Raw genomic sequence first — 55,712 nt, 5'->3', positions numbered from 1 at the left:
ACCATGCCGGGTTGGCTAGCAACGAAGCCCCCGCAGCGCGGGCCACGGTGAGCACCTTGTCCGCCAGCAGCACCTTGCCGCTGGCGCGCAGGGGCTCGCAATCGAGCGCGGTGAACTGATCATCCAGCCAGCGCCTGCCAGCCTCGTGGCCCATGGGCTCGGCGCCCTCCAGATCAAAACGGAATTCCTGGTTTCCGGCCAGACGGACCGACACTTCGCTGTGCATGATGGTTTGCCTTTCTATCTACTGAAACCGTGGCGGCGACTGCCGTGCTCCCTTGCACGGCCCGCCACGGGTTTCCAGTTTAGGGCCTTCGGCCGGCGGCGCAGATCACCGCGCGCGGCGCGCCTTCACGGCGTCAGACAGCTCAGCCAGCGCCGTCAGCGAATCGTCCCAGCCCAGGCAGGCGTCCGTGATGCTCTTGCCATACTCCAGCGCGCCGGGCTGGTCCTTGCCCGGTGAGAACTTCTGGGCACCGGCGGTGAGGTGGCTCTCGATCATGAGGCCGAACACACTGCGCGAGCCACCGGCGAGCTGAGCGGCGATGTCGCGCGCCACGTCGAGCTGCTTTTCATGTTGCTTGCTGCTGTTGGCATGGCTGCAGTCCACCATCAGGGTGGCGGGCAGCTTGGCAGATTCGAGGTCCTTGCAGGCAGCGGCCACGCTGGCAGCGTCGTAGTTGGGCGTCTTGCCGCCGCGCAGGATCACGTGGCAATCCTTGTTGCCCTTGGTGTTGACGATGGCCACCTGGCCGTTTTTATGCACCGACAGGAAGTGGTGGCCCCGGCTGGCCGACTGGATCGCGTCGGTGGCAATGCGGATGTTGCCATCCGTGCCGTTCTTGAAGCCGATAGGCGCCGAGATGCCGGAGGCCAGCTCGCGGTGCACTTGGCTTTCTGTGGTGCGGGCGCCGATGGCGCCCCAGCTGATGAGGTCGCCGATGTACTGGGGCGAAATCACATCCAGGAACTCGCTGCCGGCGGGCATGCCAAGGCGGTTAATTTCGATCAGCAGCTGGCGCGCAATGCGCAGGCCTTCGTCGATGCGGTAGCTTTCGTCGAGGTACGGGTCGTTGATGAGGCCCTTCCAGCCCACCGTGGTGCGTGGCTTCTCAAAGTACACCCGCATCACGATTTCCAGGGTGTCGGCGTACTGCGTGCGCGCGGCCATGAGGCGGCGCGCGTACTCAACAGCGGCAGCCGGATCGTGGATGGAGCATGGGCCGATCACCACCAGCAGGCGGTCATCCTTGCCGGCCATGATGTTGTGGATGTTCTTGCGGGTCTGGGTGATCAGCGTCTCGACCGGCGTTCCACGGATCGGGAAAAAGCGGATCAGATGCTCGGGAGGAGGCAACACTGTAATGTCCTTGATACGTTCGTCGTCGGTCTGGCTGGTTTTCTCGACGCTGCGGTACCAGGCATCGCTGGTCGGGGTGGTGGTGGCCGTCATGGTTGCTTCCTCGTGGAGTAAAAGTAGTGGGAGGGATGAAAAAACGGGAGGGCAGAAAAACAAAAACCGCCGGGCTTTGCAGCGTCGGCGGTTGGTATGGGAAGGTTGTGTTTGCTTGCGCGTTTTCCTCTCATCCGCCGGGGACCGAGATAAAAAACCAAAAATAAAACGCGCTGCGAACTTGCATGGCAGCCAATGTAGCACAGGAGTGCGGCAGTGAAGCACCCCCGGATTGTTGCGATTGCGCGACAGCGCAGATAATCCGGATGCCCACCAGGCCCACTTCCAACACCCTGATTCAACGCCGCCAGCGACGAAACCAGGCGCTCGCACGTTGCAGCACTGACAGCTTGCGCGGAGGCGCGCGATCCTGCAGGTCACTGGGTTGATCGCTCTGGTGCTCATACATGTCGATGAGCAGCAGCGCCTCGCCCAGCGTGCGCCAGGCCAGAAGCTCGAACTGGTCGAAACTCGCACTTTCCTTCGGGCTGCGCCGCTCCAGCATCTGCTGCCAGTCCGCGATCGCATTGCGCAACTCCCTCAGCGCACGCTCATAGGCCCCGAACTCGTACAACGCGTGCCAGGCCGATCCCAGACCGGTCAGGAACAGCTGGTGCTCGCGGGCGCAATGCGACAAAGTCAACACACGCCGGGTGATGGCGGCGGTATCGGTGCTGGTGCGCCGGATGCGCACCGCCTCGTCGATCTGCGTTGAGAGCGCGCTCAAGCTATCGCGCAGTTGGCGAGATTCCTCATCGGCCACGCCTTCACGCAGAAAGCGGCTGATGTCGCCAAATGACTGAAGGGTCAGTAGCTGACTGGGGCGCGTCGCGGGCATGCGCCATTTTGCGCTGCCAGGGCATGCACCATGCGCTTTGTGCACCGCACAAGGCCAAAGATGGTGGAAGCGAGCAACAGTCAGCGTGTCGAGCCGAAGCAGGAACGCTGTCGCCGATCGTCAGGCCGTCCCACCCACCGTCAACCCCTCGATACGCAGCGTAGGCTGGCCCACGCCCACGGGTACGCTCTGGCCTTCCTTGCCGCAGGTGCCTACGCCGCTGTCAAGGCGCATGTCGTTGCCGATCATGGTGACCTTCTTGAGCGACTCGGGGCCGCTGCCGATGATGGTCGCGCCTTTCACGGGGTATTGGATCTTGCCGTTTTCCACCCAGTAGGCTTCGCTGGCCGAGAACACGAATTTTCCCGAGGTAATGTCCACCTGTCCGCCGCCGAAGTTGCTGGCGTACAGGCCCTTCTTGATGCTGGCGATGATTTCCTGCGGGTCCTTGTCGCCGCCCAGCATGTACGTGTTGGTCATGCGCGGCATGGGAATGTGGGCATAGCTCTCACGCCGACCGTTGCCAGTGGGTGCCACACCCATCAGGCGCGCGTTGAGCGAATCCTGGATGTAGCCCTTCAAGATGCCGTCCTCGATCAGCACATTGCGCTGGCTGGCGTGGCCCTCGTCGTCCACGTTGAGCGATCCACGGCGGTCGGCGATGGTGCCGTCGTCCAGCACCGTCACGCCCTTGGCCGCCACGCGCTGGCCGATGCGGCCGCTGAATGCGCTCGAGCCCTTGCGGTTGAAGTCGCCTTCCAGCCCGTGGCCAATGGCTTCGTGCAGCAGGATGCCGGGCCAGCCAGACCCCAGCACCACCGTCATCTCACCCGCAGGGGCGGGGCGCGATTCGAGGTTGACCAGGGCCGCATTCACGGCCTCGTCCACGTACTTGCCCATCTGCTCGTCGTCAAAATAGGCCAGGCCGAAACGACCACCGCCGCCCGCCGAACCCATTTCGCGGCGGCCATTCTGCTCGGCGATCACCGTGACCGACAGGCGCACCAGCGGGCGCACATCGGCCGCCAGGGTGCCGTCGGCACGGGCCACCAGCACCACGTCGTATTCGCTCGCCAGCCCGGCCATGACCTGCGCCACGCGCGGGTCCTTGGCGCGGGCGCGCTGCTCCAGCTTTTCCAGCAAGGCCACCTTGGCGGTGCTGTCGAGCGAGGCAATGGGGTCCACGCCGGGGTACAGGCTGCGGCCTGCCGCTACTTTTTTAGGAGCTACTCGCGATTTACCCGCCTGCGCTGCGGTCGAAATAGACCTTACAGTTCGGGCTGCGTCCAACAAGGACGCCTCGGAGATGTCGTCCGAATAGGCAAACGCCGTCTTCTCGCCGCTCACCGCGCGCACACCCACACCCTGGTCGATGCTGAAGGAACCGGTCTTGACGATGCCCTCTTCGAGGCTCCAGCCCTCGCTGCGGGTGTACTGGAAGTACAGGTCGGCATCGTCTACCTTGTGGGTACGGATCTCGGCCAGTGCCCGTGCCAGATGGCTTTCGTCAAGCCCGAAAGGGGTCAGCAACAATTCGCGAGCGACATCGATGCGCTGGCTGGTGGCCGCACGCTGGGGCGCGGCAGTGGTGGAGCGGGAAGTCATCAGGGCATTTTAGGCGCGCAGCCCCGCCTTACCGGACAAGGGGGCACATGCCCCCTGCCACAACGCACCTGCCCAGAGCATCAAACTGCCGTCTGATCGTCCAGGACGGCCTGGGGCGCATGGGTCTGCACCGACTCGATGCCCGCATCGCGCGCCTTGGCACCGGAATACATCTGGCTTTGGCCGATCACCTGGCCATTGCCCGCCTTGAGCGTGAAATAGGGCGATCCATCCTTGGCACTCAGGCGACCGAAGCGGCCATCATCGGGAGCGTTCTTGCGCACGGATTCGATGCCGTTCAGTGCACTGGCCCGTGATTCGTACATCTCGCTGGTGAGGATGATCTGGCCATTGGAGGCCAACAGGTTGAAGACAAATTTATCGTTCTTCGACTTCTTCAGCTCGAACTTCGCCGCCATAGGGAATCCCTCCGGTTGCATAGGCCAAGGCACAGTTGGCCTGCCGGTTTGTACCCTCTTGCCGCCCTGCACGCAACGCCTGGGTAAAGACCCTGGAAGGTGTTCCTGATCTCCCAGCGGAGCCCATGGCTATAGGGCAGGCCGAGCGTCCTTGGGGTCCTGCCTCTGGGCCCGGGCCACCGACATCAGGATGCCCAGCGCCAGGCCCAGGGTGACCATGGCGGTGCCGCCATAGCTGATGAAAGGCAGCGGCACGCCCACCACGGGCAGGATGCCGCTGACCATGCCCATGTTCACAAAGGCATAGGTGAAAAAGATCATCGAGACCGCCCCGGCCATCAGGCGTCCGAACAGGCTGGTGGCCCCTGCGGCGATGGCCAGGCCGCGCCAGACCAGCATCAAAAAGCAGACCAGCAGAAACAGGTTGCCTGCCAGCCCGAACTCCTCGGAAAACGCGGCAAAGATGAAGTCGGTGGTGCGCTCGGGGATGAACTCCAGATGCGTCTGGGTACCCGCCATGAAACCCTTGCCCCACATGCCACCCGAGCCGATGGCGATCATGCCCTGGATGATGTGGAACCCCTTGCCCAGCGGGTCGCGTGTGGGGTCGAGCAGGGTGCAGATGCGCTGCTGCTGGTAGTCGTGCAGCACCGACCAGCGCACGCCGTCCGCGCACAACTGGTCCCCCAGCAACACCAGGGCCAGGATGCCCACGCCCCCCAGCACCACCGGCGGCAGCACCAGTTTCCAGGAGAGCCCGGCAAAGAAGATCACGGACAGGCCAGCTGCCAGAACCAGTAGCGACGTACCCAGATCGGGCTGCTTCATGATCAGCCCCACCGGAACGGCCAGCAGCAGCCCTGCCGCCGCAAAGTCGAGCGGGCGCAAGGTGCCCTCGCGTTTCTGGAACCACCAGGCCAGCATCAGGGGCATGGCAATTTTCAGGATCTCGCTGGGCTGGATGACGATGCCCACATTGATCCAGCGCGTCGCCCCTTTTTTGGTGATGCCAAACAGCGCCACCGCCAAGAGCAGCGCCACGCCAGCCGCATACAGCGGCACAGCGAACAGCATGATTTTCTGGGGCGGCACCTGGGCCACCATGAACAAAATGGCACCCGCAATGAGCATGTTGCGCCCATGGTCCGAAAACCGTGTGCCGTGGTCGTAGCCCGATGAATACATGGCCACCAGCCCGGCGCAGGCGAGCAACCCCACCACCAGCATGAGCGGCAGGTCAAACCCGCGAAACAGGGGAAGAAAACGCTGGGCGAGCGAGGGCTTTTCAAAAACAACGGCCATCGAGGGATTATCGCGGCCCTTGGGGCCGCGCCACCGTCACCCCGCCTGGCGGAAGGCCATCACCGCCTGGTTGCGCAGGGTGCGCAGCAGGCCCAGGGCCTTGTCGTCCACCACGATGCCCCCTGCCGTGGACTGGTCGGCATAGATAAGCGCAAACGTCTGCCCCTTGATCTGCAGCGGAAGCAGCAGGAACGAGGGGGCATTGAGCCCCGCGCGGTACCACTCGGGCAGGCGGGCCTGCATCTTGGGCTCCGTCGCGTCGTTGATGAGCGTATCGGCACCGCGCAGGCAGACGGCGGCAAACAGGTCGCCCGGCGCCTTGAGCGGGACTTTCATGGCACGCACGGCGGCATCGCTGCCCTCGCCCAGGCCAAAGCGGCCGGTCAGCAAATCGGTGCGTGCCTCACGCAGGCAAAACACCATGCGCCGAAACCCCAGCGCGCGGAACATGGTCTCCAGGATCATGCGCAACACGTCGTTGAGCTGAAAACTCTCGACCATGGCATTGGTAATGTCCTGGATGCCCGCTGCCAGCACTTCGTTGACCTGCGCGACCGACACGGCGCCGCTGGCCTGCGACTCCAGCACCGCTGGCAAGGGCTGGGTTTCGCTGGCCCGCAGCTCGTGCGAGCCCAGGGCGTCATCCTGCGCGGGCCCGGCACCGGCCGCCGGGGGCAGCTGCAGCAGCCGCGCCGCAGGCGTGCCGGGGGCTACGCGCAGGTCCAGCGCCTCGGCCAGCGCCACGAGCTTGTGGCGGGCGCGCAAAGTGCCCTCCGAAATCGCTGCGGGAGACAGCGCCAGCGTACGGGAATAGCGGGTGCCGATCTGGCCCAGGCGGGCTTCCAGCGACGCGGCATCGCTCGCCAGCAAGGTGCTGGCCACCTCATTGGCAGCCATCGCCACCCAGCGCAGGCGCTCCACCCCCTGCTCCGGCGCGCGTTGCATGGGCGAGCCCAGGGGCTTGCGCATGCAGCGCTGCAGGCTCTCGGGCAGCCCCCAGACGCGGGCCACGCCCACCCCCAGGTCCTCGAAGCCCAGGCCCAGCACCTGCAGCGCGGCCGACTCTTCGCCCCCCTCCACGCGGCCAGTCTCCATCAGGGCGCGCACCTGGCGCGCCTCTTCCGGAAAATAGAACTCGCACAACATGCGGCCCAGGTTCTGGAACATCGCGCCAATGAAGGCCTCTTCAGCCGCCTGGCCGGGCTCGCACAGCTCCGCCGCCACCGAGCCAGCCATCATGGCGCGCAAAAACTCCTCGCGCATCTGGCTTGCATGGGCCTTGTCCTGCATGTGGTCCAGCAGCACCAGGCTGAGTGCCATGTTGCGCACGGCGTTGAAGCCCACCAGGCTCACGGCCCGCGACACGGTGCTGATGGTGCCCCGGCCCGCATGCGCGAAATGCACGCTGTTGACCAAGCGCAGCAACTTGTTGGTGAGCGCCACATCCTTGAGGATCTCGTGTGTGAGATCGCTGATGCTGTCGTCCTCGGAGTTGGCCACGCGCTGGATGCGCGCCACCGAGTCCGACAGCGCCGGAAAGTCGCTTTTGTGGCGCATGCGCCGCAGCAGGAAGTCGAGCGTGGCATTGCTGGCGGCCGTGGGCGCGCTGGCCGGAGCGGCCCAGGCACGCAAGGCATCGCGAAACTCCGCCGCCGACGGATAGCGCTGGCCCGGCTCGCGCGCCATCGCACGTTGCAAAATGGCCCGCAGGGCGTCGTCCACGCCCGGCCCCAGGTCTTCCGGCAGCACCAGGGTTTCGTTGGCAACGCGGTACAGCGCCTGCCAGGCGTCCTTCTGGTGGATCAGTGGCCGGCCCGTGAGCAGCTCCACCAGCACCAGGGCGGCCGAATACACATCCATGGCCGGTGCAGGGGCCGCCCCGGCCGCCGCCTCGGGCGCGAGGTACGCCGGGGTGCCACTGGCCAGTTGCGAATCCGGCACAGCCTGCACCGGCGCCGCCATGCCAAAGTCCATCACCCGCGCGTGGCGCTGGGTGTCGATCATGATGTTGGAAGGCTTGAGGTCGCGGTGCACGATGCCGGCCTGGTGTGCGGCTTGCAGGCCATCCAGCACATCCACCATCAGCGCCACTGCGTCGTGCGGCGTGCAGCGCCCCTGCTGCGCCAGATGCTCGGCCAGCGTCTTGCCTGGAACGTACTCGAACACGATGTAGGGCTGGCGGCCCTGCACATCGGCCTCAAACACCGGAACGATGAAGGGGTGCGCCAGGCGCCCCACATGCCGGGCTTCGCGCAGCCAGTGCTCCAGCACCGACGGGTCCTGGTCCTCCACGGGGCGCATGAGCTTGATGGCCACCTCGCGCTGCAGGCGCGGGTCCAGCGCCAGCCACACGGTGGCCTGGGCGCCCCGGCCCAGCAGCTTTTTCAGTTCAAAGCGGCCCAGCGAAGTGGGAGGCTTGTCGGTGGATCCCAAAGCCCAGCGTTTGGCGGTGGAAAGCGGGGCAAAATCAGTCATGGTGGGGATCAAGGCAGCGGGCCCACCGCGTGGTGCCCATGCCATGCATCTTATGTCTCGGCCACCCCTTTCGCAGCAGTGATTCCCCTGCCCTGTCGTTTTCCCCCTTCATGACCACCACCCACCTTCTGTACCTGCACGGCTTTCGCTCTTCGCCCCAGTCTGCCAAGGCGCGGCAGATGGCCGCGCATGTGGCGCAGCACCACCCGGGTGTCACCTTCTGGTGCCCCCAGCTGCCGCCCTCCCCCAAAGCGGCGATGGAACTGGTCGCGCAGGGCATTGCCCCGTGGCGCGGAGCAGCAATGGCGGTGATCGGCTCCTCGCTCGGTGGCTTTTACGCCAGCTGGGTGGCGCAGCACAAGGGCTGCCCCAGCGTGATGCTCAATCCGGCCGTGCACCCGGCGCGCGACCTTGCGCGGTACATCGGCGAGCAGACCACCTGGCACGACCCAGCGGAGCGGTTTTACTTCCAGCCTGAATACATTGACGAGCTGCGCGCGCTGGACACCGCAGGCCAGCCGCCCGCAGCGCCCGAGATGGCCATCATTGCCAAGGGCGATGAGGTGCTGGACTGGCGTGAAATGGTGGCGCGCTACCCGCAGGCACGGCTGGTGGTGCAGGAGGGGGGAGAACACGCCCTCGCCAATTTCAGCGACTACCTGCCCCAGGTGACGGAGTTCCTGGCTCTGGCCTGACATCAACCGGGCGCCAGGGGCACCAGCGCATCAGAACCTCTTCAACGTGCCTGGGATGCCCAGGTGCCGCCCGCCCCCATCCAGCGGGCATAGTCGTCCGGGTAGGCTGCACGGTAGCGCTTCATGTGGAAAGCCGCTTCGTCGTCCTTGCCCAGCATCACGGCACTTTCAACCAGCACTTCAATGACGCGGGGCTCGGGGGAGTAATGCAGCAGCTCCTGGGCCAGGGCGTTCATGCGCGCTGCGTTGTCGCGGGTCAGCCCCGTGGTGGTCAGGCGCGCAAAGTCCAGCGGGCCCGAAAACAGCAGCGAATGGGACACCTTGGCCTGCGTGTCCTCACGGTACGCGGCAGCCCGCTGCGCCCCCGGCTTGTAAAGCTGGCTCACGCGGTGGTAGTCCCAGGCGGCAAGGCCGCAGGCACCCAGGACTGCCAAGGCGGCCACCAGCGCTGCAGCCCCCGCAGGCCACGCGCGCCCATCCGATGCTTCGTCGCGCCGGGGCCAGACCAGGATCGCCACCGAGAGCAAGGCCACCACCTGGAACGGCCCGTACCACAGCGGGTATTCCAGCATGCTGTGCAGTCCGATGATCGCCAGCACGCCCCAGGCCAGTTGGCGCACGGGCTCGGTTTCGCTCCAAGGCCGGGCCCACAGGCACCCTGCCACGACGGCCCCGCACAACGCCACGGCAGCGGGAAGGCCCAGCTCTACGGCCAGGTGCAGGGGCAGGTTGTGCGCGTTGTCCAGCAGCACACAAAAGCGCTCGCCCGGGAACAGCGTGATGTAGTGTGCGTAGTCCAGTTCGCCCCAGCCCCAGCCCAGCCACGGTTTCTGCGCAATCAGGGTGAGCACGTTGGACCACAGCACCCGCCGACTGGTGCAGCTGTGCGATCCGTCCGTAAAACGGTGGAACAAGGCATCTGCGCGCACGCCCTGGAACTTCCAGAGCGCCTCGGGCAGCACCCAGGCGGCCACCAGAAAAACCGCAAACCCAGCGATACCCAGGCGCAGCGCCTCGCCACGGCCCGCGCCACGCCACACGACCAGAAGCACCAGGACAAGCAGCCACTGCGCCACCACGGTCCGCGACGCTGTGGCGGCCCCGCCCACGGCGATCCACATCAGCGCCACGGCGGTCAGCACGCCCCACACGCCGGAGGAAGGTAAGCGGCCTGGGCTGGCCGCCCCGGCCAAGTCCGCGTTGCCTTGTGGACGGGCATGCAGCGTCCACCACAGCCAGGCCCACGCGCCCAGGCTGAGCAGGGTGGCCTGCTGGTTGCGCTGGCGCAGGTTGCCCACCGCCTGGCCCGGCACCGAAGCGTGAATCCAGGGCCCCAGGCCGACATCGCCAGCAAGGTACTGCACCAGCCCGATGACGCTGGCCACCAGCGCGGCCAGCCCCAGCCCACCCGCCAGCAGCCAACCCCAGCCCGCAGGCCCCCTGCGCTGCGCGACCCCGGCGCGTGCCCACCCGGCTGCCAGCAGCAAAAGCATCGCCCCACACACCCAGGACGCGATCAGCGGCCAGAAGTTGGCGATTGGGGAGTCAGTGACGGCGAACAGAAACGGCAAAGCCACTGCGAGCAAGGCCAGCGGAACGGCAATGGCATCAAAAAACATGTCGAAAGAACCGGGCCATCGTGCAAAGCCCTGGATCATAGGGGCAGGCCCGGGGCCGTCGGACCGGCTCGGCACCCATGGGACAATGCCGCCCATGCACGCATTGTTTGAAGAAGCCGGCAAGTTCATGGCCGGTCGTATCCTGTCCGAAGCCGATACATCCGCCCAGGTTGAGCTCGACTCGGGCAAGCGGGTCAAGGTCAAGGCCGCCAACATCCTCCTGAAATTCGAGAAACCCTCGCCTGCCGACTTGATCGCCCAGGCCCAGGCCGTGGCCGAAACCATTGAGCTGGACCTGGCCTGGGAGTTCGCGCCCGAAGACGAGTTCGGCTTTGCCGACCTGGCGCGGGACTATTTCTCTGAAAACGCCACCCTGGCCCAGCAGGCCGGTGCGCTGTTCCGCCTGTACGACGCGCCCCACTATTTCCGCCGTGCGGGCAAGGGCCGGTTCAAGAAGGCATCGGCCGAGATCCTGCAGCAGGCGCTGGCCGCCATCGAGAAGAAAAAGGCCATCCTCGCGCAGATCGACGAATGGGCCGCCGCGCTGGGACGGGGCGAATGCCCGCAGCCCATCCGCGACCAGCTTTACAAGATCCTGTTCAAGCCCGACAAGAACGCGCCCGAGTACAAGGCCGTGGTGGACGCCAGCCGCGCCACGCACACCGCGCCGCTCGACCTGCTGCAAAAGGCGGGCGCCATCGATTCGGCCTACCAGTTCCACTGGAAGCGCTTCTTGTTCGAGAACTTCCCCAAGGGCACGGGCTTTCCCGCCGTCACCGCACCCGCCATTGCGGACGAGCTGCCGCTGTCCACCGCGCAGGCGTATTCCATCGACGATTCGCAGACCACCGAAATCGACGATGCGCTGTCGGTGCAGGGCCTGGGCACCGGCACCGTGGTGCTGGGCATCCACATCGCCGCGCCGGGTCTGGCCATACAGCCGGGCAGCGCCATCGACCAGCTCGGCCGCGCGCGCCTGTCCACGGTGTACATGCCGGGCTACAAGATCACCATGCTGCCGGATGACGTGGTGCAGACCTACACGCTGGACGAAGGCCGCGCCAACCCGGCCGTGTCGCTGTACGTCACCATCGACGAAGCCACGCTGGAATTCAAAAGCTCTGAAACCAGGCTGGAGCGCGTGCACGTGGTCGCCAACCTGCGCCATGACCAGCTCGACAGCGTGGTGACCGAAGAATGGCTCTCCAACCCGGCGTTCGAGCATCAAAACGACCCCCAGCGCTTGTCTGACCTACGCCCCCAGCTATCATTTTTGCACCGCCTTGCCAAGGACCTCAAAGCCCGCCGCGAAGTGGTGCGTGGCAAGCCCGAGAACTTCAACCGGCCGGACTACAACTTCCGCCTGGTCGGCAACAACGGTGCCGAGCCCACGGGCGATGAACAAGTGCAGATCAGCGTGCGCCAGCGCGGCGCGCCGCTCGACCTGATCGTGGCCGAGGCCATGATCGTGGCCAACAGCACCTGGGGCAGCTGGATGGCCGAGCTGGGAGTGCCCGGCATCTACCGCAGCCAGGCCAGCATGGCGCCCGGCGTGAAGGTGCGGATGGGCACCAAGGCGCTGCCGCATGCGGGCATCGGCGTCAAAGCGTATTCGTGGGCCACGTCGCCCCTGCGCCGCTACACCGACCTGGTCAACCAGTGGCAAATCATTGCCTGCGCCCGCCACGGCAAGACCGCTGCGCTGGCCGCGCCTTTCAAGCCCAAGGATGCCGACCTGTTCTCCATCATCAGCAGCTTTGACGGCGCCTACAGCGCCTACAACGGCTACCAGGCGGGCATGGAACGGTTCTGGACGCTCAAATATGTAGAGCAGAACGGCATCACCGAGCTCAACGTCACCGTCTTCAAGGAAGGCCCGGGCGGCAGCTTCCTCGTTCGTGCAGACGATATTCCGCTGGTCTTCCCCGTGCTGGGCGCGCAGAACCTGCCGCGCGGCGCGCGCCTGAAGGTCAAGCTGGGCGAGGTGGACGAGATCACCCTCGATATCCATGGCACCGTGATCGAGCGCCTGGATGACCCGGCCGACACCAGCGACGACGGCCCGGTGGACGATGCCGAGGACGACGATACCGTGGCCGGACCGATTGCCATTGCAGTGGACGTGAACGAGGCACCCGCCGAAGCCGCTGCGGCAGCACCGGCCGCCTGATTCCCCCTGACAGCCCCTGATAATTGCTGGCGATGAAACTCCCTGCCTTCCTCCGCACCTTCAGCACGCTGCAGCTCGCGTTGGGCATCTCGGTGGCCGTGCATGCCGCGCTCATCTCGGTGCGTTTCATTGACCCCGAGGGCTTCAACCGCGTGTTCCAGGACACGCCGCTCGAAGTCATCCTGGTCAACGCCAAGTCCAACGAGCGCCCCGACAAGGCCCAGGCGATTGCCCAGGCCAACCTGGCCGGCGGCGGCGATGCCGAGAAGGGCCGCGCCACCAGCCCCCTGCCCTACACCGCGCTGACCACGGTGGGCGACGACTACGAAGAAGCCCAGCGCAAGATGGATGCGATGCAGGAGCAGCAGGCGCAATTGCTGGCCCAGTTGCGCAAGCAGTTGGCCACCATGCCCGAGCCCGATCCGCGCCAGGCCAGCCAGAGCGCCGAGCAGGCCAACGAGCAGGAAAAGCGCCGCCAGCTCGTCAAGCTGCTCGCCGAGATCGAAAAGCGCATCAATGAAGAAAACTCGCGCCCCAAGAAGCGCTACATCAGCCCCGCCACGCGCGAAGAGGCCTACGCCATCTATTACGACGGCCTGCGCCGCAAGGTGGAAGACAAGGGCACCGAAAACTTCCCCGAACAGGGCGGAAAGAAGCTGTATGGCGAGCTGACCATGATCGTCACCGTCAACCACGACGGCCGCGTGCTCGACACCGAGGTGGTGCAAGGCTCAGGCAACCCCACGCTGGACCGGCGCGCCGAGGCGATTGCCCGGGCTGCCGGCCCGTTTGGCGCGTTTGGCGCCGACATGCGCAAGAAGGCCGACCAGATCGCCATGGTGGCGCGCTTCAAGTTCACGCGCGATCAGACGCTGGAGACCAGCGTCCGCTAGTCGCCACCAGGCCCTGCCCGCGGCGGCTCTGCCAACCCGCCTTTTTCATACCGCACGATTTTTTACCCATGAGCCAAGCCGCCGACCTGTACTGCGTGATGGGCAATCCGGTGGCGCACAGCCGCTCCCCCGCCATCCACGCCCGCTTTGCCGAACTGACGGGTGAGCACATCGCCTACGAACGCCGCCTGGTGCCCATGGATGGTTTTGCCCAGGGCGTGCGCGACTTTGTGGCCCAGGGTGGGCGCGGTTGCAACGTGACGGTGCCGTTCAAAACCGACGCACCACTTCTCGCCACCGAATGCAGCGAGCGCGTGCAGCTGGCCGGTGCGGCCAACACCCTCACCTTCCGCGCCGACGGCAGCATCTATGCCGACAACACCGACGGCCTGGGCCTGGTGGCCGACATCACGCGCAACGCGGGTGTGTCGCTGGCGGGGCGCGATGTGCTGCTGGTGGGCGCCGGTGGCGCCGCTGCGGGCGTGCTGGGCCCGTTGTTGCTGGCAGGAGCCCGCCACATCACGGTGGCCAACCGCACGCTGGCCAGGGCGCAGGCCCTGGTGCAGTCGCACAGTGCGCTTGCATTGCTACAAAAATCAGAGCTTATTGCGCTTACTCCACAAGCGCTAGAGGCCAATTTTGATGTGATTATCAATGCCACGGCCAGCAGCCTGGCCGGTGCCGAAGTGCCGGTATCCGCCCGCGTGCTGCACCCCGGTTGCCTGGCCTACGACATGATGTATGGCCCCGCCGCGCAGGGTTTTCTGGATTGGGCCCGCCAGCACGGCGCCGTTCCGCGTGACGGCCTGGGCATGCTGGTCGAGCAAGCCGCCGAAGCCTTCTTGCTGTGGCGCGGCGTGCGCCCGCCGTCGGCCCAGGTGCTGCAGGAAATGCAGCAGGCCAACTCATCCAAATAACAACACCCCACACGAGGAGACACACCGCGATGAAAGCCGTGCTGCGCTGGCTGGGACTGGTGGTGCTCGCCTTCGTGGCGCTGCAGCTGTTCTTTGTGGTCCGTATCGCGGCCATGGTGGTCATCGACCCCGAATCCACCAGCTTTCAGCGCTCCGAGGCCTGGACGCTGCTCACCACCAAAGGCAACGTCCCCTGGCGCCAGCAGTGGATGCCCTACGCCAGCATCTCCGACCAGCTCAAGCGCGCCGTGATCGCCTCGGAAGACGATGGCTTTGTGAGCCACGACGGCGTGGACTGGAATGCCATCGAAAAAGCCTGGGAGCGCAACGCCAAGGCCGAGGCCCTGGCCAACAAAGCCCAGGCCCGTGCCCCCGACCGCCCCGTGCGCGCCCCCAAGATCCGGGGTGGCTCCACCATCACGCAGCAACTGGCCAAGAACCTGCTGCTATCCGGCGAACGCACGCTGCTGCGCAAGGGGCAGGAATTTGTACTCACGCTGCTGCTGGAGCAGCTGCTGAGCAAGCAGCGCATCCTGGAGATTTATCTGAACAGCGTGGAATGGGGCGAAGGCGTGTTCGGCGCCGAGGCGGCCGCGCAGCACTACTTCCGCAAAAGCGCCTCGCGCCTGAGCGCCACGGAAGCCGCGCGGCTGGCGGTGATGCTGCCTGCACCCAAGCGGTTTGAGAAGACGCCCGGGTCGGCGTATCTGGCGGGACGGACGCGGACGATTCTCGGGCGGATGGGTAGTGCGGAGCTGCCCTGACAGGGCCTGTCAGCGTTCGGAGACCGGCACCGCTGGCGCCATGCCAAGCCTGCCAAGCCTGCCAAGCCTGCCAAGCGGAATACATGCGCGCATTCAGAGGGTGCTGATCAGCGCCGCTGCAGCCGCAGCACCACGGGGGCATCGGGCCGCAAGGTCACATGCAGCTTCGGCACACACACCGCCGCCCCCTCCGGCAACCGCAGCCGGTACCGCTGCAACAACATCGCCGCCAGCAGCGTCATCTCCAGCATCGCAAAGTGCTGCCCGATGCAGACGCGTGGCCCCACCCCAAACGGTATCCACGCGCCTTTGGGGATGGCCGGGGCGTCATCCAGAAAACGCTCCGGCACAAAGCGGTCGGCCTGGGCAAACCAGCGTTCATCCCGGTGCAGCACCCAGGGCGTGATGCGCAGCATGGCGCCCTGGGGCACCTCCACGCCGCCCAGCGTGATGGGTGCGGTGGTGCGCCGGGTCATCAGCGCGGCAATGGGCGGGTACAGGCGCAGCGCCTCCTTGAGGGTTGCGGCCAGAAAGGGCAACCGGGCCAGGTGCTCGGGGCCGGGCGTCTGGCCCGGGGGCAGCACGCTGTCCACCTCGGCCTGTGCGCGTTGCGCAGCCTCGGGGTGTTCGGCCATCAGGCGGCTCCACCACAGCAGCGTGGTGGCGCTGGTCTCGTGCCCGGCCTGGAAGCTGACCATGCACTGGTCGAAAACCTCCTGCGGCGACAGCGGCTCGCCGGTGGATTCGTCGCGCAGCGCCAGCAGCATGTGCAGAAGGTCAGTGCGTGGCGGGGCGCCTGCTGAATCTGCCGCCTCCCGGCTGCGCGCACCGATGTGGCGCTGCACCAGCCCCTTGAGCGCCCTGAGCGCGCGCCGCTTGGCGGCCTTGCCGGGCAGGGGCAACCAGTCGGGCAGCGTGAAGGGCATGAACATTTCGCGGAAGGCTGTCTCCGACAGCGTCTGCGTGGCCCAGGCGGCATCGCGCGCGTCGGCCTGGGCCGATTCGCTGAACAGCGTGCGCAGGATCACATCCATGGCCACATCGGTCCAGAGCGTGTCCATGGGCACCAACGCTTCGGCCTGGCCAGCGGGCACGGCGGCGTCGAGTGCGCTGCGGGCGGCATCGGTCATGAGCTGCGCGTAGCCCGCCATGCGTTTGGGGGTAAAAGCAGGCATCAGCATGCGGCGCTGGCGCTGCCAGGTATCGCCCTCGGTCACCAGCACGCTCTGGCCGAACACCTGCTCGAACACGGCGATGCCGCGCTCCCAGCGGATCAGGTGGTCTGCGTGGGTGACCAGCGCCTCGCGCACGAGGTCGGGCGACAGGAGGTCCCAGGCATCTTCATTACCCAGGCGCATGCGGGTGAGGTCGCCATGGTCACGCTGCAGACGGGTGACGAAACCGAGGTAATCGGCCCGCATCTCCCACAGCAAGGGCAGGCCCCACCAGCGGCTGGGCGGGCCACCGGGCTCGGGGAGCCGGGCTGGCGCAAGCTGCGCAGAGGGGGAAGGTGTTGCGGGCTTCGATGGGGCAGTGGTGATGGCGTGGTTCATGGTGCGGATGGTGCGGTGCAGCAGCGGGCAGGTATTGAACGAATTCGACATCGCCCCTGGCCTACACTCGCGCCCCATGGCAACCCTGGTCCCACCTTCCGCACGGCATCCGCAGGGGCTGATCCCCTCGGGCCAGCTGTGGCTTCCGCGCGCCAGCCTGTCGGCCTGCCTGCGCGGCACCATGGTGCGCAGCACACTCGGCTACACGCTCACGGATGCGCAACGCATCAACCGCTTTCCGGCCACACCCCTTTGCAGCCTGAGCTGGTGGTTTGAAGGCCGCAGCGAAGCCCTGGTGGCAGACCGCCCCGACGCCCTGCCCGGCCTGCACAGCCCGCGCGAGGCGTATCCCGGCCGCTGGGTGCTGGCGGGCCCCCAGACCCGGCCCAGCGCCAGCTATTGCGCAGCGCCCACCCACGCCATGATGGTGATGTTCATGCCCGACGCGCTGCACCAGCTCACCGGCCTGGAGCCTGAGGCGCTGACTGACCGTTTCGTGGATGCGCAAACCGTGCTGCCACCCGACTGGATCGCGATGTGCGAAGCCGTGCAGCACCAGCCGGGCGATGCCGCCCGCATGGACTGCCTGGAGGCGTTTCTGGAACCCCGCTGGCAAGCCTGCCGTCCCGCGCAGGCGCTGCAGGTGCAGCGCTACGGCGACTGGGCCATGCACCTCGCGCAGCGCGCCGCTGTATCGGCTCCAGGCCGCAGCCTGCGCCAGCTGGAGCGCCGCATCAAGCGCTGGGCCGGGCTGCCGCTGCGCGAGCTGCGCGGCTTTGGCAAGGCCGAGCAGGCGTTTTTCGACACCATCGCTTCGGACGCCGCGAAGGGCACCGTGAAATGGGCCGACGTGGCGGCAGGCGCGGGCTTCTCGGACCAGTCGCACCTGTGCCGCGTGACGCGGCGCATCACCGGCTATGCCCCACAGGCGCTGTACGACGGCATCTACGGCGACGAGGCGTTCTGGGCATATCGCATCTGGGTGTAGTGGCCAGGGTAGCTGCAGCCGCCCGGCTGCGGCACGCCACAGTACACGCCCGACAGGGCACACCCGCCACGTATCATCCCCGCCATGCTTGCCAAGTTGATGAGTTTCCTTCTGCTGGGGATCGTGCGGTTTCTGACCGGTTCCCAGGCCCGCTGGTACGGCTGCCCGCCCAAGGCCGAGCAGCGCATTTATTTCGCCAACCACCAGAGCCACGCCGACATGGTGCTGATCTGGGCGGCGCTGCCCGAGGAGCTGCGCAGCATCACGCGGCCCATTGCCGCCAAGGACTACTGGACCAAGACGCCGTTCCGCCAGTGGATCACCACCGCCGTATTCAACGCCGTGTATGTAGACCGTCAGGCCACGCCTGCGCGGCCCCCGGCTCCCCTGGCGGTGGAGCCGGTGGGCGTGCTGGAGGCCCTTGCCACCGCCGCCAGCGACGCGGACACCGCCATGGCGGGCGGCCCCGATCCGTCGCCCGAAGCCCCGCCCCGCGCGCCCACCCCCGAGGAGCTGCGCGCAGCCCTGCCCGAGTCCGACCCGCTGGCCCCGCTGGTGCGTGCGCTGGAGAGCGGAGACTCCATCGTGATCTTTCCCGAAGGTACGCGCGGCCATGGCGACGAGCCGCAGCCGTTCAAGTCGGGCCTGTTCAAGCTGGCGCAAATGTTCCCGCAGGTGGTGCTGGTGCCCGCCTGGATCAACAACGTGCAGCGCGTAATGCCCAAGGGCGAAGTGGTGCCAGTGCCCATCCTGTGCTCAGTGACCTTTGGGGAGCCCGTGCAGCTGGAAGCAGGTGAAGAGCGTCGCCCGTTCCTCGACCGGGCACGCCGTGCAGTCATCGCGCTAAGGGAAGTCTGAACATGAACAACTTCCTCCGCAATTTGACTGCCACCCAGCAGGTCGGTGCCCTGTTCCTGGTGATGTTTGGCATCCTGTCCGTCGTCACCATCTGGGCCTTCGTACGCAATCTGCGTGAACACGCCAGCGACGACCCTGAGTCCGAAGCCCGCATTCTCGAAGCCAAGCGTTTCTGGGGGCTGCTCAAAACATCCTGGATGATGGCTTCCGTCTTCTGGATTGGCTGGGTCCTGGGCGACACGGTAGCCACCGTGCTGTTTGCCATCGTGGGGTTTTTTGCGCTGCGCGAGTTCATCACGCTCTCGCCCACGCGGCGTGGCGACCACCGCAGCCTGGTGCTGGCGTTTTTTGTGGTGCTGCCGCTGCAGTTCTGGATCGTGGGCAGCAAGCACTTTGACCTGTTCACGGTGTTCATCCCCGTCTACGTGTTCCTCGCCCTGCCCGTGGTGAGTGCGCTGGCCAACGACCCGCAGCGTTTTCTGGAGCGCAACGCCAAGCTGCAGTGGGGCATCATGGTCTGCGTGTACGGCATGAGCCACGTGCCCGCGCTGCTGCTGCTGGACTTTCCGGGCTACCGCGACAAGGGCGCGTTTCTGGTGTTTTTCCTGGTGTTTGTGGTGCAGACCTGCATGCTGGTGCAGCACCTGCTGGGGCGGCGCTTTCCGCACAAGCCCGTGGCGCCGCAGGTGAGCCAGAGTTTTCAGTGGACGAGCTGGCTGGCCGGTGTGGCGGCCGGGGGGCTGGCCGGAGGGCTGCTCACGTTCATCACCCCGTTCAAGCCCGGCCAGGCCCTCGGTATGGCGCTGCTGGCCTGCGTGGCGGGCAGCCTGGGGCACCTGGTGATGAAGGCCCTGAAGCGCGACCGCGGGATCACCAGCTGGGGCATGCAGGGCATGTCGGTCACCGGTGCGGGTGGCCTGCTCGACCGGGTGGACGCGCTGTGTTTTGCGGCGCCGGTGTTTTTCCATTCGGTGCGCTGGTACTTCGGTCTGTAAATGAACCGACCCAGAAATTTTCAAGAAAATTGGCATCTAGCGCTTTACCAACAAGCGATAGCAGCTATCAAATAGTGAGCAAATGCGCATCTTAGGCATCGACCCCGGCCTGCAGACCACCGGATTTGGCGTGGTAGACATGGACGGCCACAAGCTCAGCTACGTGGCCAGCGGCACCATCCGCACCACCACGCTGGCGCTGGGCGATCTGCCCGGGCGCCTGAAGATCCTGTTCGACGGCATCACCGAAGTGGCGGCCCGCTATGAACCCGATGTGGCCTCGGTCGAGATCGTGTTCGTCAACGTCAACCCCCAGTCCACCCTGCTGCTGGGCCAGGCACGGGGCGCCTGCATCACGGCCCTGGTGGCGAGCAATTTGCCGGTGGCCGAATACACGGCGCTGCAGATGAAAAAAGCCGTGGTCGGCCACGGGCGCGCCGCCAAGAGCCAGGTGCAGGAGATGGTGCGGCGCCTGCTCAGCCTGCCCGGCGTGCCAGGCACCGACGCGGCCGATGGACTGGGCATGGCCATCACACATGCGCATGCGGGTGCTGCCATGGGGAGGCTGGGCGAAGCCGCGACGCTGAACCGGCGCCAGCACGCGATGTACAAGGGTGGGCGGAGTTACTGACCCCAGGCGAGCCAAAGCACCGCCGCGCGGATAGGCGCCCACGGCCGCGGGGATGTCGAAATGTGCGGACAAAAAAATACCGCGCCCGAAGACGCGGTACTGCCCCACCAGGCTTTAGCAACAGCGAAAGGTCAGGCCACCTGCGTCTTCATCCGGTCCGCCCGCTCCTTGGGTGACGGATGGGTAGACAAAAAGCTGGTCGAATCCCCGCCCGACATGGCGGCGAGTTTTTCCAGCGCAGTGACGCAAGCGGCGGGCTGGTATCGCTTGGCCTTCATGAAGCCCATGGCGTAGTCGTCAGCCTCGCGCTCGTTGCTTTGCGAATGCTGGGCGCGCACCACTTTCTCGAACAGGTCACCCAGCTGCGAGCTGGCAATGGCACCGGCCTTGCCGTTGCTCGACGCCACGGCATTGCGCAGCGCGCTGGTGCGCAGGGCGGTCTGGATGCGGGCCTTGGTGTGGCCGGCCTTGACGTGGCCGATCTCGTGGCCGATCACATAGCGCACTTCATCGTCGGTGAACTTGTCCATCAAACCCGAATACACCCGGATGGTGCCGTTGGCCATGGCAAAGGCGTTGATCTCGGGCGTGAGGTAGACCTTGAAGTTCATCTTGAGGCCGTCGTGGGTGCCCAGGCCCGAGGTGAGTTTGGCCAAACGCTTGGCATAGGGGTTGCCTGCCGGAGCCACCTGGTTCTGGCTGTCCATCTCGGCGGACATCTGGTCGAACGTGCTCTTGAGTTCCTCGTCCGACAGGCTCTCGGACTTGGCCAGGTCCTTGCCTGCATCCAGCATCTTGCCCAGGTCAAACTGCGCCCACACGGGCGATACGGCGCTCACGCCGGAAGCCAGGGTTACGAGCGTCAACAATTTACGGCGGTCCATGGGGGTTCCCTCTCTGACGTGGTCAGCTTCTTGATTGGTCTTGAATCGATGGGTCGATTGTGTTTTTGCGCAACCAACTGCAAGCAATGGTTGGCGCGCGCCGAAGGATAGCCACGCCAACGGCGTTTCTCGCTGGCGGCCATGTCTTCAGATGTAAGAACTGTGTGCCGATGCTGGCGAGCGGGCCGAAACGGTGGGGGCTGGGCCAGGTTGCGGCGCTGGAAATCTTCGCAAAATTCAGATAAAAATGGCCTTAGCGCTTGTTTATCAAGGGTTTTAAGCTATCAAAAACAGAGCGGCCATTCACACAGCGCCGACTGGCCCTGGCCGTGCCTGTGTACACCGCGCCCCAAGGTATCAGCGCCCCAGGCCCCGCTTGAGTTCCTTGAGCAACAACAGCACCTGATTGGACGCATGGCGGCAGCTGCTATTGAGCAGTTGCACGGCCTTTTGCTGCTCGCCCGCCTGGAACGCAGTCACCACATCGGCCGCCTGCTGGTGAAAGTATTTGTGCCGGGCCACCAGCATGTCGAACGCGGGGTAATGCCCCAGCCGCACGCGCCCCGTGCCATAGAGCCATCGGCCCAGGTCGCAGCGGTCGTCCTGGCAGATGCGTTCGGGCCGCATCACTTCCTGCGAGCGGCCATTGACCATGTCCTGCAGCTGCAGGCGCCAGCGCTCATGGCTGGCAATGGCCGCGTCGATATCGATTTCGGTCATGAGCATGGAGGCGTACTCGGCGTCCAGCACCAATTCGCTGCCGTTGTCTTCCATGGCCCAGGTGGTGTCAGGGCTGGTGGGATCTTGCTCCCGGATCTTGAACAGACGACTGAAAAAACCCATGCTTGGTCCCTGTGGAGGCACCCCGTCCGCCAGCACCAGGAATGGTCCTGCCGGAAATGCCTTGAAACATTCTGTGGGGCGCGCGCGCTTTTGGCTACCAAAAAATGACCTCTTGGTAAAAACCGTGCGCGTCAACCCTTCTGGCCCTGCCAGCTCTGCCCCGGTAGCCAGCAGCAATGTGGCGAGGGCCAGACAATGCACGGATGACTTCCACTGCTCAACGCCCCGCCCTGTCCATGCTCGACCTCGTCGCCGTCCGGGAGGGCGGGACCGTAGCCGATGCGCTGCAGATTGCCCTGCGCACCGCGCAACATGCTGAAAAGCTGGGTTTTGCCCGCTACTGGCTGGCAGAGCACCACAACATGGCGGGCATTGCCAGCTCAGCCACCGCCGTGCTGGTGGGCCATATTGCCGGTGGTACCTCGCGCATCCGTGTGGGTTCTGGCGGCGTGATGCTGCCCAACCACGCGCCTCTGGTGGTGGCCGAGGCCTTCGGCACCCTGGCCGAGCTGTACCCGGGCCGCATCGACCTGGGACTAGGGCGCGCGCCGGGCACGGACCCCACCACCATGCGCGCACTGCGCCGCAGCCGGGTAGAGACAGCCGATGATTTTCCGCAGGACGTTGCAGAGTTGCAGCGCCTGCTGGCCCCGGCCGAACCAGGCCAGCGCCTGATTGCCATGCCCGGTGCGGGTACCAACGTGCCGATCTGGCTACTGGGCTCCAGCCTGTTTTCGGCGCAACTGGCGGCGGAGCGCGGGCTGCCGTATGCCTTTGCCTCGCACTTTGCCCCGCGCCTGCTGCACCAGGCCATTGACCTGTACCGCAACCTGTACCGGCCGTCCGCCGCCTGGCCCCAGCCCTATGTGGTGATCGGGGTGCCGCTGATTGCAGCCCCCACGGATGAAGAAGCGGAGTTTCTGGCCAGCAGTACCTACCAGCGGGTGCTGGGCATCCTGACCGGCGACCGGCGCCGCCTGCTGCCGCCCGTTGAGAACTACGCCGCGCGTCTGCAGCCCCAGGAGCGCGCCGCGATTGGCGACTTTCTGGCCGCTGCCGTGATCGGCGGGCCGGACACGGTGCGCGCGGGCCTTGCACAGCTCACCGAAGCCACCGGGGCCAATGAACTAATGCTCGTGAGCGATGTCTACGACCCAGCTCTACGCCTGCGCTCACTGGATATTGCGGCACAGGCCCACGCCGAAGCGTGGGAAACCTGCCAAGCCCCTTGAGGAGGGCCGGGGGAGGGCTTAGCTCTTTTGCCCGGTGTAGACGAAGGTCTCTGCCTTGCTCGCACTCTGCCCCATGATCAAGATCGCTTGGGTGGTGTCGTTGTACAGAACGACGTGCTGGACGACAACGCCATCGCCCACGGGGCAGGCGGCCCCACTGAAGGTGAGCGGCAGATCAAACACGTTCCGGCCGCTGGCGCGGGGCACCACGGTGCCGCGAATGGAGCAACCCGGGTAGGAGGGAATCGACACCAATCCACCGGTGGAAATGGAAACCGACACCAGGGGCTCCCGCACCTGGTTGCCAATGCCGGTGCCGGAATATGTACCCAGCAACTCGCTCACGACAGCAGGCTGCTCGTAGAGCACGCCATAGGTACCGGTGAACTTCACGCCCTTGGAATCCGTGACCTGCACCGAATCCCGCACCGCGTACTTGCCGCTATAGCTGACCGCCACCGTCGTCCGGCTGGCAAGGTTTGCCTCATCCACCACATTGAGATAGCGCCCGGTGCCAGAGACAACATCTGGGCCCGACGTCTGAACGGCGCCTTGCGATATGCCCACCACGGCGCCCACTGCATCGGTCAGGATGCTCCAGGATTCGCCGTTCTCCAGCACCACACCCTGCACATTCAGAGGGTCGGTGGTCGCCCCGGTCCACAGGCCTTCCACGCCGGTGACCACGGTCGCAGGAGGCTTTGGCGCAGGTGGCGCCACATCATCCCCGCCTCCGCCGCAAGCAGATAACACCAAAGCGGCAACCAGTCCTCCCAGGGCAGTCGTCTTATTCACTTTCTTCTCCTTTGTGAGTCAAATCTGGGGGGCTGCGCCATGGCGCGGCCCCAACTGCCGCATCTTAAGCGCAGGCACCGCAAGCGGCACACGGCAAAATAGCATACGGTGGCGGGCCGTCTCACCCACGCCACATCGGGTTCGAGGAGAACTTCATCAGAGGCAGCCACCCTTTCCAGCCATCCAGTTTCGATGGCTCCAACGCCGCGCCGGTGTTTTATCGCGCCAGGTAGCCGCCATCCACCGGGTAATACGCCCCGGTCACAAACGACGCCTTGCTGGACGCCAGCCAGGTCACCAGCTCGGCCACCTCTTCAGGTTGCCCCAGGCGGCCGATGGGGTGGGCGCCCACCAGCATCGCGTTGATGCCAGCATCCTGCTCCAGCCCGCTGATCATGGGCGTATGGATAAAGGCAGGCCCGACGGCATTGATGCGCACGCCATGGGCGCTGTATTCAATCGCAGCCGCCTTGGTCAGCCCCACCACACCATGTTTGGCCGCGGTGTAGGCCGGGGCGGTGGCAAAACCCACCGATCCCAGGATGGATGCCATGTTGATGATGGAGCCGCCGCCATTCTTGAGCATGGCTGCGATCTGGTATTTCATGCCGTAAAACACGCCGGAGAGGTTGATGTTGATGACCTGGGCCCAGCCATCCAGGGGGTAATCGGCCGTGGCCGCCTGCGGGCCGCCGATGCCCGCGTTGTTGCAGGCGATGTCCAGCCGGCCGTAGTGGGCCACGGTGCGGTTCACCAGCGCTTCGCAGTCCTCAGGCTTGCCCACATCGGCAGCCACAAAAATGGCATCGCCCCCGGCTGCGCGTACCAGCGCCGCCGTTTCCTCACCCGCCTGCACATTCACATCCGACACTACCACCTTGGCGCCTTCGCGTGCCCACACCAGCGCAATAGCACGCCCAATGCCCGACGATGCCCCGGTGACCAACGCAACCTTGTTCTTCAGCATGAAAGACTCCTTGTTCATTCAGAACACCTGCAACCCGATGCCACAGATCGCTTTTCATTCTGCGCGCCCAACGCGTCAGCGCCTTGACCTGGGTCATCCCGCTGGCAAGGGTACTGGCCCACAGCCATGGGCCTTGGGTACCGGCTACCATCAGGGGCTGCAAGGTTTTCGCCCGCATCAGCCTGTTGTGTGACCGCCTGATTTCCACGCCACCGCCATACCGCCCGCACCCGCATGCCTGCTTTTTCCTTTGAAGCCCTGGACGCCCAGGGCCAGACCCGCAAGGGCCTCATGGAGGCCGACACCGCCAAGGCCGCGCGCAGCCTGCTGCGAGCCCAGGCCCTGGTGCCCCTGGCGGTAGAGCTGGTGCAGACCGGCCAGTCGCTGGATGGCAGCTCGGCCAGCCTCAGCCAGCGCCTGTTCACGCGGCCCGTGTTCAGCGCCACGGGCCTTTCGATCTGGACGCGGCAGATTGCCGGGCTGGTGTCTTCCGGCCTGCCGCTGGAGCGCGCCCTCACGGCACTGTCTGAAGAAGCCGACGACGAACGCCAGCGCCATCTGGTGGCCGCACTGCGCGCTGAGGTCAATGCCGGGGCCACGTTTGCGCGCGCCCTGTCGCAGCACCCGCGCGAGTTTTCCGATATCTACTGCGCGGTGATCGGCGCGGGCGAGCACAGCGGCAACCTGGGCCTGGTGCTGGAGCGCCTGGCCGACGACCTGGAAGAACGCCAGGCGCTCAAGGCCAAGCTGGTGGGCGCTGCGCTGTACCCCGCCATCGTGACCATCGTCGCCATCGTGATCGTGCTCTTCCTCGTGGGCTACGTGGTGCCCCAGGTGGCCAGCGTGTTTGCGGGCACCAAGCGGGCGCTGCCGTTTCTGACCGTGGCCATGCTGGGCATCAGCGCTTTTGTACGCAGCTATGGCTGGATGATGCTGATTGCTTCTGTTTTGATCGCTTTTGGCACACGCTGGGCGCTGACCATCGGGCATGTTCGCGAAAAATTCGATGCCGCCTGGCTCAACCTGCCGCTGGTGGGCAAACTGGCGCGCGGCTACAACGCGGCGCGTTTTGCGGGCACCTTGGCCATGCTGGCGGGTGCGGGCGTACCCATCCTCAAGGCGCTGCAGGCCGCCGCCGAAACGCTGAACAACCGCGCCCTGCGCGCCGATGCACTCGAAGCGCTGGTGCTGGTGCGCGAAGGTGCGCCCCTGGCCTCGGCGCTGGCGCAGAAAAAGCGCTTCCCCGGCCTACTGTCCATGTTTGCGCGCCTGGGCGAGCAGACGGGGCAACTGCCGGTGATGCTGCAGCGCGCCGCCAGGCAGCTTTCCACCGAGGTCCAGCGCCGCGCCATGGCGCTGGCAACCATCCTGGAGCCTTTGCTCATCGTCGGCATGGGCCTGATCGTGATGCTCATCGTGCTGGCGGTATTGCTGCCGATCATCCAACTGAATCAGTTCGTGAAGTGACCCTATGGCTGTGACACTGGACGACAAGCTGGTGGTGGCGATCTCATCGCGGGCGCTGTTCAACTTCGAAGAGGAAAACCGCGTCTTCGAGCACGAGAGGGATGACCGCGCCTATGTGGACCTGCAGCGCCAGCGCCTGGACGTGCCCGCCGCGCCCGGCGTGGCGTTCTCGCTGGTGCGCAAGCTGCTCGCCTTCAACACCTCGGAGCACCAGCGGGTGGAGGTGGTGCTGCTCTCGCGCAATGACCCGGTCAGTGGGATGCGCGTGTTTCGCTCCTGCAACGCCCATGGCCTGCCCACCATCCAGCGCGGCGTGTTCACCCAGGGGCGTGACCCGTTTCGCTACCTGCGACCGCTGGGCGCACACCTGTTCCTGTCTGCCAACGAGGCCGATGTGCGCGAGGCGCTGCACCTGGGCTACCCGGCCGCGCGGGTGATCACCGAATCGGTACAGGCAGGCGACGCCAACCCGCAGGAAGTGCGCATTGCCTTTGACGGCGACGCCGTGCTGTTCTCCGATGAGGCCGAGCGTGTGTACCAGGCCGAAGGCCTGGCCGCCTTCCAGCAGCACGAAACCGACAAGGCCGCCCTGCCCCTGCCCGATGGCCCGTTCAAGCCTTTGCTGGCGGCGCTGCACCGGCTGCAATCCGCCGGAGAGGCCGGCGGCACCACCGGCATGCGCATCCGCACCGCACTGGTCACGGCGCGCAGCGCCCCGGCGCACGAACGCGCGATCCGCACGCTGATGGACTGGAACATCGATGTGGACGAAGCCATGTTCCTGGGTGGCCTGCCCAAGGGCGAATTCCTGCGCGAATTCGAACCCGACTTTTTCTTCGACGACCAGACAGGCCATGTGACCTCAGCCGCCCGTCATGTGCCAGCCGGGCATGTGAGCAGCGGTATCTCCAACCCCCTGCGCCCTGCCGACGGTTAACCCGGGGCCGGACACGGACCCACGTTCCTTCGAAAAGTTTTGCAATCCCCTGCAACTCCCGGTGAAAGCTGCAAGCCTTGGGTTGCATTCCGCCCACGCACGCCCAGCTGTGCCAACATCGTTGCCAGTCCACAGAAGGAGCCTGTTTTGCGCATCAGATTTTCCCTGGCCGCCTGCGTGATGAGCACCCTGGCGACAGCCTTGGGCACCACTGCGCTGGCCATGCCCCCTGCAACTGCGTCGGCACCGCCTGCACCCGCTGCCAGCACCCCCGCGGAATCCCAGGCAGCCCTGACCAAAGGCGAGATCAAGGCCATGCGCGAGTTCAAGATGCTGGACTTCAATGGGGACGGCAAGCTCAGCCGCACCGAGGTCAAGCTCTTTCCCCGCCTGGCCGCCGCGTTCGACGATGCAGACACGGACAAGGATGGCTACGTGTCGTACGAGGAAGTGCGGGCCTTTGCCGCCAAGTACCGCGCGGAGCGGGATCAGCAGCGGGCGGCCCAGGCAGCGGCTCCCGCTTCATCGCCCCGGCCTTGAGGCCAGAATGGGGCAAAAATTGAATGAAATAAGGCTCCAGCGCTTATCAGTTATGCGCAAACAGCTATAATTTTAGGAGCAAAACCCTCACAAGCCGCCAGTGCGCTTGATCTTGGGGTCCGAGTAGGTCAGCGGCTCGTTCTTGACCTGCTGGGCCATGCGCTCCTGCAGGGTCATCTTGTTGATGTCCTGCGCCACCTCCACCGCACTGCCACTGGCCCGCCACATCGACTGGATCAGTTCCAGCAGTTGTTTGTAGATCGGCTCCTTGGGGGGCTCGGGCGGTTCTTCCACGGTGTCTTTTTTCTTGACCTCGGTCCAGTCCCGGTTTGCTACGTCGGGCGCGGAGGGCTTGTCGGGCTCGCGCACGATGGCGCCCTCGCCCAGCCGGTCCATGGATTCGACGGGATTGGATGCATTGATGGGCCGCACCGGCGGCGCGCCAGAGGCGCCAGTGGAATACAAATCAGCGCCCTGAGGACGCCAACTCGGCGATCGGTCGACAGGTGGCATTTGCATGGCAGTGGCCCCAATGGTTGATGAATAGATATGCTCGAAGTGCAGAGGCTTTTTCGCCGTCTTCGTAATCTATTACGGCAAAAAGAAGGGGAAATTTAGGTCTTTTTCACCGATTGGCTCAAATTTAGGGTTTTCCCTAATCTTTGTCACCCTTTTGGGAGCATGCGGGGGCCGGATCGGCTCACAGCCCACCGATTGCACTCATTCCCGCACCGGGTCTGGAGCTACTGGCTTGTGGGGGAGCGGGCACGGCAGGGCTTGGCACTGCCGTTGTACCTTGCCGGTGGAGACACCGGGATGACCCCGTACAGGGTCAGATCAGAGAAAGCGTTCCAGCAACCGGCGCGAATGCCGGTCCAGCGCCGTGGTGTCTTTGACGCGGAACTGCACGCCGTCGCCCCCGGCAATCAGCAAGCGGGTGCGTCCGCCCAAGCGGCGGATGTCTTCCTCGGCCTTGAGGACGAGGCTGGCAGGGCCCCGGTCCGTCTCCACCTGCCAGGTGCTGGGGGTGGAGAAGCTCGATACTGCAATGATTTTTTCGATAGTGGGCACAAACTCTCGCACTTCCAACTCTTCTTCGATGAGCTGGCGGGCGGGGGCTGGCAGCTGGTCCAGCCGGTCGATCCACAGCAGTTCGTGGCCGTCAGATCCGATCAGCGAGAGCCCTTCGGCGGGTGCCGCGATGGGGAAGGCCCGCACGGGCGTGACGCCCTCGTGGGCCGTGCCGTCGGCCAGGGTCAGAACCAGCCGACCGTGTGGATTGCGCGCCAAGGTGAACGTGGCGGAGGCGGTGGACGGCGATTGCGGGAAGGAAGGGGTGTTCATGGCGTTTTCCTGCAGTGCAGTCATCACGGGTTGCCCGCAGGGTGGGCGGGGTGCAGCAGGCTGCTGTCGATGATGACGCCGGCCGCCTGGGCGTCTTCTTCAGCACGGCGCGCCTGGGCTTCGTAGAGCCGCCAGTAGGCGCCCTGCTTCTCCATGAGTTCGTCGTGCGGCCCGACCTCCACCACTTCGCCCCGGTCCATCACTACCAAGCGGTCGGCTTTGCGCAGGGTGGACAGGCGGTGGGCGATGGCAATCGTGGTACGGCCCTGCACCAGGTTGTCGAGCGCCTTCTGGATTTCCTTCTCGGTCTCGGTGTCCACGGCCGAGGTGGCCTCGTCCAGGATCAGGATGCGCGGGTCGATCAGCAATGCGCGGGCAATGGAAATGCGCTGGCGCTCGCCGCCCGAGAGGCCCTGGCCGCGCTCACCCACGAGTGAGTCGTAGCCATGGGGCAAGCGCAGGATGAATTCATGGGCGTGCGCAGCGCGGGCCGCCGCCACGATCTCCTCGCGCGTGGCCTCGGGCTTGCCGTAGGCGATGTTCTCGGCAATGGTGCCGAAGAACAAGAAGGGCTCCTGCAGCACCAGACCGATGTGGCGGCGGTAGTCGGCCACAGCGAAACGGCGGATGTCGATGCCGTCAACCTGGATGGAGCCATCGCTCACGTCATAAAAACGGCTGATCAGGTTGACCAGCGTGCTCTTGCCTGAGCCGCTGTGGCCCACCAGGCCGATCATCTCGCCGGGGCGGATATCCAGATCCAGCCCCTTGATGACTGCGCGGCTGCCGTAGCGAAAGCCCACGCCCTGCATGGTGATCGCGCCCTGAACCTTGTCCACCTTCACGGGTTGGGCCGGATCGGGCACGTTGCTCACATGGTCCAGGATGTCGAAGATGCGCTTGGCGCCAGCGGCGGCCTTTTGCGTGACCGAGACAATGCGGCTCATTGAATCCAGCCGCCCGTAGAAACGGCCGATGTAGGCGATGAAGGCCGTGAGCACACCCACCGTGATCTGGTTGCGCGACACCAGCCAGATGCCGAAGCCCCACACCACCAGCAAGCCAATTTCAGTGAGCAGCGACACGGTGGGCGTGAACAGGCTCCAGGTCTTGTTGAGCTTGTCGTTGACTTCCAGGTTGTGTTGGTTGGCGTCGCGAAAACGCTGGGCTTCGCGCTTTTCTTGCGCAAAGGCTTTCACGACCCGGATGCCCGGGATGGTGTCGGCCAGCACGTTGGTCACTTCGGACCATACGCGGTCGATCTTTTCAAACCCGGTGCGCAGACGATCGCGCACGGTGTGGATCATCCAGCCAATGAAGGGCAGCGGCACCAGCGTGACCAGCGCCAGCCATGGGTTGATGGAGAACAGAATGGCCGCCGTCATCATGATCATGAGCACGTCGGTCACAAAATCCAGGGCGTGGAGGGACAGGAAGACGTTGATGCGGTCCGTCTCCGAGCCAATCCGCGCCATCAAATCTCCCGTGCGCTTGCCGCCAAAGTAGTCCAGTGACAGGCGCAGCAGGTGCTCGTAGGTGGTGGTGCGCAGGTCGGCGCCAATGCGCTCGGACACCAGCGCCAATATGTAAGTACGCGCCCAGGAGAGGCCCCAGGCCGCCAGCGCCGACAGCAGCAGGCCGCTCAGGTACAGCAGCACCAGGCCGGGTTCGATCTGCTTGCCGTTCTGGAACGGGATCAGGATGTCATCCATCAGCGGGATGGTCAGATACGGCGGCACCAGTGTGGCGGCGGTGGACGCCAGCGTCAGCGCAAAACCGGCGGCCAGTTGCTTGCGGTAAGGCCGGGCAAAGCGCCACAGGCGCAGCAGCACCCAGGTGGAAGTTTGGGGCGGCTGGGCGCGGGCGCAGGCCGGGCATTCATCGGTGTCGGGCGGCAGGGGCGTGTGGCAGGTGGGACAGGCGGGTTCGTCGGCCTCGTCCTCGGCGCCGTTGTCGCCCCGGGCGCTTTGTTGCTCAAAACGCTGCAGCAGACGCAGGGCCTGGGCGTGGTGCGCCAGGGTAAAGCGCCACAGCGCCAAGCGCTCGCGAGGGCTGTGCAGCTCCAGCGAGCCCACACCGCCATGGTCCTGCAGCTTGAGCGCCAGGCCATCGCCCAGGGGCCAGCTGCGCCAGGCCGTGGTGCCCGCATCACAGGTCAGCAGCCGTTCAGACGTCACCACCACCCAGCCTGCCGCAAAGCGCAGCGCCGTGCTCAGGTCAACCTGAAGCGCTGCCAGTACGTTTTCCTTGGAAGCGAGCATGGCCCGCAAATCGGCCCCCAAAGGGCCAGAAAAGACACCCGAGGCGTCCACAGAATGGTGATGTTGCATTTTTGGTTGGGTTTTCCGCCCCCGGCTGCCTGCGGTGACCGATCTCGCGAAAGCGCGAATTCTCCCCGATACTGCATGCCACGGTGCGACGGCATCCTCATTTAACGCCTCTGACGCTCATTTGGCTGACACTGCGCACAGCCTCAGGACTGGAGCACAATCCTCGTCCACAAAAGTTTCCTTTCACAGTTTCTTCCTCTCCCGCATAGCCCTTACCCGGCCGGACCAACTCACCCGCTGCAATCCATGGCGAAACTCAACGACATCCAACTGCTTCGCATCAACTACCTGCGCGGCCCCAATATCTGGACCTACCGGCCTGTACTGGAAGTCTGGCTGGACCTGGGCGAGCTGGAGGACTACCCCTCCAACCTGCTGCCCGGTTTCAACGACCGACTTACCGCCTGGCTGCCCGCACTGATCGAACACCACTGCGGCGTGGGCGAACGCGGTGGGTTCCTGCAGCGCCTGCAGGAAGGCACTTGGTGCGGCCATGTGTTGGAGCACATCGTGATCGAGTTGCTCAACCTGTCGGGCATGCCCACCGGTTTTGGCCAGACCCGCAGCACCAGCCAGCGTGGCGTATACCGCATGGTGTTCCGGGCGCGCGACGAAAGCGTGGCGCGCGTGGCGCTGGCCCAAGGCCACGCGCTCATCATGGCCGCCATCAACGATGAGCCGTTTGACGTGGCTGCCGCCGTGGCCCGTGTGCGCACCGAGGTGGACGACCAGTACCTTGGCCCCAGCACCGCCTGCATCGTCACAGCCGCCACCGACCGGGGCATCCCGCACATCCGCCTGAACGACGGCAATCTGGTGCAACTGGGCTATGGCGCCAGCCAGCGCCGCATCTGGACGGCTGAGACCGAGTTCACCAGCGCCATCGCCGAAGGCATCGCCAGCGACAAGGACCTGACCAAGAGCCTGCTCAAGTCCTGCGGCGTGCCCATCCCCGAGGGCCAGGTGGTCAACAGCCCCGAGGAAGCCTGGGAAGCCGCCCAGGACATCGGCCTGCCTGTGGTGGTCAAGCCCTCTGACGGCAACCACGGCCGGGGTGTGACGTTGGATCTGCACAAGCAGGCAGACATCGAGGCCGCCTACCACGTGGCCTACCCCGAGGGCAGCGACGTCATGGTCGAGAGCTTCATCCCCGGCGACGAGCACCGCCTGCTGGTGGTGGGCGGCAAAGTGGTCGCAGCGGCACGTGGTGAAGTGGTCACCATCACCGGCAACGGCCGCTCCACCGTCAAGGAGCTGATCGACACCCAGCTCAACTCCGACCCGCGCCGTGGCTACGAAGAAGAGTACCCGCTCGAAATCATCGACCTGGCCACTGACACCAAGGTGCAACTCGAACTCAAGCGCCAGGACCTGGGCGCCGACTCGGTGCCCGCCGCTGGCCGCCAGGTGGTGGTGCAGCGCAACGGCAACGTGGCCGTGGACTGCACGGACGACGTGCACCCCGAGGTGGCCTACATCGCCCAGTTGGCGGCTAAGGTGGTGGGGCTGGACATCGCCGGCATCGACTTGGTGGCCAAGGACATCTCCAAACCCCTGCACGCCCAGGGCGGTGCCATTGTCGAAGTGAACGCAGGCCCTGGCCTGCTGATGCACCTGAAGCCCGCCGTGGGTGCACCGCGCCCTGTGGGCCAGGCCATTGCAGAGCATCTGTTCCCGTCGGAAGACGATGCGGGCCAGGCAGGCCGCATTCCGCTGGTGGGCGTGGCGGGCACGCGTGGCACGTCAACCATCGCGCGGGTCGTGGCCTGGCTGCTGCACCTGAGCGGCCACCACACGGGCCTGGCCTGTCGCGAAGGGCTGTTCCTGGACCGCCGCTGCGTCGAATCGACCGATTGCGCGCACTGGGAGGCCGCCCACCGCCTGCTGATGAACAAGACCGTGCAGGCCGCCGTGATCGAAAGCGACGCGCGCACCATCCTGCGCGACGGCCTGGCCTACGACCGCTGCCAGGTGGGTGTGGTCACCGACATGGACGGCGTGGAAACGCTGGCCGAATTCGACGTGCACGAACAGGACCAGATGACCAAGGTGATGCGCACCCAGGTGGACGTGGTGCTGTCGGAAGGCGCAGCGGTGCTCAACGCTGCCATCCCGCAAGTGGCCGACCTGGCGCCGCTGTCGGACGGTGCCGTGGTGCTGTATGCCCAGGACGCCACCCTGCCCGTGATCGTGGAACACCGCGCCAAGGACAACGGCCGCGCCGTGGTGGTGAAGAACGGCCGCGTGGTGCTGGCCACGGGCAGTGCAGAACATGTGCTCGGTTCGCTGGCAGACCTGACCTTTGGCCGCAATGCCGTGGCGCCCGACACCGACGCCCTGCTGGCTGCCATCGGCACGGCCTGGGCGCTGAACATTGCCCCTGACCTCATCGGCGCTGGCATCAAGACCTTTGAGCCCGAACTGGTCCCCACCACCGCACTGCGGTCGTGATGGCACCTCGCGCATTAGCTTTAGTTTGTTGTTTGACCTCGCATCCCACGACCTGAACAGGGCCTCAGCGCCCTGATGGACCACTGAAAGAGACTTCCATGGATGTATCCCGCACCCGGGCCCTGCGTGGCCCCAACCTCTGGAGCCGCCACATGGCCATCGAGGCCGTGGTGACCTGCGCCGAAAACGAGCGCGCCGTGGGCCAGATGGCCGGGTTCGAAGCCCGCCTGCGGGCCCTGTTTCCCGCCATCGGCGCGCTGCACCCCGAAACCGGGGGCGGCGATGTCTCGCTGGCCCATGTGCTGCAGACTGCCGCCCTGGCATTGCAGGCGCAGGCAGGTTGCCCTGTCACCTTTGCGCGCACCACCGCCACCACCGATGCGGGTGTGTACCAGGTGGTCGTGGAATACAGCGAAGAGGCCGTGGGCCGCAAAGCCTTTGAGTATGCGCAGCAACTCATCAAGGCAGCGCAAGGCGAAGGCAATTTTGATGCCGACACCGTGATTGCCGAGCTGCGCGAACTCGACGAAGACGAGCGCCTGGGCCCCAGCACCGGCTCCATCGTGGACGCCGCCGTGGCGCGCGGCATCCCCTACCGCCGCCTCACGCGTGGCAGCCTGGTGCAGTTTGGCTGGGGCTCCAAGCAGCGCCGTATCCAGGCGGCCGAGGTCGACTCGACCAGCGCCGTGGCTGAGTCCATCGGCCAGGACAAGGACCTGACCAAACGCCTGCTGCATGCGGCCGGTGTGCCCGTGCCGCTGGGCAAGCCGGTCGAAAGCGTGGACGAAGCCTGGGAAGTGGCCCTCAAGGTCGGCCTGCCCGTGGTGGTCAAGCCACAGGATGGCAACCAGGGCAAGGGTGTGACGGTCAACATCACTGACCGCGCCCAGCTCGAAGAAGCCTACAAGAACGCCGCCGAATACGGCACCGTGATGGTCGAGCGCTTTTTGCCGGGCCATGACTTCCGCCTGCTGGTGGTCGGCGACCAACTGGTGGCCGCTGCACGCCGCGAGCCGCCCCAGGTGCTGGGCGACGGCCAGCACACGGTGCGTGAGCTGGTCAACCAGGTCAACCTCGACCCACGCCGGGGCGAGGGGCATGCCACCTCGCTCACCAAGATCCGGCTCGACGACATTGCCGTGGCCCGCCTGGCCATGCAAGACCTGACGCCCGACTCGGTGCCCGCCAAGGGCCAGCGCGTCGTCCTGCGCAACAACGCCAACCTCTCTACGGGTGGCACCGCCACCGACGTGACTGATGATGTGCACCCCGAGGTTGCCGCACGCGCTGTGGCCGCCGCCCAGATGGTGGGCCTGCACATCTGCGGCGTGGACATGGTGGCCGAGACCGTGCTGCGCCCGCTCGAAGAGCAAGGCGGCGGCTTTGTGGAAGTGAACGCCGCCCCCGGCCTGCGCATGCATCTCGCGCCCAGCTACGGCAAGCCCCGCAACGTGGGTCAGGCCATGGTGGACAAGCTCTACGCCCATGGCGACGATGGGCGCATCCCGGTGGTGGCCGTCACCGGCACCAACGGCAAGACCACCACGGCCCGCCTCATCGCCCACCTGTTCACCGCCCAGGGCCTGCGCGTGGGCATGACCAACACCGACGGCGTGTACGTGAACGGCCGCCAGATCGATAGCGGCGACTGCAGCGGCCCAAAAAGCGCGCGCAACGTGCTGCTGCACCCCGAGGTGGATGCAGCCGTGTTCGAGACCGCCCGTGGCGGCATCCTGCGCGAAGGCCTGGGGTTTGACCGCTGCCAGGTGGCCGTGGTGACCAACATCGGCGCGGGCGACCACCTGGGCCTGAACTACATCACCACGGTGGAAGACCTGGCCGTACTCAAGCGCGTGATCGTGCAGAACGTGGCCACCACAGGCTACGGCGTGCTCAACGCGGCCGACCCCATCGTGGCCGCCATGGCGCCCGCCTGCCCTGGCAAGATCATCTTCTTTGCGAGCGACCGCCACCATCCCGTGATGGCCACGCACCGCGCTCAGGGCCACCGCACGGTGTATGTGGATGGCGACTCCATCGTGGCTTCGGAAGGCTCGTGGCGCGAGACCATCCACCTGCGCGACGTACCCATCACACGCAACGGCAAGATCGGTTTTCAGGTCGAGAACGTCATGGCGGCCGTGGCCGCCGCCTGGGGCGTGGGCATGCCCTGGCAGACCATCCGCCGGGGCCTGTCAGGCTTTGTGAACGACAGCGACAACGCGCCCGGCCGCTTCAACATCATGGACTACCGGGGCGCCACCGTGATTGCCGACTACGGCCACAACCCCGACGCCATGCGCGCCCTGGTAGGCGCCGTGGACGCCCTGCCCGCCAAGCGCCGCAGCGTGGTGATCAGCGGCGCGGGCGACCGCCGCGACGAAGATATCCGCGACCAGACCGTGATCCTGGGCGCCGCATTTGACGACGTGATCCTGTACCAGGACGCTGCCCAGCGCGGCCGTGCCGATGGCGAGGTGATGGCCCTGCTGCGCGAAGGCCTGGCAGGCGCATCACGCACCACACACGTCGAAGAGATTCGCGGTGAGTTCATCGCCATTGACGCCGCCCTGGCGCGCCTGCAGCCCGGCGACCTGTGCCTGGTACTGGTGGACCAGGTCGAAGAAGCCCTCGCCCACCTGGCCCAGCGCTGCACCGAAGCCGGGGCCGCTGCGTGATGGCCCTCAAGCAAACGGCCACCTCGGCGCTGCTGGCCCTGGCCGCAGCAACCGCCTGGGTGGGCGCAGCTGGCACAGCGCAGGCAGCGCCTGGCGAAAAAATCGGCACGGTGGACACCGCCTTCCAATGGATCGGCCGCGACCACGACATCCTCGTGGAAGCCTATGACGACCCCGGCGTACTGGGCGTGACCTGCTACGTCTCGCGCGCCCGCGTGGGCGGCATCAAGGGCACCCTGGGCCTGGCCGAAGACCGCGCCGAAGCCTCGATTGCCTGCCGCCAAGTGGGGCCTATCAGCTTCCCCGAGCCGCTCAAGAAGCAGGAAGAGGTGTTCAGCGAACGCATGTCCATCCTGTTCAAGCGCCTGCGCATCGTGCGCATGGTCGACCCGGCCCGCAACACGCTGGTCTACCTCACCTACTCCGAAAAACTCATCGACGGCTCGCCGCAGAACAGCGTGACCGCCGTGCCGGTGGACCGGGCCATGGCCATCCCGCTGCGCAAATAAGCGGGCAAGGCCGTACACAACAGAAAACAGAAAGGGGCCATGGCCCCTTTCTGTTTTTTATATAAAACCAGCTCCTAGCGCTTATCCATCAAGCGCCAGCAGCTATCAAAACAATAGTATTCATCAAGCCTGGCTGGCAATCTGCCGCAGCGCCTGCTCAAACACCTCCACCGGCTGACCACCTTGAATCAGGTGGCGCTCGTTGATGATGATGGCGGGCACCGAGTGGATGCCATTTTGCAAATACAACTGCTCACGCTCGCGCACCTCTTCGGCAAAACGGTCAGACGCCAATAGTTCACGCGCCTCGTCCACATTCAGCCCGACCTCACCCGCCACGCGCACCAGCACTTCGTGGTTGCTCGGGTCTTGCCCATCGGTGAAATAGGCTTTGAACAGCGCATGTTTGAGTGGCGGCTGCAAGCCCTTCTCTTCGGCCCAGTGCAGCAGGCGGTGCGCGTCAAAAGTGTTGTAGACGCGACTGCGTTTGCCTTTACCAAAGGTGAACCCCAAGTCCGCACCACGCGCGGCAATGGCCTCGCGGTTGCGTTCGAGCTGCTCGGGCGTGGAGCCATACTTTTCCTGCAGATGCTCGTTGATGTCCTGGCCCTCGGGGCCCATCTGCGGGTTCAGCTCGAAAGGCTGAAAGTGCATGTCAAGGGCCACTTCGCCCTTCAGGCGATCGGCCGCCTGCTCCAGCGCCTTGAGGCCGATGATGCACCAGGGGCAGGAGACATCGGAGACGAAATCGATCTTGAGGGTTTTGGTAGTCATGGCAAGCTCAAAAAATCAGAGCTGGATGGTAGACCAATGCATTGGCCTTCGCAGGAGGGCGCTTTTGTGCCCCTGAAGCGCCCGCTTCCTGCCCCAGTGTTCTCTAGTGTGGCGTTGCACGCTAGCGCAGAACGCCAGGCTTCAGTCCTCCTCGTTTCTGCCGATATCCGTCAGACAGCTATGAAATATCCTGAATGAGTGCGATCAGCCTCTCCCCTCTTTCCACAAGCTGGAGCCCGTCAGGAAATTCCGCCCCAGCATCGGTGACGGCCTCTGCGCAGGCCTCTTCACGCATGCAGATAGCGAGCGACGTATCGCCGGACGTGACCCGCAACAGCGTCACAAACTTCACTCCATCTGCCATCCCGGAAGCCGTGCCTTCGACGATGGGTGACACCCGGTTTCTGCACGTTACCCAGTGGCCCTTGGCGATGGAGTCGATCGACGTCACCTACGAAGCAATCGCCCCATCGCAGACCAGCAGCCGGCAAATGCAGGTATGGGAGCAGACACCAACGACCGCTGTGGATCAGATCATCGGCCGAAACGCGAGCGCCACGACGGAAAAGGCGCGGTTTGCCGGTTTGGGGTCCGCCCTGATAGAGCAGGCCGCCCGCACCGGCTCGAGCTACCGTCAGACGGTGGTGAACCTGGGTGCAGTGAGTTCGCCCGACAAAATTCAAGGCAAGGCTACTGGCGCTATGTGGGGCATTCAATCCAGCCCCAGCGCCAGTGCGACATTTGCCATCACCACTCAATCTGGCGCCACGGTGCGGATCTCCATAGCCGACCAGCGGGAGCAACGCGCCACAGGCTCTGGCATCGCTGTGCAGATCGAGGTGGATGGCAACCTTACGCAGCAGGAAAAGGACGCACTCCAATCTCTGGCAGAAGGTTTCGATCTTGCTATCGAGGGCTTGACGGCTGAATCCCCTGTGCTGCGGCTGGACGGTCTGCTGAAGTTCGATAGCAAGCTCTTCACCAAGCTGGAATTCAAGGTGGATATCTATGGGGTGGACCAGTATGGCGTCCGCATCCTGAAGCTCGGTGCCAACATCAGCGCAGACGCCAAAACCCGCGAGATTGAACTCAAGAGCCCTGAAGGCACCGTAAGAATGAAAACCGATTTGCGGCAGCCCGCGCTATGGGGCACCGCAGACCAGAAGGCCTACGCCGTGCGACAGTACCTCAGCCGCATCGACAAGGCAGCAGAGCGCGGGCATGCAGACAGCGGCTTGGTTGACCTGTTCAAGTCCAGCTTCGCCGCCCTGAACGGCGGCTATGAATCGGCAAACTCCCCTGGGAGGTCAGGCAGCGCCAGTATCAGCATTGGCGACCCGGTCGATCTGACGCGCGACGCCAACGCCTTCAGTGAAGGCGACAAGAGCCTGCTCACCGGCCTGGCGGACTTTGATGCATCGATTACCGCCACCCGCCGTGCGTCCAATCCGCGCCGCACCATAGAGGTTGACACCTTCGAATACACACTCAAACAGTCCACTCAGATCTCCGGCTCATCCCCCAGCAACCGCGGCTTCACCCAGACCCAGTCCGCCAAGCTTTCTGCTGCCTATCACCAATCGCTGCACTCAAGAGCAGCACCAAAGTTGACATCAGACTCTGCAACCCAGAACTATTCCTACGAAAAGGTGGAAGACAGCAGCAGCACGCAGGTAGAGCTAGGCTACGAGAAGGATGAGCCTGTGCGCGCACTGATCACGCAGGCCGCCTCGCAATCGCTGCACGTCCTCAAGGTGGAAAACAACAAGATCACCGAGAACACGGCAGAGCCAGCTCATGTGCAGTCAAAGCAGACAGATTTGCTGCCCTTGCTGAAGCAATTGAAACGGCAGCAGGATGCGAACCAGTTGACGGATGACGAGAAACAAAAGCAGCTGCAGGAATGGGGCGGAATGGTGCTGGGAAGCTTGGTCACGGATTAGCACCTCTGAAAAATTTCGTTGACGCAGCGCCCGTGCGTTCTCTGCTGCGCAAACTGACAAAGACGCCGAGCACCCGCTCTAACCCGTTCGATCCGCCGAGAGCATCTCTCGAAGTGCTGTCTTTGGCACTTTGCCATAGCTGTTCTTGGGCAAAGCCTGCACAAAGCGGTACAGCCGAGGGCGCTTGAAACGGGCTATATGGGCCAGGCACAGCGCGTCCAGTGCATCCGGGCTCACGCCCTCCTCCGCCACCACAAAGGCCACAGGCACCTCGCCCCATTCCACATCGCGCTGCCCCACCACGGCCACCTCGCGCACCTGGGGGTGCAGCAGAAGCACCTCCTCCACCTCGCGCGGGTAGATGTTGGAGCCGCCGGAGATGATCACGTCCTTGGAGCGGTCCTTGAGGGTGAGGAAACCATCGGCATCCAGCGCGCCCATGTCGCCGGTGTAGAGCCAGCCATCGCGCAGCGTCTGCGCCGTGGCTTCGGGGTTGTTCCAGTAGCCGGGCATGACGGTGTCGCCGCGCACCACCACCTCCCCGGTCTCGCCTGTGGGCATCGGCTGGCCTGAGGCATCCACCACACGCACCTCCACCATCGACTGCGCCACGCCCACCGATACCATGCGCTCGGCCCAGCGCGGGTGGTTGCGGTCGGCCAGCTGGGCGCGCGACAGGGCGGTGATCGTCATGGGGCTTTCGCCCTGGCCGTAGATCTGCACGAAGCGGTTGCCGATCACGGCCAGCGCGTTGCGCAGGTCGTCGGCATACATGGGACCGCCACCGTAGACGATGGTCTTGAAGCCGCTCACATCGGCACCCGTGGCGCGCACATGGTCCACCAGGCGGTGCACCATGGTGGGCGCAGCAAACAACGTGAGCTGGCCCACGCTGGCCGCAAGCTGCACCAGCTCCGCAGGCTCGAAGCCACCCGACAGCGGCACCACATGCCGCCCGCCGCGCAGCACCTGGGCGTAGTTGTAGAGGCCAGCGCCGTGCGACATGGGCGCGGCGTAGACCATGGCGTCGCCGGGCAGCACATCGTCTACGTCGGTGAAGTAGCAGGCCGTCATGGCCAGCAGATTGCGGTGGGTCTGCATCACCCCCTTCGGGCGGCCAGTGGTGCCGGAGGTGTAGAAGAGCGAGGCGACATCCTCGGGTGCACGGTCGCAAACGTCCATGGGCGCGTGCGTGACGGCGGCGCGGTACGCTTCGGAGCCGAACACCAGCAGACCGGCATCCGCCGCCCCGGCCTCGCGCGCGGCCGGTGCCAACGCCTGCGATGCCAGCACCACACGCGCGCCGGAGTCGGCCAGCACGTAGGCCAGTTCTTTGGCATGCAGCTTGTAGTTGACCGGCAGCGACACGGCCCCGGCCCACACGATGGCGTGCAGGGCCTCCAGGTACTCGGGCGCATTGGCGGCGTAGATGGCCACTCGGTCACCGGGGGCCACGCCGCATTGCGTGTGCAGATAGGCGGCCAAGGCGGCAGCGCGTGCGCCCAGGTCGCCGTAGGACCACAGCACGTCACTCCCCTGGAGTACAGCGGGCTGGTGGGCATGCAGCAAAGCACTGCGGCGCAGCAGGTGGGCGATGTTCATAGTGTGCACTCCACAACAACGGGATTTTTCAGGGTCAGCCGCCTCCACAGCCGTGGAGACCTGTTGGCACTGCAGGCACTGTAGGCACGCCGGGCGCTGGCGCACAGTCGCCAAAATACCCAAGGGATAACCCGGCCCGCCCCCGAAACACCCAGTTACCACGCGCGCCCAAATCCCCACAGGCTGTGGCGTTGAAACCCCGTTGCCTAGACTGCATCTGATCCCATGCGCGCGGCCAGCCCACCCAGGCGAGCGCACCACCGTTTTTACCCAACGCCTTGCAGGCAACACCCCATGAACCTGGACCAGCAAAAATCCATTCTCACCATCGCCCTCCTGGCCGCGTTTGCGGACGGCAACAAGGACGACGCCGAGCGCGAAGAGATCCGCCGCATTGCCCAGTCGCTCGCGGGCGACGCAGGCATGGCGGACCTTCCACGCATCTACCAGGACGTGCTGCTCCGGCGCACCAGCGTGCAGGCGGCGGTGCAGGCCTTGAGCGACCCCATGCACCGCCAGCTGGCCTACGAGATGGCCGTGTGTGTGTGCGACGTGGATGGCCGCCAGACGGCGGCAGAACGCGAGTTTCTGAGCAGCCTGAAGGCGGCGCTGCAGCTGGGCGCACCGCAGACCGACGCGTTTGACCGGGAAGCCGATGCGATCGTGGATGTGGCCGAAAAGGCCGTGCCTTTATCCGTGCCTTTATCCGTGCCTGTGTCCGCGCCCATCGCGATCCCAGTGGCAGCAGCCGCCGCAACGGCAACAGCCGCCGCAGCCCCCAGCAGTGCTTTGGATGCTGAGCTGGACAAATCCATCCTCAACTACGCGCTGCTCAACGGTGCACTGGAGCTGCTGCCGCAGTCCTGGGCGTCAATGGCCATCATCCCCATGCAGGTGAAGATGGTGTACGGCATTGGCAAGGCCCATGGCGTAGAGCTGGACCAGGGCCACATCAAGGAGTTCATCGCCGCTGCGGGCGTGGGCATGACGTCCCAGTACCTGGAGCAGTTTGGCCGCAAGCTGCTCGGCGGCTTGCTGGGCAAAGCGGCGGGCCGGACCATCGGCGGGCTGGGCAGCGCCGCCACCGGCATGGCGTTTTCGTTTGCCACCACCTACGCGCTGGGGCAGGTGGCCAAGCGCTACTACGCCGGGGGTCGGGTCATGAGCACGGCCATGCTGCGCGATACCTTCCAGAACCTGCTGGGCCCCGCCAAGCAGATGCAGTCGCAGTACCTGCCGCAGATCCAGCAAAAGGCCGCCACGCTGGACGCGGGGAAGATCATGGCGATGGTGCGCGGTGCCTGACACGTCACAGCCACTGCGGCAAACGCTATATTATTAATAGCTACTAGCGCTTAACAGATCAGCGCCAGAGGCCATTTTTAATCAAAGTCCAGTGGCGAGGCCCGCGTGGGCCAAACGCAATCAGGCCAGAGCGTTGCGCCCGCGCTGACCCGCGCGCAAACCAGGTGGCGCAAACATCGGCCCATGACAGAATCGGCCCATGCTCGACCACACGGACCCTGTCGCCTCCATCATCCCGGCCATGTCGCTCGACTCACCGTCCGACAACGCCATGACGGCGCTGTCCCGGCTGGCGCTGGGGCCCGTGAACACGGCCTACTACATGGCCGTTTTCGAGCGCTTTGACAACACGGGCCGCACCACCACCACCTGGAACTGGGTGGCCTGCCTGGCCACGCTCAACTGGATGCTGTTCCGGCAGTTGTGGACCCCCGCGCTGGTCTACCTGGCGGCGGCCGAAGGGCTGGCGCTCATCGTGTATGGCATCGGCCGGACCTTCCTGCAATGGCCGCCGGGCGTGGAACTGGGCGTGCTGGGCGCCTTTGCAATGCTGGCCTTTGCGGTGCCGGGCCTGTATGGCAACGCCATCCTGTATGCCGACATCCGCAAACGGGTGGCCCGCGCGCTGGCGGCCTCACGCACGCTGCCCGAGGCCTGTGTGCTGCTGGAGAAGCAGGCCAGCTCACGCAAGCGGCTGCAGGCACTGGTGCTGGCCAACCTGGTGCTGGTGGCCGCAGCCGCGCTGGCATACCTGGTATGGGCTCCTTCAGACACCAAGCCGCTGGCCCTGGAGCCCGCCGTAACGGTGGCGCAAGCCACGGCGGCGGCGTCCCGGCCCAGCGCAGCGGCTTCTGCACCAGCCGCTGCCATTACGGCGGCGCCTTCACCAGCACCAGCGCCAGCACCCGTACCTGTTCCGGTTCCTGCACAAGAGCCCCCTACCCCCGCCCTTCCCGCCACCACCGCCTCGGCTCCTGACCCAGCGAAACCGGCAGCGGCCCCAGCAACCCCAGCGCCAAAGGCCGCAGCAACAGCCAGCACGCCAGCGCGATCCTCTGAGGCCAACCGCCCCGCTCCGGCTACGCTCTCTGCAGCCTCCACGGTGTCCAAAACGCCCTCTTCAGCGCCCGCCACGGCAGCCCCCAAGCCCTCTGCAAAGACGACGCCCCCCGCCGAGCCCGCCAGCCACGCGGCCTCTGCAGCCAAGGCCAAAACGCCCAAAGCCTCCGCTTCGGCCGCTGCGCCAGCATCCTCAGCCCCTCTCCCCACCGTGGGCACGGCGGCGGGCTACTACATCAACGTGGGCCTGTTTGCCGACGAGGCCAATGCCCGCAAGGCCCAGGCTCGCTTGCTCAACGAAGGGCTACCCGCCTTTCGTCAGGAGCTGAACAACGCCAAGGGCCGCCGCATCCGCGTGCGCGTGGGGCCCTATGAAAGCCGGGCGAAGGCAGAGGCTGCGGCCGCGTCGATCCGGGCGATGGCGCTGGAAGCTGTGGTTTTCAAGCAGTAGCCGCCTGCGGCGGCGCGTCCGTCCTACTCGCTCCGTTGCCCGCCACCGACGCATCCGGCCCCTGCCTGCCGGTAGGCTGCAGCAAGGTTCTACTCTTGCTCCAGCCCATGAAACACGCCGTCCGTACCCGCCCCGCATCCTCGCGCCGCATGGTGACCCTGGTGGCCATTGCCACAGGCGCACTCTTGCTCACCGCCTGCGCGCCCTGGCGCATGTGGACCGCCGCAGACCTGGCCCGCGAGGCCCAGCCCTACACTGCGCAACCGGATCAACCCGTGCGGCGGGTTTTGGTGGTGGGCGACAGCACGGCCGTGGGCACGGGGGCCAATGACCCGCTCGACAGTCTGCCCGGGCGCATTGGCCAGGACCACCCGAAGTGGCACATCGACAACCTGGCCGCCAACGGTGCACGCTACGCCGACGTGGCCGCCCAACTGGATCGGGCGTCTGCGGGCTACGACCTGGTGCTGGTGCTCGCGGGTGGCAACGACGTGATCCGGTTGACAGCGCTGGATACCCTGCGCCCCCAGATCGAGCAGGTGGTAACCCTTGCACAACAAAAGGGCCAGCACGTGGTGCTGATGCCGTGTGGGAACGTGGGGCATGCGCCGTTTTTCATCCCCCCGGTTTCGTGGGTGATGTCGCACCGCTCTGAGGACCTGCACGCCATCGTCAAAGACGTCGCAGCCACGCGCCAGGCGCGCTATGTGCGCCTGCTCAAGCCACGCCATGAAGACCCGTTCGTGGCCCGTAGCAAGGCACTGAACGCCGCCGACGGCCTGCACCCCAGCAGCGCTGGCTACGAGGAGTGGTACCGCGAACTGGTGGCCCAGGGCGGGCTTGCCGGTCTGGGGGAGTGAACGCCAGCGCGGGGTTTGCGCCACCTCACGGCGAGCCCTCCATCCAGGACCGCACCTGCCCAATAACCCACTGCGCGTCATCCAGCGGCAGGTCATGTCCGGCCGACGGATGCATGCGCAGCGGCACCCCCCACGCCCGTGCAATGGCCTGCGAACACTGGCAAGACACCAGCCCGTCGTTCTGGCTGGCCAACAGCAGGATGCGGGGGCTGTCTGAGACCGGCACCAGGGGCGTTGCAACAGGCGCCGTGTAGCGCGCTGCAGCCACCAACTGGCGCAGGGCGTTGGATGCCGACACCGGCCGCTGCCTGCGCAGGGCCACCCAATCGTCTACCACCGCCCCCCTGGCGTGGGCAAGGTTGCTGGTCATTCGCAGCACGGTCTGTTCAATGGTGAGCGGGCTGCTCCAAGGCGTGGCGCAGCGCAGCACCTGCAGATAACTGGCTGGCCGCAGCCGTTGGTAGAAGGGGCTGAAGGGCCGCAGGCTGGTGTTGATCAACACACAGCCCACCAGCTCCTCCGGCGCCACCCGCGCCCACTCGGTCGCCACCATGGCGCCCAGCGACATGGCCAGCACCCGAAAAGGTGGCCGCACACCTTGCGCGGCCAGCTCGGCGCGGCAGCTATCCACCATGCCCCGCACCGTGGCGGGCGACACGGCCCGGTGCAGCAGGCCATTGCCAGGCAAGTCTTGCACCACAACGCGGGCACCCGGCAGGGCGTGCTCGAACGCTTCGACAAATGAGCCCCAGTGCGCGGCCTCGCGCGTGAGACCTCTGAGCAGAATCCATGGATGGTGCATGGTGGACACCTCTTCAGTACCACGCGGCCAGGGCATCCGCCCTGCGCTGCGCCCGCGCTTCGGGAGCTGGCACCCAGCGCTCGTGGCTACAGGCCGCGCGGGCCAGAAAATCGAGCAGTGACAGATGGCGCCGCAGCACCCGCTGCTGGCGGTGGTTGATGAGCGGGTTGAAGATGCCGTTGCGCGAAAACAGCTGGCGCGGGTTCTTCTTGATCCACAGCCACGACCCCATCTCCAGCGTGAGCGGCAGGAAGGTGTGTGTGGGCGCCTCGCGGCAGGCCTGCAGGTACAGGTGGTCCCACAGGTCGCCGTGCGCCAGGTACTGGGCGCTTTGCGGCTCGATGACGTACTGGTGGTGGCTGTGGGCCTGCAGAAAGATCTCCTGCAGCGCATGCAACTCGGCCAGGTGCGCAATGGGCTTGCGCGTGTGGGCAAACGGAAACCACAGGCGGTCACGCACGCCAAACCCCGAATGGCAGTCAATGGCCATGCTGAACGGCCGCGCCAGCAACTCCTGGGCCACCACCTCGCACAGCGCCTGGCTTTCTGCCTCCATGGCATCGCCCGCGCGCCCCCGGTACCAAGGCAGCCCCGCGCTGATGCGTTGCCCGCCGATCCAGGGCGGCACGCGATCCGTGGCATCGACCGGGGCATTGCGCATGAGGTCCACCCCGCGCGGGTTGGCGCGCGTGGCGGCCCACATGCCACCCGGGTTGACCACCGGCATGAAAACCAGGCGCATCTGCTCCAGCTGGCGGTGCAGCGTGGTGTCCCACTGCAGCCGCATGACCACGTTCTGCAAGTAGGCGATGACCACCTCGGCGCCGATGCGCTCCAGCCCATGCACGCCTCCGAAAAAGCCGATGGCAGGCACGTCCAGCGACGGGTTGCCCACGCCGATGGCATGGATCGGAAAGCTGTGGCCCGACGCCAGCTGCACCTGCCGAACCACCTGCACCTGCAGATGGGGTGCCCCCAGCTCGATGATTTTTTCGAGCGCCAGCAACTCGGGCAGCGTGTTCATGGTGGATGGCGATGGCGGCGTGGGGCCGTGCAGCAAGGCGATAGGCAGCAAGCATAGCCCCGGCCCGCACGCGCCAACAGCGCCATGACGCCTCTGTGTGAATTCGGCGAAACGACTCGGAACTGTCACACAAGCGCGTTAACTTGCCCGCAGACACAACCCTTCGAAGAGGCACACGATCATGCTCTGGAGATTGCTCGGACTGCAGCGGCTGCTGGATGAACTCTTCGATGCCCCGGGCTGGCCCAGCTTCGATTTGCCCAGTCCCGACGGATGGACCCACTATGAAGACGCAGCCGCAGCGCAGGACTGAGGTGCACCGCATCGCCCTGCTGTGCGGCACCCTCGGTTGTGCGCTGGCCTGGGGTCTGGTGGAGTTGCTGGCGCTGCAGCGCCAGCGCTACCACCAGTGGCGCCAACGCCACGAGACCCCTGCGCACCGCTGACGCAGCAGCAAGACGGACACATGCGTGCATGCATGTATGCGAGCGCGTGATCGCACGCAGCACGCACGGCCTTCAGCAGACGCCAACTGCGCACGGCCCCTCACCCGCAGCGTCTTTCTACAGCCCTTCTCAGAAGCCTCTAATGCTGGCGGGTCTTCGTTTTTGCACGGTATGCCGCAGTCGCACCTAAAATTGCGCACCTTCCCTTCATTGGGGGGAGGCATATTGCAACTCTGAACAAAGAAGAATCACCATCATGGCAACTGCAAAAAAGACTCCAGCGCCCGCGAAGAAGGCCGTCAAGGCGGCAGCACCTGCTGCTGCAAAGAAGGCGGCACCTGCCGCCAAGAAGGCTGCAGCCCCCGCAGCGAAGAAGGCCGCCGCACCAGTGGCCAAGCCTGTGGCTGCAGGCATCAAGCCGATCAAGACCGCCTTCAACAAGACCACGCTGATCGCCCACCTGGCCGATCAGGCTGGTGTGGAACCCAAGGCCACCAAGGCCGTGCTGGCCGCACTCGAAGCCACCATCCTGGGTTCGGTGCACAAGAAGGGCTCCGGCGAATTCACGCTGCCCGGCCTCATGAAAATCGGCCTGCAGCAAATCCCCGCCAAGAAGAAGCGCTTCGGCAAAGACCCCTTCACCGGTGAAGAGCGCTGGTTCCCCGCCAAGCCTGCAGCCGTGAAGATCAAGACCCGCGCGCTGAAGAAGCTCAAGGACGCCACGGTCTGATCTCAGCCGTTGCGAAGGGCGTGACGGGGTGATGCCCCATCATTCCTTCTCCGCAAGAAAAGGACCCGTTGCCCAAGGCAGCGGGTCCTTTTTTACGGGTGGATTCGAAAAGCCGCAGAAGGCGCTGCCACGGCACCCCGTCAGATTGAGATCACGTTGGGGGCAGCAGGGCTGGCATGCAGCAGCTCGACCTGTGCAGCACGGCGCGAGAGCACAGCGCCCTGGTTGATGTAGCCCTTGTCGGTGATTTCTCCAGCATCGGGGTCGGGCGGCGCCGCCATCACCAGTGCACGCGCGGGGCACTGCGATGAACCCGCGCCAGCAGTGCGGCGGGCCTGCATGACACCGCGCAGGGCGTCGTCCAGCCGCGCGCGGTCCGCTGCACCGGCGGCAGAGGGAAACACCAGCATGCCCACTTCGTCCCGGTTGTGGCCCGTAAGCACGATGTCCTGCACCAGGGGGGCCAACTCGGACACCAGTTCCACCCGCAGCGTGCCCACCGACACCCAGCTCCCGCTGGAGAGCTTGAAATCCTCGGCCACCCGGCCGTTGAAGACCACGCCACACTCCGGCCGCACAGGGTCCACCAGGTATCCCGCGTCACCGATGCGGTAGAAGCCATCGCTGTCAAACGCGGCGGCCGTCTCGGAGGGTGCATTGCGGTAGCCCGGAAACACCGATACACCCTTGACCCGCATTTCGAGCTTGCTGCCGTTGGGCACCAGCTTGAGTTCAAGCCCGGGCAACGGCGCACCGATACAGCCAGCGCCCTCCATGCGCCAGTGGGCGCTGGTCACTGCGGGCGATGTCTCCGTGGAGCCCCAGGACGTGGTCAGCCACAGCGGCGACGCGGGCCGCACGCGTGCTGCCACGGCCTCCAGCCGCTGCCAGGTGGAAGGGGCCAGCGCTGCCGCGGCATAGAACGCCAGGCGCATGCGCGAGAGGATTTCAGCGGCCAGCGCGGCGTCTGCCTCCAGAAACGGCAACAGCATGTCGAAACCACGCGGAACATTGAAGAGCATCGTCGGCTTCACATCGCGCAGGTTGCGCACCGTCTTCTCGATAAGCCCTGGCACGGGCCGCCCTTCATCGATGTAGAGCGCGCCCCCATGGCACAGCACCATGTTGAGGTTGTGGTTGCCGCCAAAGGTGTGGCTCCACGGCAGCCAGTCCACCAGCACAGGCTTTTCGTGGGCCAGGAACCGCCAGGTCTGGGCCATCATCTGCTGGTTGGCGCACAGCATGCGGTGGGTGTTGATGACCACCTTGGGATGGCCCGTGGAGCCCGACGTCAGCAGGTACTTGGCAGGGTCGTCGGGCTGGAGTGCCTCAAACGCCTGCGACACGGCCGGGCTTTCCACGCCCGCGAGCAGTTGAGCAAAAGGCAAGGCGCCAGGCACGGCCTCGGCATGGCGACTGAAGACCTTGACGGCATCGGACGCGTACCCCGCCAGGGCGGGCGCGTAGACCGAGGCGTCCGATGCATAAACCAGCGAAGGCTCCAGCACCGCAAGCATGCTGTGCAGGCGGCCCGGGTCTCGGGATCGTGCATAGGCGCTCGACAAGGAACAGGGCGTGATGCCCACATGCATCGCCGCCAGCATGAGCACCGCGTGGTCCACCGCGTTGTCGGAAAGAATGGCGATGGGGCGGCCCGCCGGCAGCTTCAGGTCCAGCAATGACTGCGCAACGGCGCCCACGGCCTGGCGCAGCTCGCCATAGGTCAGGGTGCGCCAGTGCTCGGCCGTCTCGTCACGCTCCGCCAAGGCCAGCGCGTGGGGTGTCTCGCGCGCCCACTGCTCCACCCATTCACCGATGCAGCGCGCATACGCGCCCAGCGCCACAGGGGAACGCAATACGAACGAGCCGTCGTCCTGATGGACCAACACCGTGGCGGGCGGTGCGATTTGGTTTTCATCGCCAAGAAATTCGGGGTGCATGGTGTGGGTGATCTCTCGTATTCTTGGGGCAGCAACAAAAATGGGCAACACAGCGCTAACCAGCGGCGCGGCGGTGCGCAGCACCACTGCTGGAAGCGCTTGGTTGAACCCGTCGAATAAACCCATGCGGCAGGACCGCACGGTGCAATAGCGGATTCAGACCGGCGAACAAAACTCAGCGAAGCGGTTCTGGCCGGGCGCTGCGTCGCAGGCAGTACGGGTAGTACGGCAAGACGCGGCAACAACGCCAGAAGGGTTCTGTTAGCCGCTCTCAGTCCAGGACGCGGGCGTCTTGCTTGGCACGCAGAAGGTCTACCAGCAAGGCGTCGCGTGCAGCCACCAGCTCCGCACTGGTTCTCCCTCCAAGCGCCTGCGTAACGCCGTCAGCGACACGGCTTTGCAGCGCTGGCGTCATCTGCGGAGCCCCCAGGTCCTGCCACCAGTCTTCGATGGGGCCGCCGAGGTGCGCGAGCAAATGGGCGATTCCACCTTCGCCGCCGGAAAGGTGCAAGTTCATGAAAGGCCCCATCAGCGCCCAGCGCAGCCCCGGGCCATGGGCAATGGCGGTGTCGATGTCGCTCACACTGGCAACCCCCTCGTGGACCAGATGAAACGCCTCCCGCCACAGCGCCGCCTGCAGGCGGTTGGCAATGTGCCCCTTGATTTCGCGCCGAACATGGATGGGGCGCTTACCGATGGCGGTGTAGAAATCCATCGCGGTAGTGATCGCCTGGGCCGATGTCTTTTCGCCTCCTCCCACCTCCACCAGCGGGATCATGTGCGGGGGGTTGAACGGATGGCCCAGCACCACGCGCTCCGGGTGTTTGCACTGGGCCTGCATGGCCGTAACAGACAGCCCTGAAGAGCTGGAAGCCAGGATGGCATGCGACGGGGCGGCTTCGTCTATGCGGCGCAGCAGATCCACCTTGAAGTCCAGCCGCTCCGGCCCGTTTTCCTGCACGAAGTCCGCCTGCCCCACAGCGTCCTCCAGCCGAGCATGAAAGTGCAGCCTTGCCGTGCTGGCGCCCGGCGCAAGCCCTTGCCGTTGGAGCACCGGCCAGTGCTGTGCCACGGCATCGTGCAGGCGCTGCTCGGCCCCCGGAGAAGGATCTGTGGCATCCACGTCCAGCCCGCGGGCGAGAAAGTACGCAGCCCAGCTTGCACCAATGACGCCAGTGGCGACCACCGCCACCCGGTTCACGGAAACATCCATGTCCGTGCCCTTCAGGACTCGGCCGTGAAGCCGATCTTCTTGACCAGAGGCCCCCAGCGATCTGCCTCCGCCTGTTGCGATGCGGCCATCTCTGCGGCGGTGGAGCCCTTGGCAATCAGGCCCACCACAGCCAGGCTGTCGATCACCGACTTTTCCTTGATCGCCGTGTTGATGGCAGCGTTGGCGGCTGCAACCACGCTGGCCGGTGTCTTGGCGGGTGCGTAGAAGCCAAACCATTCCTCGGTCGTCAGCTCGGGGAAGCCCTGCTCCGCAAAGGTGGGCACCTCGGGCGAAAACGGCGAACGCGCCTGGCCAGAGGTGGCGATCAACCGCAGCTTGCCCGCCTTGTGGTTGGGAATGAAGTCGCCGCTGGGCGTCACCATGGAGGCAATCTGCCCACCCACCACATCGGTCACACCGGGAATGGATCCCCGGTAGGGCACATGCTTGAGGTCCACGCCGTTGTTCAGCCCCAGCAGCGCACCGATGAAATGGGGGGTGGAGCCCGCCGCTGGCGAGCCGTAGTTGGCCTGCCCCGGGTTCGCCTTGGCCCAGGCCAGGAAGTCTTTCACGTTCTTCACCGAGGCTGGCACCAGCGGCCCCACGGCCAGCCCATGGTGCATAACGGCGGCGATGGACACCGGCACGAAGTCTTTCGTGGGGTCGTAACTGAGTTTGCTGTAGATGTGCGGATAGATGGACGTGCAGGAAAACGGCGACAGCGTGAGCACGCTGCCATCGGTGGGGGCGCCCTTGAGCGCCTCCAGCGCAATGCGCCCGCCGGCACCGGGCTTGTTCTCCACCACGGCGGCATTGCGGGTATAGGACGAACCCGCCAGCTTCTCACCCACCCGGCGCGCCACGCTGTCACCCGCGCTGCCCGCCGGGAAACCGTAGAAAATCTTCACCTGCTCCAGCGTCTGGGCCATCGCGCTCCAGGGAGTCAGTGCCCCCAGCGCGGTTGCATAGCCCAGGTGGTTCATGAATTGGCGGCGTGTCTGCATCATCTGTCTCCTCTTTCTTGGTGGGTGAAATCACAACAACTCAATCGATCGCAAAGGCGGGGCGAACGCCGCCTGCGCGGGGCAGACCCATGAGGGCGCGGGCCTCTGCTGGCGAGGCGGGCTCCATGTCCAGCTCCCGAATGATGCGCACGATGCGCTCCGTCAGCTGCACATTGGTGGCCAGTTCGCCCTGGCGGAAATACAGGTTGTCCTCCAGCCCCACGCGGGCATGCCCACCCAGCAGCAGCGCTGCCACATTGGCTTCGAGCTGCGAGGGGCCGATGCCACTCACGCAAAAGATGCTGTTGCGCGGCAGGGCGTCCACCATCATCTGCAGGTAGCGCGGCGAATACGGCATGGCGTTCTGGAAGCTGCGGTGCACGTTCATCACGAGGTTGATGAAATGCGGGCCCTCGTCGTGCCCCTCATCGATCAAGGTGGTGGCATCCTGCAGGATGTGTGTCGGGCTGAACACCTCCCACTCGGGCTTGATGCCGCGTGCCTTCATGCCCAGTGCCAGTTCGCGCCCTTTGCTGAGCGGGGTGTCCATGAGGATCTCGCGGCCGTCAAAGCTCAGATTGAGCGTGGTGGCATCCAGGGTGCACATCTCGGCCCCCGCATCCATGCCCTTGATGCGCTCTTCCCAGGCGATCTCCCAGCGGTCACCGGACAGCGGCCGCACCATGTCGCCATGCACACCACCGCCGGTAGAGTTGTTGATGACGATGTCGCAGCCTTTGGCCCGGATGCGGGTGTTGATGTCGCGGTAGATATCTGCGTTGCAGGTGGCGCCATCATCCGGGCGCCGTGCATGGATGGCCACCACGCTGGCCCCTGCGTTCCAGCACCGCTGCACATCGTCGGCAATTTCACCGGGCTGGGTGGGCAGGTGCGGGTTCTGCGACTTGTGGGCCATGCCACCGGTGGGAGCGATGGTGACGATGACTTTGCGCTTTGTCATGACATGGACTGGTGGAAAATGGTAATGCACCCATTATTTTTTTTAGCGTCTGCATACTCAGTCATCGCGATGACATTTGGACTCAGGGTATACGAGGACGCATTTCTCCTTCACTCTGGAGCCTCACACCATGCTGGTCAAGCTGGCGCCGCCGACGGTCGCCGATCTCCTGAAAAACTCAGCCTGGTTTCCCTTGCTGGACGAGAGCGCACAGCGACGCGTCCTGGACGACCTGCGTGAAGTCGAAGTGGCCCAGGGCAGCGCCCTGTGCCGGCGCGGCGACGTACCCCTGCACTGGTACGGTGCCGTTGAAGGACTGCTCAAGTGGACGGTGACCTCGGACAACGGGCGCTCGGTGACCCTCGGCGGTCTTTCTGCAGGCAGCTGGTTTGGTGAAGGAACCCTGCTGCGTGGCGTGCCGCGCACGGCGGACATCATTGCGCTGCGCCCCAGCCGGGTTGCGCTTTTACCCGTGGACACCTTTGAATGGCTGCACGCCACCCAGCGCAGTTTTGACCACTTTCTGCTGCGCCAGATCAACGAGCGCATGCACTGGTTTCTGGGCAATTTCACGGCCCACCACCTGCTGGACACGGACAGCCAGGTGGCGCGGGCGCTGGCAGGTCTTTTCCATCCCTGGCTGCACCCTGGCAGCGACCCTCACCTGCAGGTATCGCAGGAGGAAATCGCCAATCTGTCCGGTGTCTCGCGCCAGCGCTGCAACGCTGCACTCAAGCGCCTGGAAGCCGAGGGTGTGCTGCAGATCGAGTACGGCGGTATCACTGTGGTGAACCTGGAAGAACTGCGCCGCAGAGTGGAATAAGGGCCGGCGCTGCGTTCGATGGGCGCAGGTGCAGGCCTATCGGGTGTTCACGGATTTCGGCCTGCTGCAATCACGAACGCCAAGGTCGCAGCGATCACATCGTCGGAACGATCGCGGTGGGGTGAATGCGCGCAATCGGACAGTTCCAGCAGCTGTGTTCCGGGCACGCGGGCAGCAATGCCGTGGATCTGTGCCAGCGTGCCGTACTCGTCATTGAGCCCCTGCACAGCCAGTACGGGCACACACACGGTGCCCAGCTCTTTTTCGATGTTCCACGCGCGAAATGTCGGGTCGAGCCAGATGCGGTTCCAGCCCCAGAAAGCGGAGTCCGGGTCGTCGTGGTAACGGCCCAGCTTGCGGGGCAGGTCGGTGGTCTGGTAGGCGTTCCGCGCCTGCTCGATGTTCTGGATGGTCACATCCTCCACAAAGAGGTGGGGCGCCAACACGACCAGACCGCTGACCCGCTGCGGGAACATCGATGTATACAGCAAGGCAATGGATGCGCCATCACTGTGGCCAAAAAACCAGGGCGGCTCGTTAACGCCCACAGCCTCCAAAAAAGCAGGCAATACCTCCCGCGCCTGCCGGTGCATGAAGTCCACACCCCAGGCTTCATCGGGCGCCCGTGGGGTGGAACGCCCATACCCCGGCCGCGAGAACACCAGACCCCGAAAGCCTCCCGCCTCGCACAGCTGCTGCGGGAAGTCCTTCCACATCGCCAGCGACCCCAGCCCCTCGTGCAGGAACACCACCAAAGGTGCAGACCGGCGCTCTGGCGCAATCCACTGGTATTCCACCTGCACCGGCCGACCTCGCCAGTCGATGGCGGCCCATTCGCTGCCCCCGCTGGTACCGCCGCGTATGCCCCCGTTCACGCCCGGGACTCCAGCTCGCGCAGCCTGAAACGCTGGATCTTGCCCGTGGCGGTCTTGGGCAGCTCCGGTACGAACTCGATGAAACGCGGGTACTTGTAGGGCGCGAGTTTCTCCTTCACGAAGGCTTTGAGCTCGTCCTGCGTCGCGGCCTTGCCATCCTTGAGCACCACAAACGCCTTCGTCTTGGTAAGGCCGTCTGCGTCATGCTTGCCGATCACGGCGGCCTCCAGCACGGCGGTGTGCTGCATCAGCGTGGCCTCCACCTCGAACGGCGAGACGTAGATGCCGCTGACCTTGAGCATGTCGTCGCTGCGGCCTGCGTAGGTGTAATAGCCGTCCGCGTCGCGCACATACTTGTCGCCGCTTTTGGTCCACCCGCCCTGGAAGGTGTCGCGCGTCTTCTCGCGGTTGTTCCAGTACATCAAAGCAGCGCTGGGGCCCCGGATGTAGAGGTCGCCCACCTCGCCGTCGGGCACGCTCTGGCCGTCCTCGGCACGCAGTTCCACCTCGTAGCCCGGCACGGGCTTGCCGGTGGTGCCATAACGGATGTCGCCCGGGCGGTTGGACAAAAAGATGTGCAGCATCTCGGTGGAGCCAATGCCATCGATGATGTCGCAGCCAAAGTGCGCCTTGAAGCGCTGCGCGATCTCTGCGGGCAGCGCCTCGCCTGCCGAGGAGCACATGCGCAACGCCACCGCCGCACGCGCTGGCAACCGGGGTGATGCGAGCATGCCCGCGAAGCCTGTAG

General features: G+C 65.4%; 50 protein-coding genes (2 of these 50 cut by a window edge). 24 read left to right on the top strand and 26 right to left on the bottom strand.

Going from position 1 to position 55,712, the window contains the following annotated elements; translation table 11 throughout:
* From AC2YJX_RS22890 to AC2YJX_RS22860, 7 genes are all read right to left on the bottom strand, one after another.
* Positions 1–226, bottom strand: partial view of a hypothetical protein gene (locus AC2YJX_RS22890; RefSeq protein ID WP_487257366.1) — the 5' portion only. The gene continues 86 nt to the left of window position 1, outside the view; 226 of the gene's 312 nt are visible here — the first part of the coding sequence; it begins with the start codon at positions 224–226; its stop codon lies off the left edge, out of view.
* Between the two features lie 105 nt (positions 227–331).
* Entirely contained in the window at positions 332–1,453 is a 1,122-nt protein-coding gene (locus AC2YJX_RS22885) for a 3-deoxy-7-phosphoheptulonate synthase (RefSeq protein ID WP_487257365.1), read from the bottom strand.
* 298 nt (positions 1,454–1,751) lie between these two features.
* Positions 1,752–2,291 (bottom strand): hypothetical protein, encoded by a 540-nt coding sequence (locus AC2YJX_RS22880; protein WP_487257364.1) that lies wholly within the window; start codon positions 2,289–2,291, stop codon positions 1,752–1,754.
* Between the two features lie 120 nt (positions 2,292–2,411).
* Positions 2,412–3,896 carry a metalloprotease TldD gene (gene tldD, locus AC2YJX_RS22875; RefSeq protein WP_487257363.1) on the bottom strand — a complete coding sequence of 495 codons (1,485 nt, stop codon included), beginning with the start codon at positions 3,894–3,896 and terminating at the stop codon, positions 2,412–2,414.
* 80 nt (positions 3,897–3,976) lie between these two features.
* On the bottom strand, positions 3,977–4,315 hold the full coding sequence (locus AC2YJX_RS22870) for a YegP family protein (RefSeq protein ID WP_176886998.1): 339 nt from the start codon (positions 4,313–4,315) through the stop codon (positions 3,977–3,979).
* A gap of 129 nt (positions 4,316–4,444) precedes the next feature.
* On the bottom strand, positions 4,445–5,617 hold the full coding sequence (gene rodA / locus AC2YJX_RS22865; RefSeq protein ID WP_487257362.1) for a rod shape-determining protein RodA: 1,173 nt from the start codon (positions 5,615–5,617) through the stop codon (positions 4,445–4,447).
* Between the two features lie 36 nt (positions 5,618–5,653).
* Positions 5,654–8,092, bottom strand: a complete 2,439-nt coding sequence (locus tag AC2YJX_RS22860) for a protein kinase domain-containing protein (RefSeq protein ID WP_487257361.1) — start codon at positions 8,090–8,092, stop codon at positions 5,654–5,656.
* 110 nt (positions 8,093–8,202) lie between these two features.
* Between AC2YJX_RS22860 and AC2YJX_RS22855 the strand changes: the two genes are divergently transcribed.
* The gene (locus AC2YJX_RS22855; protein ID WP_055394911.1) at positions 8,203–8,787 is read left to right on the top strand and encodes a YqiA/YcfP family alpha/beta fold hydrolase; all 585 of its coding nucleotides are present in this window, start codon (positions 8,203–8,205) and stop codon (positions 8,785–8,787) included.
* A gap of 41 nt (positions 8,788–8,828) precedes the next feature.
* Here the strand turns inward: AC2YJX_RS22855 and AC2YJX_RS22850 are convergent, their stop codons facing one another.
* A complete protein-coding gene (locus AC2YJX_RS22850) occupies positions 8,829–10,406 on the bottom strand; it encodes a Wzy polymerase domain-containing protein (RefSeq protein WP_487257360.1) in 1,578 nt (525 codons plus the stop codon).
* Positions 10,407–10,500: 94 nt separating this feature from the next.
* On the opposite strand from AC2YJX_RS22850, the gene AC2YJX_RS22845 reads away from it, so the two are divergent.
* The 4 genes from AC2YJX_RS22845 (at position 10,501) to mtgA (ending at position 15,150) form a co-directional block, all read left to right on the top strand.
* A complete protein-coding gene (locus AC2YJX_RS22845) occupies positions 10,501–12,576 on the top strand; it encodes a ribonuclease catalytic domain-containing protein (RefSeq protein WP_487257359.1) in 2,076 nt (691 codons plus the stop codon).
* Positions 12,577–12,608: 32 nt separating this feature from the next.
* Entirely contained in the window at positions 12,609–13,469 is an 861-nt protein-coding gene (locus AC2YJX_RS22840; protein WP_055394913.1) for an energy transducer TonB, read from the top strand.
* A 68-nt stretch (positions 13,470–13,537) separates the two neighbouring features.
* Positions 13,538–14,386: a shikimate dehydrogenase gene (gene aroE, locus AC2YJX_RS22835; RefSeq protein ID WP_487257358.1), complete on the top strand. Its 849-nt coding sequence runs from the start codon at positions 13,538–13,540 to the stop codon at positions 14,384–14,386.
* Positions 14,387–14,415: 29 nt separating this feature from the next.
* Positions 14,416–15,150, top strand: coding sequence for a monofunctional biosynthetic peptidoglycan transglycosylase (mtgA, locus tag AC2YJX_RS22830; RefSeq protein WP_055394917.1), 735 nt, complete (start codon positions 14,416–14,418; stop codon positions 15,148–15,150).
* 107 nt (positions 15,151–15,257) lie between these two features.
* On the opposite strand, the gene AC2YJX_RS22825 is transcribed toward mtgA, so the two are convergent.
* The gene (locus AC2YJX_RS22825; protein ID WP_487257357.1) at positions 15,258–16,754 is read right to left on the bottom strand and encodes a cytochrome P450; all 1,497 of its coding nucleotides are present in this window, start codon (positions 16,752–16,754) and stop codon (positions 15,258–15,260) included.
* A 25-nt stretch (positions 16,755–16,779) separates the two neighbouring features.
* Between AC2YJX_RS22825 and AC2YJX_RS22820 the strand changes: the two genes are divergently transcribed.
* From AC2YJX_RS22820 to ruvC, 4 genes are all read left to right on the top strand, one after another.
* Entirely contained in the window at positions 16,780–17,691 is a 912-nt protein-coding gene (locus AC2YJX_RS22820) for a helix-turn-helix domain-containing protein (RefSeq protein WP_233559564.1), read from the top strand.
* An 84-nt stretch (positions 17,692–17,775) separates the two neighbouring features.
* Positions 17,776–18,549 carry a lysophospholipid acyltransferase family protein gene (locus AC2YJX_RS22815; RefSeq protein WP_121421136.1) on the top strand — a complete coding sequence of 258 codons (774 nt, stop codon included), beginning with the start codon at positions 17,776–17,778 and terminating at the stop codon, positions 18,547–18,549.
* A 2-nt stretch (positions 18,550–18,551) separates the two neighbouring features.
* A complete protein-coding gene (locus AC2YJX_RS22810) occupies positions 18,552–19,544 on the top strand; it encodes a phosphatidate cytidylyltransferase (RefSeq protein WP_055395967.1) in 993 nt (330 codons plus the stop codon).
* 82 nt (positions 19,545–19,626) lie between these two features.
* Positions 19,627–20,175 carry a crossover junction endodeoxyribonuclease RuvC gene (ruvC, locus tag AC2YJX_RS22805; protein WP_055395965.1) on the top strand — a complete coding sequence of 183 codons (549 nt, stop codon included), beginning with the start codon at positions 19,627–19,629 and terminating at the stop codon, positions 20,173–20,175.
* Between the two features lie 131 nt (positions 20,176–20,306).
* Here ruvC and AC2YJX_RS22800 read toward each other — a convergent pair whose 3' ends face one another.
* Together AC2YJX_RS22800 and AC2YJX_RS22795 are read right to left on the bottom strand one after the other, a co-directional pair.
* Entirely contained in the window at positions 20,307–21,059 is a 753-nt protein-coding gene (locus AC2YJX_RS22800; RefSeq protein ID WP_055395963.1) for a M48 family metallopeptidase, read from the bottom strand.
* A 357-nt stretch (positions 21,060–21,416) separates the two neighbouring features.
* Entirely contained in the window at positions 21,417–21,902 is a 486-nt protein-coding gene (locus AC2YJX_RS22795; protein ID WP_055395973.1) for a CZB domain-containing protein, read from the bottom strand.
* 203 nt (positions 21,903–22,105) lie between these two features.
* On the opposite strand from AC2YJX_RS22795, the gene AC2YJX_RS22790 reads away from it, so the two are divergent.
* Positions 22,106–23,134 carry an LLM class flavin-dependent oxidoreductase gene (locus AC2YJX_RS22790; RefSeq protein ID WP_055395961.1) on the top strand — a complete coding sequence of 343 codons (1,029 nt, stop codon included), beginning with the start codon at positions 22,106–22,108 and terminating at the stop codon, positions 23,132–23,134.
* 18 nt (positions 23,135–23,152) lie between these two features.
* On the opposite strand, the gene AC2YJX_RS22785 is transcribed toward AC2YJX_RS22790, so the two are convergent.
* Both AC2YJX_RS22785 and AC2YJX_RS22780 read right to left on the bottom strand, forming a co-directional pair.
* Complete coding sequence (locus AC2YJX_RS22785; protein ID WP_156358642.1) at positions 23,153–23,929, bottom strand: hypothetical protein; 777 nt, start codon at positions 23,927–23,929, stop codon at positions 23,153–23,155.
* Between the two features lie 217 nt (positions 23,930–24,146).
* Positions 24,147–24,896 carry an SDR family NAD(P)-dependent oxidoreductase gene (locus tag AC2YJX_RS22780; RefSeq protein ID WP_055395971.1) on the bottom strand — a complete coding sequence of 250 codons (750 nt, stop codon included), beginning with the start codon at positions 24,894–24,896 and terminating at the stop codon, positions 24,147–24,149.
* A 234-nt stretch (positions 24,897–25,130) separates the two neighbouring features.
* On the opposite strand from AC2YJX_RS22780, the gene gspF reads away from it, so the two are divergent.
* The 3 genes from gspF (at position 25,131) to AC2YJX_RS22765 (ending at position 27,840) form a co-directional block, all read left to right on the top strand.
* Entirely contained in the window at positions 25,131–26,363 is a 1,233-nt protein-coding gene (gene gspF, locus AC2YJX_RS22775) for a type II secretion system inner membrane protein GspF (RefSeq protein ID WP_487257356.1), read from the top strand.
* Between the two features lie 4 nt (positions 26,364–26,367).
* Positions 26,368–27,300, top strand: coding sequence for a 5'-nucleotidase (locus AC2YJX_RS22770; protein WP_055395955.1), 933 nt, complete (start codon positions 26,368–26,370; stop codon positions 27,298–27,300).
* 147 nt (positions 27,301–27,447) lie between these two features.
* A complete protein-coding gene (locus AC2YJX_RS22765; RefSeq protein ID WP_370460251.1) occupies positions 27,448–27,840 on the top strand; it encodes an EF-hand domain-containing protein in 393 nt (130 codons plus the stop codon).
* A gap of 87 nt (positions 27,841–27,927) precedes the next feature.
* Here AC2YJX_RS22765 and AC2YJX_RS22760 read toward each other — a convergent pair whose 3' ends face one another.
* The 3 genes from AC2YJX_RS22760 to AC2YJX_RS22750 all read right to left on the bottom strand — a co-directional run bounded on the left by AC2YJX_RS22760 (position 27,928) and on the right by AC2YJX_RS22750 (position 31,514).
* Positions 27,928–28,359, bottom strand: a complete 432-nt coding sequence (locus AC2YJX_RS22760; protein WP_029414343.1) for a hypothetical protein — start codon at positions 28,357–28,359, stop codon at positions 27,928–27,930.
* Between the two features lie 318 nt (positions 28,360–28,677).
* Positions 28,678–29,184 (bottom strand): cyanophycin metabolism-associated DUF1854 family protein, encoded by a 507-nt coding sequence (locus AC2YJX_RS22755; RefSeq protein ID WP_055395969.1) that lies wholly within the window; start codon positions 29,182–29,184, stop codon positions 28,678–28,680.
* Positions 29,185–29,207: 23 nt separating this feature from the next.
* Positions 29,208–31,514 carry a cyanophycin metabolism-associated ABC transporter gene (locus AC2YJX_RS22750; RefSeq protein WP_055395950.1) on the bottom strand — a complete coding sequence of 769 codons (2,307 nt, stop codon included), beginning with the start codon at positions 31,512–31,514 and terminating at the stop codon, positions 29,208–29,210.
* A gap of 246 nt (positions 31,515–31,760) precedes the next feature.
* Here AC2YJX_RS22750 and AC2YJX_RS22745 point away from each other — a divergent pair, with 246 nt between their 5' ends.
* The 3 genes from AC2YJX_RS22745 to AC2YJX_RS22735 all read left to right on the top strand — a co-directional run bounded on the left by AC2YJX_RS22745 (position 31,761) and on the right by AC2YJX_RS22735 (position 37,152).
* Positions 31,761–33,965: a cyanophycin synthetase gene (locus tag AC2YJX_RS22745; RefSeq protein WP_055395949.1), complete on the top strand. Its 2,205-nt coding sequence runs from the start codon at positions 31,761–31,763 to the stop codon at positions 33,963–33,965.
* A 98-nt stretch (positions 33,966–34,063) separates the two neighbouring features.
* A complete protein-coding gene (gene cphA / locus AC2YJX_RS22740; RefSeq protein WP_306553340.1) occupies positions 34,064–36,643 on the top strand; it encodes a cyanophycin synthetase in 2,580 nt (859 codons plus the stop codon).
* Positions 36,643–37,152: a CreA family protein gene (locus tag AC2YJX_RS22735; RefSeq protein WP_055395945.1), complete on the top strand. Its 510-nt coding sequence runs from the start codon at positions 36,643–36,645 to the stop codon at positions 37,150–37,152. Before cphA ends, AC2YJX_RS22735 begins: the two co-directional genes overlap by 1 nt.
* A gap of 123 nt (positions 37,153–37,275) precedes the next feature.
* On the opposite strand, the gene AC2YJX_RS22730 is transcribed toward AC2YJX_RS22735, so the two are convergent.
* A complete protein-coding gene (locus AC2YJX_RS22730; protein WP_055395943.1) occupies positions 37,276–37,926 on the bottom strand; it encodes a DsbA family oxidoreductase in 651 nt (216 codons plus the stop codon).
* A gap of 194 nt (positions 37,927–38,120) precedes the next feature.
* Here AC2YJX_RS22730 and AC2YJX_RS22725 point away from each other — a divergent pair, with 194 nt between their 5' ends.
* Positions 38,121–39,869, top strand: a complete 1,749-nt coding sequence (locus AC2YJX_RS22725) for a hypothetical protein (RefSeq protein ID WP_487257355.1) — start codon at positions 38,121–38,123, stop codon at positions 39,867–39,869.
* A 78-nt stretch (positions 39,870–39,947) separates the two neighbouring features.
* Here AC2YJX_RS22725 and AC2YJX_RS22720 read toward each other — a convergent pair whose 3' ends face one another.
* A complete protein-coding gene (locus tag AC2YJX_RS22720) occupies positions 39,948–41,471 on the bottom strand; it encodes an AMP-binding protein (RefSeq protein WP_055395938.1) in 1,524 nt (507 codons plus the stop codon).
* A gap of 294 nt (positions 41,472–41,765) precedes the next feature.
* On the opposite strand from AC2YJX_RS22720, the gene AC2YJX_RS22715 reads away from it, so the two are divergent.
* From AC2YJX_RS22715 to AC2YJX_RS22705, 3 genes are all read left to right on the top strand, one after another.
* Positions 41,766–42,776 carry a YcjF family protein gene (locus AC2YJX_RS22715; RefSeq protein WP_487257354.1) on the top strand — a complete coding sequence of 337 codons (1,011 nt, stop codon included), beginning with the start codon at positions 41,766–41,768 and terminating at the stop codon, positions 42,774–42,776.
* Between the two features lie 199 nt (positions 42,777–42,975).
* On the top strand, positions 42,976–44,286 hold the full coding sequence (locus AC2YJX_RS22710; RefSeq protein ID WP_487257353.1) for an SPOR domain-containing protein: 1,311 nt from the start codon (positions 42,976–42,978) through the stop codon (positions 44,284–44,286).
* A gap of 107 nt (positions 44,287–44,393) precedes the next feature.
* A complete protein-coding gene (locus AC2YJX_RS22705) occupies positions 44,394–45,146 on the top strand; it encodes an SGNH/GDSL hydrolase family protein (RefSeq protein WP_487257352.1) in 753 nt (250 codons plus the stop codon).
* A 25-nt stretch (positions 45,147–45,171) separates the two neighbouring features.
* Here AC2YJX_RS22705 and AC2YJX_RS22700 read toward each other — a convergent pair whose 3' ends face one another.
* Positions 45,172–45,948 (bottom strand): alpha/beta fold hydrolase, encoded by a 777-nt coding sequence (locus AC2YJX_RS22700; RefSeq protein ID WP_487257351.1) that lies wholly within the window; start codon positions 45,946–45,948, stop codon positions 45,172–45,174.
* A 13-nt stretch (positions 45,949–45,961) separates the two neighbouring features.
* On the bottom strand, positions 45,962–46,972 hold the full coding sequence (locus tag AC2YJX_RS22695) for a M14 family zinc carboxypeptidase (RefSeq protein ID WP_121421154.1): 1,011 nt from the start codon (positions 46,970–46,972) through the stop codon (positions 45,962–45,964).
* 181 nt (positions 46,973–47,153) lie between these two features.
* Between AC2YJX_RS22695 and AC2YJX_RS22690 the strand changes: the two genes are divergently transcribed.
* The 3 genes from AC2YJX_RS22690 to AC2YJX_RS22680 all read left to right on the top strand — a co-directional run bounded on the left by AC2YJX_RS22690 (position 47,154) and on the right by AC2YJX_RS22680 (position 48,148).
* Positions 47,154–47,285 (top strand): hypothetical protein, encoded by a 132-nt coding sequence (locus tag AC2YJX_RS22690; protein ID WP_255354175.1) that lies wholly within the window; start codon positions 47,154–47,156, stop codon positions 47,283–47,285.
* Positions 47,257–47,418, top strand: a complete 162-nt coding sequence (locus tag AC2YJX_RS22685) for a hypothetical protein (RefSeq protein ID WP_176887027.1) — start codon at positions 47,257–47,259, stop codon at positions 47,416–47,418. Before AC2YJX_RS22690 ends, AC2YJX_RS22685 begins: the two co-directional genes overlap by 29 nt.
* A gap of 256 nt (positions 47,419–47,674) precedes the next feature.
* Positions 47,675–48,148: an HU family DNA-binding protein gene (locus tag AC2YJX_RS22680; RefSeq protein ID WP_121508565.1), complete on the top strand. Its 474-nt coding sequence runs from the start codon at positions 47,675–47,677 to the stop codon at positions 48,146–48,148.
* Between the two features lie 140 nt (positions 48,149–48,288).
* On the opposite strand, the gene AC2YJX_RS22675 is transcribed toward AC2YJX_RS22680, so the two are convergent.
* The 4 genes from AC2YJX_RS22675 to AC2YJX_RS22660 all read right to left on the bottom strand — a co-directional run bounded on the left by AC2YJX_RS22675 (position 48,289) and on the right by AC2YJX_RS22660 (position 53,266).
* The gene (locus AC2YJX_RS22675) at positions 48,289–50,088 is read right to left on the bottom strand and encodes a feruloyl-CoA synthase (protein ID WP_487257350.1); all 1,800 of its coding nucleotides are present in this window, start codon (positions 50,086–50,088) and stop codon (positions 48,289–48,291) included.
* A 271-nt stretch (positions 50,089–50,359) separates the two neighbouring features.
* Positions 50,360–51,301 (bottom strand): 3-hydroxyacyl-CoA dehydrogenase NAD-binding domain-containing protein, encoded by a 942-nt coding sequence (locus tag AC2YJX_RS22670; protein WP_487257349.1) that lies wholly within the window; start codon positions 51,299–51,301, stop codon positions 50,360–50,362.
* Positions 51,302–51,312: 11 nt separating this feature from the next.
* Entirely contained in the window at positions 51,313–52,305 is a 993-nt protein-coding gene (locus AC2YJX_RS22665; protein ID WP_487257348.1) for a Bug family tripartite tricarboxylate transporter substrate binding protein, read from the bottom strand.
* A 40-nt stretch (positions 52,306–52,345) separates the two neighbouring features.
* Positions 52,346–53,266, bottom strand: a complete 921-nt coding sequence (locus AC2YJX_RS22660; protein ID WP_487257347.1) for a beta-keto acid cleavage family enzyme — start codon at positions 53,264–53,266, stop codon at positions 52,346–52,348.
* A 130-nt stretch (positions 53,267–53,396) separates the two neighbouring features.
* Here AC2YJX_RS22660 and AC2YJX_RS22655 point away from each other — a divergent pair, with 130 nt between their 5' ends.
* Complete coding sequence (locus AC2YJX_RS22655; RefSeq protein ID WP_055393318.1) at positions 53,397–54,089, top strand: Crp/Fnr family transcriptional regulator; 693 nt, start codon at positions 53,397–53,399, stop codon at positions 54,087–54,089.
* A gap of 47 nt (positions 54,090–54,136) precedes the next feature.
* Here AC2YJX_RS22655 and AC2YJX_RS22650 read toward each other — a convergent pair whose 3' ends face one another.
* Together AC2YJX_RS22650 and AC2YJX_RS22645 are read right to left on the bottom strand one after the other, a co-directional pair.
* Positions 54,137–54,964 (bottom strand): alpha/beta fold hydrolase, encoded by an 828-nt coding sequence (locus AC2YJX_RS22650; protein ID WP_487257346.1) that lies wholly within the window; start codon positions 54,962–54,964, stop codon positions 54,137–54,139.
* Positions 54,961–55,712: the final stretch of a benzoate-CoA ligase family protein gene (locus AC2YJX_RS22645; RefSeq protein WP_487257345.1), read on the bottom strand. Its footprint extends 799 nt past the window's final position; the window shows 752 of its 1,551 coding nt (coding positions 800–1,551); the start codon falls outside the window, past its right edge; it ends in the stop codon at positions 54,961–54,963. Before AC2YJX_RS22645 ends, AC2YJX_RS22650 begins: the two co-directional genes overlap by 4 nt.

The sequence above is a fragment of the Acidovorax sp. SRI_002 genome, from assembly GCF_057586455.1.
Note: the sequence above shows the minus strand (reverse complement) of the source record. Positions and strands in the feature narration are given on the sequence as shown.

Coding starts and splice junctions, on each gene's coding strand:
- ruvC (WP_055395965.1), top strand. CDS start 19,627: ATGCGCATCTTAGGCATCGACCCCGGCCTGCAGACCACCGGATTTGGC.
- AC2YJX_RS22885 (WP_487257365.1), bottom strand. CDS start 1,453: ATGACGGCCACCACCACCCCGACCAGCGATGCCTGGTACCGCAGCGTC.
- AC2YJX_RS22790 (WP_055395961.1), top strand. CDS start 22,106: ATGACTTCCACTGCTCAACGCCCCGCCCTGTCCATGCTCGACCTCGTC.
- AC2YJX_RS22795 (WP_055395973.1), bottom strand. CDS start 21,902: ATGGGTTTTTTCAGTCGTCTGTTCAAGATCCGGGAGCAAGATCCCACC.
- cphA (WP_306553340.1), top strand. CDS start 34,064: ATGGATGTATCCCGCACCCGGGCCCTGCGTGGCCCCAACCTCTGGAGC.
- AC2YJX_RS22670 (WP_487257349.1), bottom strand. CDS start 51,301: ATGGATGTTTCCGTGAACCGGGTGGCGGTGGTCGCCACTGGCGTCATT.
- AC2YJX_RS22725 (WP_487257355.1), top strand. CDS start 38,121: ATGAGTGCGATCAGCCTCTCCCCTCTTTCCACAAGCTGGAGCCCGTCA.
- AC2YJX_RS22810 (WP_055395967.1), top strand. CDS start 18,552: ATGAACAACTTCCTCCGCAATTTGACTGCCACCCAGCAGGTCGGTGCC.
- AC2YJX_RS22845 (WP_487257359.1), top strand. CDS start 10,501: ATGCACGCATTGTTTGAAGAAGCCGGCAAGTTCATGGCCGGTCGTATC.
- AC2YJX_RS22655 (WP_055393318.1), top strand. CDS start 53,397: ATGCTGGTCAAGCTGGCGCCGCCGACGGTCGCCGATCTCCTGAAAAAC.
- mtgA (WP_055394917.1), top strand. CDS start 14,416: ATGAAAGCCGTGCTGCGCTGGCTGGGACTGGTGGTGCTCGCCTTCGTG.
- tldD (WP_487257363.1), bottom strand. CDS start 3,896: ATGACTTCCCGCTCCACCACTGCCGCGCCCCAGCGTGCGGCCACCAGC.
- AC2YJX_RS22665 (WP_487257348.1), bottom strand. CDS start 52,305: ATGCAGACACGCCGCCAATTCATGAACCACCTGGGCTATGCAACCGCG.
- rodA (WP_487257362.1), bottom strand. CDS start 5,617: ATGGCCGTTGTTTTTGAAAAGCCCTCGCTCGCCCAGCGTTTTCTTCCC.
- gspF (WP_487257356.1), top strand. CDS start 25,131: ATGCCTGCTTTTTCCTTTGAAGCCCTGGACGCCCAGGGCCAGACCCGC.
- AC2YJX_RS22755 (WP_055395969.1), bottom strand. CDS start 29,184: ATGAACACCCCTTCCTTCCCGCAATCGCCGTCCACCGCCTCCGCCACG.
- AC2YJX_RS22720 (WP_055395938.1), bottom strand. CDS start 41,471: ATGAACATCGCCCACCTGCTGCGCCGCAGTGCTTTGCTGCATGCCCAC.
- AC2YJX_RS22880 (WP_487257364.1), bottom strand. CDS start 2,291: ATGCCCGCGACGCGCCCCAGTCAGCTACTGACCCTTCAGTCATTTGGC.
- AC2YJX_RS22815 (WP_121421136.1), top strand. CDS start 17,776: ATGCTTGCCAAGTTGATGAGTTTCCTTCTGCTGGGGATCGTGCGGTTT.
- AC2YJX_RS22660 (WP_487257347.1), bottom strand. CDS start 53,266: ATGACAAAGCGCAAAGTCATCGTCACCATCGCTCCCACCGGTGGCATG.
- AC2YJX_RS22675 (WP_487257350.1), bottom strand. CDS start 50,088: ATGCACCCCGAATTTCTTGGCGATGAAAACCAAATCGCACCGCCCGCC.
- AC2YJX_RS22680 (WP_121508565.1), top strand. CDS start 47,675: ATGGCAACTGCAAAAAAGACTCCAGCGCCCGCGAAGAAGGCCGTCAAG.
- AC2YJX_RS22705 (WP_487257352.1), top strand. CDS start 44,394: ATGAAACACGCCGTCCGTACCCGCCCCGCATCCTCGCGCCGCATGGTG.
- AC2YJX_RS22870 (WP_176886998.1), bottom strand. CDS start 4,315: ATGGCGGCGAAGTTCGAGCTGAAGAAGTCGAAGAACGATAAATTTGTC.
- AC2YJX_RS22735 (WP_055395945.1), top strand. CDS start 36,643: ATGGCCCTCAAGCAAACGGCCACCTCGGCGCTGCTGGCCCTGGCCGCA.
- AC2YJX_RS22850 (WP_487257360.1), bottom strand. CDS start 10,406: ATGTTTTTTGATGCCATTGCCGTTCCGCTGGCCTTGCTCGCAGTGGCT.
- AC2YJX_RS22760 (WP_029414343.1), bottom strand. CDS start 28,359: ATGCAAATGCCACCTGTCGACCGATCGCCGAGTTGGCGTCCTCAGGGC.
- AC2YJX_RS22700 (WP_487257351.1), bottom strand. CDS start 45,948: ATGCACCATCCATGGATTCTGCTCAGAGGTCTCACGCGCGAGGCCGCG.
- AC2YJX_RS22820 (WP_233559564.1), top strand. CDS start 16,780: ATGGCAACCCTGGTCCCACCTTCCGCACGGCATCCGCAGGGGCTGATC.
- AC2YJX_RS22840 (WP_055394913.1), top strand. CDS start 12,609: ATGAAACTCCCTGCCTTCCTCCGCACCTTCAGCACGCTGCAGCTCGCG.
- AC2YJX_RS22695 (WP_121421154.1), bottom strand. CDS start 46,972: ATGAACACGCTGCCCGAGTTGCTGGCGCTCGAAAAAATCATCGAGCTG.
- AC2YJX_RS22690 (WP_255354175.1), top strand. CDS start 47,154: ATGCTCTGGAGATTGCTCGGACTGCAGCGGCTGCTGGATGAACTCTTC.
- AC2YJX_RS22780 (WP_055395971.1), bottom strand. CDS start 24,896: ATGCTGAAGAACAAGGTTGCGTTGGTCACCGGGGCATCGTCGGGCATT.
- AC2YJX_RS22800 (WP_055395963.1), bottom strand. CDS start 21,059: ATGGACCGCCGTAAATTGTTGACGCTCGTAACCCTGGCTTCCGGCGTG.
- AC2YJX_RS22825 (WP_487257357.1), bottom strand. CDS start 16,754: ATGTCGAATTCGTTCAATACCTGCCCGCTGCTGCACCGCACCATCCGC.
- AC2YJX_RS22715 (WP_487257354.1), top strand. CDS start 41,766: ATGAACCTGGACCAGCAAAAATCCATTCTCACCATCGCCCTCCTGGCC.
- AC2YJX_RS22750 (WP_055395950.1), bottom strand. CDS start 31,514: ATGCAACATCACCATTCTGTGGACGCCTCGGGTGTCTTTTCTGGCCCT.
- AC2YJX_RS22745 (WP_055395949.1), top strand. CDS start 31,761: ATGGCGAAACTCAACGACATCCAACTGCTTCGCATCAACTACCTGCGC.
- AC2YJX_RS22860 (WP_487257361.1), bottom strand. CDS start 8,092: ATGACTGATTTTGCCCCGCTTTCCACCGCCAAACGCTGGGCTTTGGGA.
- aroE (WP_487257358.1), top strand. CDS start 13,538: ATGAGCCAAGCCGCCGACCTGTACTGCGTGATGGGCAATCCGGTGGCG.
- AC2YJX_RS22710 (WP_487257353.1), top strand. CDS start 42,976: ATGCTCGACCACACGGACCCTGTCGCCTCCATCATCCCGGCCATGTCG.
- AC2YJX_RS22730 (WP_055395943.1), bottom strand. CDS start 37,926: ATGACTACCAAAACCCTCAAGATCGATTTCGTCTCCGATGTCTCCTGC.
- AC2YJX_RS22685 (WP_176887027.1), top strand. CDS start 47,257: ATGAAGACGCAGCCGCAGCGCAGGACTGAGGTGCACCGCATCGCCCTG.
- AC2YJX_RS22855 (WP_055394911.1), top strand. CDS start 8,203: ATGACCACCACCCACCTTCTGTACCTGCACGGCTTTCGCTCTTCGCCC.
- AC2YJX_RS22770 (WP_055395955.1), top strand. CDS start 26,368: ATGGCTGTGACACTGGACGACAAGCTGGTGGTGGCGATCTCATCGCGG.